This window comes from Streptomyces sp. NPDC007863 (assembly GCF_040633895.1).
Lineage (GTDB): Bacteria > Actinomycetota > Actinomycetes > Streptomycetales > Streptomycetaceae > Streptomyces.
Window position 1 is genome coordinate 1 of the sequence record NZ_JBEYEI010000034.1, and the last position, 48,473, is coordinate 48,473.

At 72.8% G+C, this 48,473-nt stretch carries 53 protein-coding genes; 32 read left to right on the forward strand and 21 right to left on the reverse strand.

The window, feature by feature from the left end; translation table 11 throughout:
- Window positions 1-91: 91 nt before the first annotated feature.
- A complete protein-coding gene (locus ABZ621_RS35230; RefSeq protein WP_360610908.1) occupies window positions 92-763 on the reverse strand; it encodes a hypothetical protein in 672 nt (223 codons plus the stop codon).
- A 91-nt stretch (window positions 764-854) separates the two neighbouring features.
- Here ABZ621_RS35230 and ABZ621_RS35235 point away from each other — a divergent pair, with 91 nt between their 5' ends.
- The 5 genes from ABZ621_RS35235 to amaP are packed head-to-tail and all read left to right on the forward strand — an operon-like array spanning window position 855 to window position 3,201.
- Window positions 855-1,310, forward strand: coding sequence for an Asp23/Gls24 family envelope stress response protein (locus ABZ621_RS35235; protein ID WP_360610910.1), 456 nt, complete (start codon window positions 855-857; stop codon window positions 1,308-1,310).
- A gap of 48 nt (window positions 1,311-1,358) precedes the next feature.
- Window positions 1,359-1,550, forward strand: coding sequence for a hypothetical protein (locus ABZ621_RS35240; protein WP_360610912.1), 192 nt, complete (start codon window positions 1,359-1,361; stop codon window positions 1,548-1,550).
- Window positions 1,551-1,556: 6 nt separating this feature from the next.
- On the forward strand, window positions 1,557-1,916 hold the full coding sequence (locus tag ABZ621_RS35245) for an Asp23/Gls24 family envelope stress response protein (RefSeq protein ID WP_360610914.1): 360 nt from the start codon (window positions 1,557-1,559) through the stop codon (window positions 1,914-1,916).
- Entirely contained in the window at window positions 1,913-2,596 is a 684-nt protein-coding gene (locus tag ABZ621_RS35250) for a DUF6286 domain-containing protein (protein ID WP_360610916.1), read from the forward strand. The genes ABZ621_RS35245 and ABZ621_RS35250 overlap by 4 nt, the downstream gene beginning before the upstream one ends.
- 5 nt (window positions 2,597-2,601) lie before the next feature.
- Complete coding sequence (gene amaP, locus ABZ621_RS35255) at window positions 2,602-3,201, forward strand: alkaline shock response membrane anchor protein AmaP (protein WP_360610918.1); 600 nt, start codon at window positions 2,602-2,604, stop codon at window positions 3,199-3,201.
- A 66-nt stretch (window positions 3,202-3,267) separates the two neighbouring features.
- Here the strand turns inward: amaP and ABZ621_RS35260 are convergent, their stop codons facing one another.
- The 6 genes from ABZ621_RS35260 to ABZ621_RS35285 form a co-directional block, all read right to left on the reverse strand.
- Entirely contained in the window at window positions 3,268-4,023 is a 756-nt protein-coding gene (locus ABZ621_RS35260) for an SDR family oxidoreductase (protein WP_360610919.1), read from the reverse strand.
- A 4-nt stretch (window positions 4,024-4,027) separates the two neighbouring features.
- Complete coding sequence (locus ABZ621_RS35265) at window positions 4,028-5,812, reverse strand: glycoside hydrolase family 15 protein (RefSeq protein ID WP_360610921.1); 1,785 nt, start codon at window positions 5,810-5,812, stop codon at window positions 4,028-4,030.
- Between the two features lie 34 nt (window positions 5,813-5,846).
- Window positions 5,847-6,716 carry an SURF1 family protein gene (locus ABZ621_RS35270; RefSeq protein WP_360610923.1) on the reverse strand — a complete coding sequence of 290 codons (870 nt, stop codon included), beginning with the start codon at window positions 6,714-6,716 and terminating at the stop codon, window positions 5,847-5,849.
- 98 nt (window positions 6,717-6,814) lie between these two features.
- A complete protein-coding gene (locus ABZ621_RS35275) occupies window positions 6,815-7,048 on the reverse strand; it encodes a hypothetical protein (protein WP_169086049.1) in 234 nt (77 codons plus the stop codon).
- A gap of 64 nt (window positions 7,049-7,112) precedes the next feature.
- The gene (locus ABZ621_RS35280; RefSeq protein WP_360610925.1) at window positions 7,113-8,087 is read right to left on the reverse strand and encodes a DEDDh family exonuclease; all 975 of its coding nucleotides are present in this window, start codon (window positions 8,085-8,087) and stop codon (window positions 7,113-7,115) included.
- The gene (locus ABZ621_RS35285) at window positions 8,084-8,782 is read right to left on the reverse strand and encodes a TetR family transcriptional regulator (protein WP_360610927.1); all 699 of its coding nucleotides are present in this window, start codon (window positions 8,780-8,782) and stop codon (window positions 8,084-8,086) included. Before ABZ621_RS35285 ends, ABZ621_RS35280 begins: the two co-directional genes overlap by 4 nt.
- 143 nt (window positions 8,783-8,925) lie before the next feature.
- Between ABZ621_RS35285 and ABZ621_RS35290 the strand changes: the two genes are divergently transcribed.
- From ABZ621_RS35290 to ABZ621_RS35320, 7 genes are all read left to right on the forward strand, one after another.
- A complete protein-coding gene (locus tag ABZ621_RS35290; protein ID WP_360610929.1) occupies window positions 8,926-9,723 on the forward strand; it encodes an acetoacetate decarboxylase family protein in 798 nt (265 codons plus the stop codon).
- Window positions 9,723-10,607, forward strand: a complete 885-nt coding sequence (locus ABZ621_RS35295) for an SDR family NAD(P)-dependent oxidoreductase (protein WP_360610930.1) — start codon at window positions 9,723-9,725, stop codon at window positions 10,605-10,607. Before ABZ621_RS35290 ends, ABZ621_RS35295 begins: the two co-directional genes overlap by 1 nt.
- A gap of 25 nt (window positions 10,608-10,632) precedes the next feature.
- Window positions 10,633-11,940 (forward strand): amidohydrolase family protein, encoded by a 1,308-nt coding sequence (locus tag ABZ621_RS35300; RefSeq protein WP_360610932.1) that lies wholly within the window; start codon window positions 10,633-10,635, stop codon window positions 11,938-11,940.
- The gene (locus tag ABZ621_RS35305) at window positions 11,937-13,163 is read left to right on the forward strand and encodes an amidohydrolase family protein (protein WP_360610934.1); all 1,227 of its coding nucleotides are present in this window, start codon (window positions 11,937-11,939) and stop codon (window positions 13,161-13,163) included. Before ABZ621_RS35300 ends, ABZ621_RS35305 begins: the two co-directional genes overlap by 4 nt.
- A gap of 24 nt (window positions 13,164-13,187) precedes the next feature.
- On the forward strand, window positions 13,188-13,898 hold the full coding sequence (locus tag ABZ621_RS35310) for a VIT family protein (RefSeq protein ID WP_360610936.1): 711 nt from the start codon (window positions 13,188-13,190) through the stop codon (window positions 13,896-13,898).
- Window positions 13,899-14,039: 141 nt separating this feature from the next.
- Window positions 14,040-14,672 (forward strand): lysoplasmalogenase, encoded by a 633-nt coding sequence (locus tag ABZ621_RS35315; protein ID WP_360610938.1) that lies wholly within the window; start codon window positions 14,040-14,042, stop codon window positions 14,670-14,672.
- Between the two features lie 15 nt (window positions 14,673-14,687).
- Complete coding sequence (locus tag ABZ621_RS35320; RefSeq protein ID WP_360610940.1) at window positions 14,688-15,731, forward strand: zinc-dependent alcohol dehydrogenase family protein; 1,044 nt, start codon at window positions 14,688-14,690, stop codon at window positions 15,729-15,731.
- A 15-nt stretch (window positions 15,732-15,746) separates the two neighbouring features.
- Here the strand turns inward: ABZ621_RS35320 and ABZ621_RS35325 are convergent, their stop codons facing one another.
- A complete protein-coding gene (locus tag ABZ621_RS35325; protein ID WP_360610942.1) occupies window positions 15,747-17,045 on the reverse strand; it encodes a CoA transferase in 1,299 nt (432 codons plus the stop codon).
- A gap of 88 nt (window positions 17,046-17,133) precedes the next feature.
- On the reverse strand, window positions 17,134-18,678 hold the full coding sequence (locus ABZ621_RS35330) for a S8 family serine peptidase (RefSeq protein WP_360610944.1): 1,545 nt from the start codon (window positions 18,676-18,678) through the stop codon (window positions 17,134-17,136).
- Between the two features lie 275 nt (window positions 18,679-18,953).
- Between ABZ621_RS35330 and ABZ621_RS35335 the strand changes: the two genes are divergently transcribed.
- The 3 genes from ABZ621_RS35335 (at window position 18,954) to moaA (ending at window position 22,133) form a co-directional block, all read left to right on the forward strand.
- A complete protein-coding gene (locus tag ABZ621_RS35335; RefSeq protein WP_360610946.1) occupies window positions 18,954-19,328 on the forward strand; it encodes a DUF485 domain-containing protein in 375 nt (124 codons plus the stop codon).
- A complete protein-coding gene (locus ABZ621_RS35340) occupies window positions 19,325-20,977 on the forward strand; it encodes a cation acetate symporter (protein WP_360610948.1) in 1,653 nt (550 codons plus the stop codon). Before ABZ621_RS35335 ends, ABZ621_RS35340 begins: the two co-directional genes overlap by 4 nt.
- A gap of 166 nt (window positions 20,978-21,143) precedes the next feature.
- Complete coding sequence (gene moaA, locus ABZ621_RS35345) at window positions 21,144-22,133, forward strand: GTP 3',8-cyclase MoaA (RefSeq protein ID WP_360610950.1); 990 nt, start codon at window positions 21,144-21,146, stop codon at window positions 22,131-22,133.
- Here the strand turns inward: moaA and ABZ621_RS35350 are convergent.
- Window positions 22,116-22,355 (reverse strand): hypothetical protein, encoded by a 240-nt coding sequence (locus tag ABZ621_RS35350; RefSeq protein ID WP_360610952.1) that lies wholly within the window; start codon window positions 22,353-22,355, stop codon window positions 22,116-22,118. The two genes, moaA and ABZ621_RS35350, sit on opposite strands and share 18 nt — an antisense overlap.
- A 213-nt stretch (window positions 22,356-22,568) precedes the next feature.
- On the reverse strand, window positions 22,569-22,913 hold the full coding sequence (locus ABZ621_RS35355) for a DUF3099 domain-containing protein (RefSeq protein ID WP_360610954.1): 345 nt from the start codon (window positions 22,911-22,913) through the stop codon (window positions 22,569-22,571).
- A 170-nt stretch (window positions 22,914-23,083) separates the two neighbouring features.
- Between ABZ621_RS35355 and ABZ621_RS35360 the strand changes: the two genes are divergently transcribed.
- The gene (locus ABZ621_RS35360) at window positions 23,084-23,359 is read left to right on the forward strand and encodes a GlsB/YeaQ/YmgE family stress response membrane protein (RefSeq protein WP_360610956.1); all 276 of its coding nucleotides are present in this window, start codon (window positions 23,084-23,086) and stop codon (window positions 23,357-23,359) included.
- A 76-nt stretch (window positions 23,360-23,435) separates the two neighbouring features.
- Here the strand turns inward: ABZ621_RS35360 and tyrS are convergent, their stop codons facing one another.
- Genes tyrS through ABZ621_RS35375 form a run of 3 tightly spaced genes read right to left on the reverse strand, consistent with a single transcriptional unit; the run spans window position 23,436 to window position 27,664 of the window.
- Complete coding sequence (tyrS, locus tag ABZ621_RS35365; RefSeq protein WP_360610958.1) at window positions 23,436-24,701, reverse strand: tyrosine--tRNA ligase; 1,266 nt, start codon at window positions 24,699-24,701, stop codon at window positions 23,436-23,438.
- 51 nt (window positions 24,702-24,752) lie between these two features.
- Window positions 24,753-26,144 (reverse strand): metallopeptidase TldD-related protein, encoded by a 1,392-nt coding sequence (locus ABZ621_RS35370; RefSeq protein ID WP_360610960.1) that lies wholly within the window; start codon window positions 26,142-26,144, stop codon window positions 24,753-24,755.
- Window positions 26,141-27,664 carry a TldD/PmbA family protein gene (locus tag ABZ621_RS35375; protein WP_360610962.1) on the reverse strand — a complete coding sequence of 508 codons (1,524 nt, stop codon included), beginning with the start codon at window positions 27,662-27,664 and terminating at the stop codon, window positions 26,141-26,143. Before ABZ621_RS35375 ends, ABZ621_RS35370 begins: the two co-directional genes overlap by 4 nt.
- A gap of 253 nt (window positions 27,665-27,917) precedes the next feature.
- Here ABZ621_RS35375 and fabG point away from each other — a divergent pair, with 253 nt between their 5' ends.
- The 3 genes from fabG (at window position 27,918) to ABZ621_RS35390 (ending at window position 30,008) form a co-directional block, all read left to right on the forward strand.
- Complete coding sequence (gene fabG, locus ABZ621_RS35380) at window positions 27,918-28,637, forward strand: 3-oxoacyl-[acyl-carrier-protein] reductase (RefSeq protein WP_360610964.1); 720 nt, start codon at window positions 27,918-27,920, stop codon at window positions 28,635-28,637.
- Window positions 28,638-28,642: 5 nt separating this feature from the next.
- Window positions 28,643-29,419: an enoyl-ACP reductase FabI gene (gene fabI, locus ABZ621_RS35385; protein WP_360610966.1), complete on the forward strand. Its 777-nt coding sequence runs from the start codon at window positions 28,643-28,645 to the stop codon at window positions 29,417-29,419.
- A gap of 166 nt (window positions 29,420-29,585) precedes the next feature.
- Window positions 29,586-30,008 (forward strand): hypothetical protein, encoded by a 423-nt coding sequence (locus ABZ621_RS35390; RefSeq protein ID WP_360610968.1) that lies wholly within the window; start codon window positions 29,586-29,588, stop codon window positions 30,006-30,008.
- Here ABZ621_RS35390 and ABZ621_RS35395 read toward each other — a convergent pair.
- The gene (locus ABZ621_RS35395) at window positions 29,941-30,657 is read right to left on the reverse strand and encodes an FCD domain-containing protein (protein ID WP_360610970.1); all 717 of its coding nucleotides are present in this window, start codon (window positions 30,655-30,657) and stop codon (window positions 29,941-29,943) included. The genes ABZ621_RS35390 and ABZ621_RS35395 overlap by 68 nt on opposite strands.
- 83 nt (window positions 30,658-30,740) lie before the next feature.
- On the opposite strand from ABZ621_RS35395, the gene ABZ621_RS35400 reads away from it, so the two are divergent.
- The 4 genes from ABZ621_RS35400 (at window position 30,741) to ABZ621_RS35415 (ending at window position 33,147) form a co-directional block, all read left to right on the forward strand.
- A complete protein-coding gene (locus ABZ621_RS35400; RefSeq protein ID WP_360610972.1) occupies window positions 30,741-32,054 on the forward strand; it encodes an MFS transporter in 1,314 nt (437 codons plus the stop codon).
- 17 nt (window positions 32,055-32,071) lie between these two features.
- Window positions 32,072-32,188 (forward strand): SGM_5486 family transporter-associated protein, encoded by a 117-nt coding sequence (locus tag ABZ621_RS35405; RefSeq protein ID WP_268254990.1) that lies wholly within the window; start codon window positions 32,072-32,074, stop codon window positions 32,186-32,188.
- A gap of 201 nt (window positions 32,189-32,389) precedes the next feature.
- Window positions 32,390-32,593, forward strand: a complete 204-nt coding sequence (locus ABZ621_RS35410; protein ID WP_360610974.1) for a hypothetical protein — start codon at window positions 32,390-32,392, stop codon at window positions 32,591-32,593.
- A gap of 35 nt (window positions 32,594-32,628) precedes the next feature.
- Window positions 32,629-33,147, forward strand: a complete 519-nt coding sequence (locus tag ABZ621_RS35415; RefSeq protein ID WP_360610976.1) for a histidine phosphatase family protein — start codon at window positions 32,629-32,631, stop codon at window positions 33,145-33,147.
- Window positions 33,148-33,267: 120 nt separating this feature from the next.
- On the opposite strand, the gene serB is transcribed toward ABZ621_RS35415, so the two are convergent.
- Window positions 33,268-34,506 (reverse strand): phosphoserine phosphatase SerB, encoded by a 1,239-nt coding sequence (gene serB, locus ABZ621_RS35420; protein ID WP_360610977.1) that lies wholly within the window; start codon window positions 34,504-34,506, stop codon window positions 33,268-33,270.
- A 218-nt stretch (window positions 34,507-34,724) separates the two neighbouring features.
- Between serB and ABZ621_RS35425 the strand changes: the two genes are divergently transcribed.
- Entirely contained in the window at window positions 34,725-37,283 is a 2,559-nt protein-coding gene (locus ABZ621_RS35425; protein WP_360610978.1) for an FHA domain-containing protein, read from the forward strand.
- A gap of 73 nt (window positions 37,284-37,356) precedes the next feature.
- Here the strand turns inward: ABZ621_RS35425 and ABZ621_RS35430 are convergent, their stop codons facing one another.
- The gene (locus tag ABZ621_RS35430; protein WP_360610979.1) at window positions 37,357-38,139 is read right to left on the reverse strand and encodes a transglycosylase SLT domain-containing protein; all 783 of its coding nucleotides are present in this window, start codon (window positions 38,137-38,139) and stop codon (window positions 37,357-37,359) included.
- A 557-nt stretch (window positions 38,140-38,696) separates the two neighbouring features.
- On the opposite strand from ABZ621_RS35430, the gene ABZ621_RS35435 reads away from it, so the two are divergent.
- The 3 genes from ABZ621_RS35435 to ABZ621_RS35445 all read left to right on the forward strand — a co-directional run bounded on the left by ABZ621_RS35435 (window position 38,697) and on the right by ABZ621_RS35445 (window position 40,876).
- A complete protein-coding gene (locus tag ABZ621_RS35435) occupies window positions 38,697-39,842 on the forward strand; it encodes a GAF domain-containing sensor histidine kinase (protein WP_360610981.1) in 1,146 nt (381 codons plus the stop codon).
- Complete coding sequence (locus tag ABZ621_RS35440) at window positions 39,835-40,479, forward strand: response regulator transcription factor (protein ID WP_360610983.1); 645 nt, start codon at window positions 39,835-39,837, stop codon at window positions 40,477-40,479. The genes ABZ621_RS35435 and ABZ621_RS35440 overlap by 8 nt, the downstream gene beginning before the upstream one ends.
- 154 nt (window positions 40,480-40,633) lie before the next feature.
- Window positions 40,634-40,876 carry a chaplin gene (locus ABZ621_RS35445; RefSeq protein WP_189950542.1) on the forward strand — a complete coding sequence of 81 codons (243 nt, stop codon included), beginning with the start codon at window positions 40,634-40,636 and terminating at the stop codon, window positions 40,874-40,876.
- A 250-nt stretch (window positions 40,877-41,126) separates the two neighbouring features.
- On the opposite strand, the gene ABZ621_RS35450 is transcribed toward ABZ621_RS35445, so the two are convergent.
- On the reverse strand, window positions 41,127-41,918 hold the full coding sequence (locus tag ABZ621_RS35450; RefSeq protein WP_360610984.1) for a hypothetical protein: 792 nt from the start codon (window positions 41,916-41,918) through the stop codon (window positions 41,127-41,129).
- A gap of 145 nt (window positions 41,919-42,063) precedes the next feature.
- On the opposite strand from ABZ621_RS35450, the gene ABZ621_RS35455 reads away from it, so the two are divergent.
- The 4 genes from ABZ621_RS35455 to ABZ621_RS35470 all read left to right on the forward strand — a co-directional run bounded on the left by ABZ621_RS35455 (window position 42,064) and on the right by ABZ621_RS35470 (window position 45,303).
- Window positions 42,064-42,855: an ABC transporter ATP-binding protein gene (locus ABZ621_RS35455; RefSeq protein ID WP_360610985.1), complete on the forward strand. Its 792-nt coding sequence runs from the start codon at window positions 42,064-42,066 to the stop codon at window positions 42,853-42,855.
- Between the two features lie 92 nt (window positions 42,856-42,947).
- Window positions 42,948-43,376, forward strand: coding sequence for an NfeD family protein (locus ABZ621_RS35460; RefSeq protein ID WP_360610986.1), 429 nt, complete (start codon window positions 42,948-42,950; stop codon window positions 43,374-43,376).
- A 108-nt stretch (window positions 43,377-43,484) separates the two neighbouring features.
- Entirely contained in the window at window positions 43,485-44,426 is a 942-nt protein-coding gene (locus ABZ621_RS35465; RefSeq protein WP_360610988.1) for an SPFH domain-containing protein, read from the forward strand.
- 109 nt (window positions 44,427-44,535) lie between these two features.
- Window positions 44,536-45,303 carry a sulfite exporter TauE/SafE family protein gene (locus ABZ621_RS35470; RefSeq protein WP_360610990.1) on the forward strand — a complete coding sequence of 256 codons (768 nt, stop codon included), beginning with the start codon at window positions 44,536-44,538 and terminating at the stop codon, window positions 45,301-45,303.
- Window positions 45,304-45,353: 50 nt separating this feature from the next.
- On the opposite strand, the gene ABZ621_RS35475 is transcribed toward ABZ621_RS35470, so the two are convergent.
- The 3 genes from ABZ621_RS35475 to ABZ621_RS35485 form a co-directional block, all read right to left on the reverse strand.
- Window positions 45,354-45,860, reverse strand: a complete 507-nt coding sequence (locus ABZ621_RS35475; RefSeq protein ID WP_360610992.1) for an HNH endonuclease — start codon at window positions 45,858-45,860, stop codon at window positions 45,354-45,356.
- A gap of 156 nt (window positions 45,861-46,016) precedes the next feature.
- A complete protein-coding gene (locus ABZ621_RS35480) occupies window positions 46,017-46,556 on the reverse strand; it encodes a YbhB/YbcL family Raf kinase inhibitor-like protein (protein WP_360610993.1) in 540 nt (179 codons plus the stop codon).
- Between the two features lie 24 nt (window positions 46,557-46,580).
- Window positions 46,581-47,363 carry a sporulation protein gene (locus ABZ621_RS35485; protein ID WP_360610995.1) on the reverse strand — a complete coding sequence of 261 codons (783 nt, stop codon included), beginning with the start codon at window positions 47,361-47,363 and terminating at the stop codon, window positions 46,581-46,583.
- A gap of 87 nt (window positions 47,364-47,450) precedes the next feature.
- On the opposite strand from ABZ621_RS35485, the gene ABZ621_RS35490 reads away from it, so the two are divergent.
- A complete protein-coding gene (locus ABZ621_RS35490; RefSeq protein WP_360610997.1) occupies window positions 47,451-48,113 on the forward strand; it encodes a DNA-3-methyladenine glycosylase in 663 nt (220 codons plus the stop codon).
- The last annotated feature ends 360 nt before the right edge of the window (window positions 48,114-48,473 follow it).

A 48,473-nucleotide genomic window follows, 5' to 3' on the forward strand; every position in this document is an offset into this window, starting at 1 on the left:
ACGTCCACACATCCCGCAAGACCGGCACCACCACGTCCCGGACCACGCAGTCGACCACTCCGCGACCACGCCGCTCAGGTTAAAGATCAAGCTAGCGCACCTCCGTCACCACCACCGTGACCGCGGCGCCCTCCGGGGCCGCCGCGGCCGCCGCCGCGCGCGCGGCCCGGGCCGTCTCCACGACCGGGCGGTCCGCCGTCACCGCGCACTCCACCCGGACCGCCTCCGGCGTCCGGTGCACCGGCGGGCCCAGCGCGTCCGTCACCGCCGCCACGCCCGGAGCCCGCAGCACCGCGAGCGCCACCGGATCGTCCGTCGCCGGCGAGGTCCGGCCCGGCGCCGGGGGAGCGGGCTCCGGCACGGGCGCCTCCTCCAGGAGGTCCGTCACCCGCAGGTCGACCTCGGTCACCGCCAGGCCGAGCCCCCGCGCCGCCGCGAGCAGCAGCGCCCGTACCTCCTCCGCCGTCTCCGGCAGCGAGCGCCCGCCCGCCACCGCGGCGAGATCCGCCTCGATCCGCAGCGGCCCGGCCGGCAGCCCGCCCGGCGGCACCGGGAGCGGGCCCGGGTCCCCGGCGGCCCCCGCCGCGCCGATCCGCAGCGCGCCCGGCACCGCGTCCCGTACCCCCGCCACCGCCCGGCCCAGCGCCTCCCGGGCCGCGCGCTCCGCGAGCCACGCGCCGTCCGCCGCCGTGCCGAGCGGCAGCAGCCTGCCCGGCGCCAGTCGATCGCGCACCGCCGTCGTCCAACCGTCACCCGTGGTCATTGCCCCAGCCTGCCGTATCCGCGGAGCGGCATCGGGTAACCGCCCTTAGTGTGGGCGAAGAACCCCGAAATATCCTGAAAGGGGCCTAATCATGACGGACAGCGAACGCAGCGGGGAATCCACCCCGGTCACCAGGAAGGGCGGCGGCGCGGCGGCCACCCGGGGCCGGACCACCATCGCCGACGGCGTGGTCGAGAAGATCGCGGGCATGGCCGCCCGCGACGTCGTCGGCGTCCACGCCATGGGCAGCGGGCTCTCCCGCACCTTCGGCGCCGTCCGCGACCGCGTGCCCGGCGGAGGCGGCGCCAAGGCGAGCGTCGCCCGGGGCGTGAAGGCCGAGGTCGGCGAGGTGCAGACCGCCCTCGACCTGGAGATCGTCGTCGACTACGGCGTCTCCATCGCCGACGTCGCCGGAGCGGTCCGCGAGAACGTCATCGCGGCCGTGGAGCGGATGACCGGCCTGGAGGTCGTCGAGGTCAACATCGCGGTCAGCGACGTGAAGCTGCCCGACGAAGAGGAAGACGAGCCGGAGTCCCGGCTCCAGTAGCCGCCCGGCACGGCACACGGACCCGCAGGGCCCGGAAAGGGGTTCAGCATGAGCATGGCGGTGATCGGCCTGCTGGCCGGCATGGGTCTCGGCTTCGCCGGATACTTCGGCGGCTTCGGGGCGTTTCTCCTGGTCGCGGCCTTGGGAGCGGTCGGCTTCGTGGCCGGTCGCCTCCTCGACGGCGATCTCGCCCCCGGCGACCTGCTGCGCAGCCGCGACCGCGGCGACCGGCGGCGGTGACGGCGGGTGCCCACGGACGTCACGGAACGCCCGCCGGTGCGGGAGCGCGGCGCGACCACGATCGCCGACCGGGTGGTCGCCAAGATCTCCGCCCAGGCCGCGAAGGAGGCCCTGGGCGGAGTGCCGGCGGGCGGCCACCGGCCGCACGCCTCGGTGGTCGTGCACCGGGACGCCGCCCGCATCTCGGTCAGCGTCGAACTCGACTACCCCACGGACGTCGGCCGCCGCTGCGGGGCCGTCCGGGCCCGGGTACGGGGCCGGGTCGAGGACCTCGTCGGCATGGAGGTCCACGAGGTCGCCGTCCACGTCGAGCGCCTCCACTCCGCGCGCACCGCGCCCGCCGCCCGGAAGGGCCGCCTGGCATGACCTCACCCGAACAGCCCGCCGACCCCGCGGCCGGTCCCGGTCCCGGTCCCGGTCCCGGTCCCGATTCCGTACCCGACCCCGTCCCCGTCCTCGGCGACCGCGACGACGGCGACGAGGGCCGCGGTACGGGCGGCGAGCGGGTCCGGCGCTTCTGGGCCGTCCGGCGGATCCCCGCCGCACTGCTCGCCGCCGTCGTCCTCGGCGGCGCCGGACTGCTGCTCTACGACGTGGCCGCCGTCCGTGCCGACCGGACCGCCATGAGCTGGCGGCGCGAGCTCGCCGACGACCTCGCGACCCGGCCCCTCGACGACACCGGGACCCTCGCCGCCGCCGGCGTCACCGTGCTGCTCGGCGTCTGGCTCCTCGTCCTGGCGTCCACCCCCGGCCTGCGGAAGGTGCTGCCGATGCGCCGCGCCCACCCCGACGTCCGCGCCGGACTCGACCGGGAGGCCGCCGCGCTCGCCCTGCGCGACCGGACCATGGAGGTCTCCGGCGTCCAGTCCGTCAAGGTCAGGGTCGGCCGCGCCAAGGTCGGCGTCCGGGCCGTCTCCCACTTCCGCCCGCTCGACGACGTCCGCGCCGACGTCGAGTCCGTCCTCGCCGCCGGCGTCGAGGAGCTCGGGCTCGCCCGCAGACCCGCGCTGACCGTACGGGTGGACCGCCCGTCCAAGAAGGGGTGAGGCCCGTGCACGCACCCGTCACCGCCGTCCTGCGGCGCGTCAACCGTGTCCTGCTCGGTCTCGCCGGGCTGCTCCTCGTCCTCGCCGGCGGCGCCGTCCTCGCCGCCGGCCTCGACCTGTCCGTACCGTCCTGGTGGCCCTGGTCGGGCCCCGACGACGTGCTCCTGACCGCCGCCCGCCGGCAGCGGTGGCGCGAGGAGGGCTGGTGGTGGCCGACGGTCATCGCCGTCCTCGGCGTCCTCGTCCTGCTCGCCCTGTGGTGGCTCATCGCCCAGTTCCGCCGGGCCCGGCTCGCCGAGGTCCTGGTCGACACCGGCGACGGCGACGCCGCCGTGCTCCGCGGCCGTGCCCTGGAGAGCGTCCTGGAGGCGGACGCCGCCGCGCAGGAGGGCGTCGCCCAGGCCCGGGTCGCCCTCACCGGCCGCCGCACCGCCCCCCGTACCCGCATCGCGCTCCTCCTGGAGCCGTACGCCTCCCCAGGCGAGGCGCTGGCCGGGCTCGGCGGCGAGGCGCTGGCCCGCGCGCGGACCTCCGCGGGCCTCGCCGCCCTGCCCACCGAGGCCCGGCTCCGCGCGGTCAGGCACCGCGCCCGCCGGGTGACCTAGGGCCTGTCCGACCATTCCCGCCGGGTCCGGCCCGCCCGGCGGACCGTGGCCGGACGGGCCCCGGCCTCAGAAGCCGTGCCGGGCGCCGCCGTCCACCGGCAGCATCACGCCCGTCAGATAGGAGGCGGCGGGGGAGAGGAGGAAGGCGGCCGTGCGGCCGAACTCCTCCGGGGTGCCGTAGCGGCGCAGCGGGATCCTCGCCTCGTTCGCCGCGCGGGCGGCCTCCGCGTCGCCGGAGAGCGCGTCGAGCTGCCGCACCCGGTCCGTGTCGATCCGGCTCGGCAGCAGGCCGACCACCCGGATCCCGCGCGGGCCCAGGTCGTCGGAGAGGGACTTGGCGAAGCCGGCGAGCCCGGGGCGCAGCCCGTTGGAGATGGTCAGGCCGGCGATCGGCTCGTGCACCGAGCCGGACAGGACGAAGCCGATCACGCCGCCCTCGCCCAGCGTCTCGGCCGCCGCGCGGGCGAGCCGCACCGCGCCGAGGAAGACGGTGCCGAAGGCCGCCGTCCACTGCTCGTCGGTGTTGTCCGCGGCGAAGCCCGGCGGCGGGCCGCCGACGCTGACGAGGACGCCGTCGAGGCCGCCGAACCGGGCGCGGGCCTCCGCGATCAGCCGGGCCGGGGTCTCCGGGTCGTCGTTGTCGGCGGCGAGCCCCGCCGCCCCCTCGCCCAGCTCGGCGACGGCCGCCGCGACGGCCTCCTCCCCGCGGCCGGTGACCAGCACCCGGGCGCCCTCGGCGAGCAGCGCCTCCGCGGTGGCCCGGCCGAGCCCCCGGGTCGCGCCGGTGACGACGTACACGCGGTCCTTCAGTCCAAGATCCATGGGCCTATCCTGCCGTCTCGTCCCCGCCCAGAGCGAGTGCCGTCCCCACCAGGCCGACGTGGCTGAAGGCCTGCGGGAAGTTGCCGAGCTGCCGGCGCGCCACCGGGTCGTACTCCTCCGCGAGCAGCCCCACGTCGTTGGTGAGTGCCGCCAGGCGCTCGAAGAGCTCCCGGGCCTCGGCGGGGCGCCCGGTCATCCGCAGGGCGTCGGCCAGCCAGAAGGAGCAGACGAGGAAGGCGCCCTCGCGCCCGGGCAGCCCGTCGACCGCGCCCGAGTCGGGGCTGTAGCGGCGCAGCAGGCCCCGGTGGGTCAGCCCGGCGCGCACCGCGTCCACCGTGCCGATCACCCGGGGGTCGTCCGGCGGCAGGAAACCGACCCGGGGGATGAGCAGGGTGGCGGCGTCGAGCTCCGCCGAACCGTACGACTGGGTGAAGGTGTTCCGCCCGGGGTCGTACGCCCGGTCGCACACCTCGGCGTGGATCTCGTCGCGCAGCGCCCGCCAGCGGCCCGGCTCGCCGGGCAGCGAGGGGTCCGCCTCCAGGGTGCGCACCGCCCGGTCGGCGGCGACCCAGGCCATCACCTTGGAGTGGGTGAAGTGGCGGCGGGGGCCGCGGACCTCCCACAGCCCCTCGTCGGGTTCGCGCCAGTGCGACTCCAGGAAGCCGAGCAGGCTCAGCTGGAGGTTCCAGGCGTGCCGCTCGGCGGGGATGCCCGCCTCCCGGGCGAGGTGCAGGGTGTCCATGACCTCGCCGTACACGTCGAGCTGGAACTGCTCCACGGCCGCGTTCCCGATCCGTACCGGGGCCGAGTCGGCGTAGCCGCGCAGCCAGGGCAGCGCGGTCTCGGGCAGCCGCCGCTCGCCGGCCGGGCCGTACATGATCTGGAGGTCGGCGGGGTCGCCGGCGACCGCGCGGAGCAGCCAGTCGCGCCAGGCGGCGGCCTCGTCGGCGTAGCCGGCGGCGAGCAGGGCGCCGAGGGTGAGGGAGGAGTCGCGCAGCCAGCAGGCCCGGTAGTCCCAGTTCCGCACCCCGCCGATCTCCTCCGGCAGGGAGGTGGTGGGAGCGGCGACGATGCCGCCGGTGGGGGCGTAGGTGAGCGCCTTGAGGGTGATGAGGGAGCGGACGACGGTGTCCCGGTACGGCCCCCGGTAGGCGCAGCGGCCGGCCCATTCCCGCCAGTCGGCGAGCGAGTGCTCCAGGGACTCGAAGGGGTCGACGAGGGCGGGCCGCCGCTCGTGGGAGGGGTGCCAGGTGAGGACGAAGGCGACCTGTTCGCCGGCGGTGACGGTGAAGGAGGAGCAGGTGGCGTACTGCTGCCCCCAGGTCTTGACCTGCGGCTCGCTGCGCAGCCAGACGGCGTCGGGCCCGGCGACCGCGACGCGGTGCCCCTCGGACCTGCGCACCCACGGCACGATCGAGCCGTAGTCGAAGCGGAGGCGGAGCACGGCGCTCATCTCGACGCGGCCGCGGACGCCCTCGACGATCCGGACGACGTCCGGGGCGCGGTCCCGCTGGGGCATGAAGTCGGTGACCTTGACGGTGCCGGTGCGGGTCTCCCACAGCGTCTCCAGGACCAGGGAGTCGTCGAGGTAGCGGCGGGAGGCACAGGTGGTGGCGCCCTGCGGGGCGATCCGCCAGTGGCCGTCGTCCTCGTCGCCGAGGAGGGCGGCGAAGCAGGCGGAGGAGTCGAAGCGGGGCAGGCACAGCCAGTCGATGGAACCGTCGCGTCCGACGAGCGCGGCGGTCTGGAGATCGCCGATCAGGGCGTAGTCGTCGATGCGTCGGGTCACGCTCTGGGCTGTTCCCGGAAGCGACGGCGGTCAATCAGCGGGGCGAGGTGGCCTGGATCGCGTCGCCGTCCTCTTGCGGGACGCCGTCCCCGGACCCTCCGGCCCCGGGTCCGCCGCCGTCCCCGCCGTCTCCGGTGGTCCCGCCGTCGGCGGTGGTCCCGGTCTCGCGGTCGCGCTTCTCGCGGCGTACGAGGACGAGCCAGCCGACCGGCACGCCGGCGGCGAAGAGCCACCACTGGACCGCGTACGCCATGTGCGCGCCGATCGACTCGTGGTCGGGCTCGGGGATCTGTTCGGGGGAGCCGCCGGCCGCGGCGGGCGCGGTCTGCTCGATGTAGCCGCCGAGCACCTCGCGGCCGATGAGTTCGGCCTGCTGGCCGCTGCTGATGAGCATCACCTGACGGTCCGGCAGGCCCTTGAGGTCCTTGATGCCGCTGGCGCCGGTGGTCTCGTCGGCCTTGAGCCGGCCGGTGACGGTGACCCGGCCCCGGGGGGCGGGCGGGACCTCGGGGTAGTCGCGCTGGTTGGCGGCGCCGGGCACCCAGCCGCGGTTGACCAGGACGATCCGGCCGTCCTCCAGGACCAGCGGGGTGAGGACGTGCGCGCCGACCCGGTCGTCGGCGGAGGTGCGGCGGCGGACGACGACCTCGTGCGCGGTGTCGAAGGTGCCGGTGGCGGTCACCTGGCGCCAGTAGTCGGCGCGGGGGACGACGTGGCCGGGGGAGGTGAGCTCCTCGACCGGGACCGGCGCGGCCTTCAGGTTGTCCGCGATCAGGGTGTTCTGGGCGACCCGGCGTTCGTGCCGGTGGAACTGCCAGAAGCCCAGCTCGATCATCGCGGGGATGAGGACGAGGGTGACGAGGGTGAGGATCACCCACTGCCGGGACAACAGGAAGCGGTACACCCCACGACCGTACGACACGGGCGTGAGGTGTCCGCACACCGGGTCGGGTGAGCGGCGCCACCCGTCCAGGATCGTTTCTTCGTCACGGGACCGGGGGCTCACACCCGGTCGACGATGCCCGCCTTCCCCTCGGCGCGGGCGCAGTGGGCGCCGCAGTACCACTTCCCGTCGGCCTCGACGCCCTGTCCGATGATCTGGACCCGGCAGTGCTCGCAGATGGGCGCCATGCGGTGGATGGCGCAGGAGAAGCAGTCGAAGACGTGCACGGCGCCCTGCGCGTGCACCTCGAAGGACATGCCGTAATCGTTTCCGCAGACCTCACAACGTGCCATGCGCCACAGGGTGGTGCCCCGGGGGCCGCGCTCGCCGCGCGGCGCGCCCGCCGGGGGCGGGGTGTCACCCGTCTGCCGGGGCCACGTCCCGCAGCAGATGGGCGTAGGCGGCCTCGTCGACGATCGGGGTCCCGAAGGCCTTCGCCTTGACCGTCTTGGAGGTGGCGGAGTCCGGGTCGTTGGTGACCAGGAGGCTGGTGAGCCGGGAGACGGACGTGGCGACGTGCAGCCCGGCCTCGACCGTGCGGTCCTCCAGGAGCTCGCGGTCGACGGAGGTGTCGCCGGAGAAGGCCACCCGCATGCCCTGCTTGAGGGGCTTGTCGCTCTCGTACCGGCCGGGGTTGGGGTACGGGCAGGCGGGCCGCTTCCGGGAGGGGCGCCAGCTCCCCGCCCCGTACGAGGACTGGTGGCCGATCAGCGGGCGGGCCGGCGCCGACGCCCACTCGGTGAGCGGCCGGCATTCGAGGAGCGGCAGCCGCACGCCCCGCTCGGCCGCCGCGTGGAGGCTGGGGCGGAAGGCCTCGGCGAGCACGCGCGCGTCGTCGAGGGCGTCGTGCGCGCGCTGCTGCACCACGCCGAAGTGGGCGGCGAGCGTGGCCAGCTTGTGGTTGGGCAGCGGCAGCGCCAGCTCCTTGGCGAGCGCGATGGTGCAGAGCCGCTGCCTCACGGGCGCGGTCCGCTCGGCGCGCGCGTACTCCCGGGCGATCATCTGCCAGTCGAACATGGCGTTGTGCGCGACGAGGACGCGGCCGTCGAGGCGGGCCGAGAACTCCTCGGCGATCTGCGCGAAGAGCGGCGCCCCGTCGAGGACGTCGCTGGTGAGGCCGTGGATCCAGACCGGGCCGGGGTCCCGTTCGGGGTTCACCAGCGTGTACCAGTGGTCCTCCACGTCGCCCTGCGCGTCGAGGCGGTAGACGGCGGCGGACACGATCCGGTCGTCGCGGGCGAGACCGGTGGTCTCCACGTCGACGACCGCGTACCCCTGCGGGTAGGCGGCCGGCCACGTCGCTGCTGTCGTACGGTCGTCGAGCATGGTCACTGAGAATACGGCCCGCGACCGACAGTGCCGCCCCCGGTGTCCTTGATGTCCGTGATGTCCCCCGCGGGAGGTGTTCCGGGGCCCGTCAGGAGCCCGTCCACCAGGGCGCGCACCGAGGCGGCGAAGAGCCGGTCGGGGTCGGGCGGGGCGGCCAGGGCGCGGGCGAGCAACGGGTCGGCGCCGGCGGTCTCGGCGCCCCACAGCTCCTCCTCGGCCGGCGACTGGACGGGCGCCCGCTCGCGGTTGCGCTCCAGCAGCACGTATCCGACGGCCTGGAAGGTGACCGCCCGGACCAGCTCCGCCGCCCGCTCGCCGCGCAGCCCCGCCGCGTGCGCCTCCCGCACCAGGGCCCGCTGGGCCGGCAGGAACATCCGCTCCGTCAGGCCCCGCTCGTGGACCATCGCCACCAGGTGCGGTCGCTCGCGCAGCGCCCGGCGCAGGGCGTGCGCCACCGAGACGATCCGCTCCGCGGGTCCCTCTCCGCGCGGCCGGATCGCGCCGAGGTCGGCCACCGTCCGCTCCGCCAGCGCGTCGAGCAGCGACTCGCGGTTGCCCACGTGCCAGTAGATCGAGGTGACCGCCGTGTCGAGGGCGGCGGCGAGGCCGCGCATGGTGAGCCCGTCCGGGCCGTGCGCCCGCACCAGGGCCGCCGCCGCGTCCAGGACCTCCTCGCGGCTGAGCGTCCGGCGTGCCATCCGTCATCCCCCCTGACGTCCCGTCAATTCGCCGCGCCACGCGTCTTTACCCTTCCCCGGTGGCGGTGTAACAGTGTTACAGGCCTTCGCCCCGGTCCGTCCGGGAGGCCGGGGGCCGTATCCGTCCGGAAGGGTGGTACGACATGGCACGAGTACGGTACGGGGCGCGCACCGAGGCGGAGGGCGCCGCCGCCCGGGCCGCGGCGGCGAGGCTCCCCGACATCTGGTCCACCGGCGTGGTCGCCGTCTGGGAGACCGACCCCGACGCGGTGGCGGCGGTCCTGCCGCCGCCGCTCAAGCCCACCGGGCGTCCCCTCGTCCGGGTCACCATCAGCAAGGTCGACCTGCCCGGCTACCCGCTGGGCGCCGGCTCGTTCTCGGTGGCCGCCGCCCACGGCGCCGTCGAGGGCTGGTACCCGCTGGTCATGCCGATGACCCACGAGCGGGCCCTGATCGGCGGCCGCGAGGTCTTCGGCGAGCCGAAGAAGCTCGGCGAGGTCGTCGTGGAGCGCGACGGGCTGGTGGTGGGCGCCCGGCTCGCCCGGCACGGCATCGCCTTCGTCGAGGTCCGCGGCGCCGTCTCGGGGCCGCTCCCGCTCCCCGAACCGGTCGAGAAGACCGACTTCTACTTCAAGTTCCTGCCCGGCGTGGAGGGTTCCGGCTTCGACGCCGACCCGGTCCTCGTCCACTGCGTGCGCCACGAGAAGGTCAGGAAGCTGGAGCGGATCACCGGCGACGTCGTCCTGCGCGAGTCGATGTACGACCCCGTCGCCGACCTCCCGGTCCGCCGGCTCGTCGAGATCACCTTCGGCGAGAAGACCTCCGACCAGCGCGGCCGGGTCGCCGAGCGGGTCTCCGCCGAGGCCCTGCTGCCCTACGCGCACCAGCGGTACGACGACCCCGCGCAGATCCTCGACGGCCCCCCGGAAGGAAGCGCCTGATGGAACTCAGGGAGGGACAGGTCGCCGTCGTCACCGGCGCCGCGAGCGGCATCGGCCGGGCCATGGCCCGCCGCTTCGCCGCCGAGGGCCTCGCGGTCGTCCTCGGCGACGTCGAACAGGGGCCGCTCGCCGAGACCGCCGACGAGCTGATGGACGCCGGCGCGCAGATCCTCGCCCGTACCGTCGACGTCTCCGACCCGGAGTCGGTGCGGGCCTTCGCCGACGCCGCCTTCGACACCTTCGGCGCCGTCCACGTCCTCTGCAACAACGCCGGCGTCGGCTCCGGCGCCGAGGGCCGCATGTGGGAGCACGAGCCCAACGACTGGAAGTGGGCCTTCTCCGTCAACGTCTGGGGCGTCTTCCACGGCGTCCAGGCCTTCGTCCCCCGCATGCTCGCGAGCGGCGAACCCGGCCACGTCGTCAACACCTCCTCCGGCGACGGCGGCATCGCCCCGCTGCCCACCGCCTCCGTCTACGCGGTCACCAAGGCGGCCGTCGTCACCATGACCGAGTCCCTCTACGCCCATCTGAAGGCGGAGCACGCGCGCGTGGGCGCCTCCGTCCTCTTCCCCGGGCCCCACATGCTCCGCACCGGCCTGTGGGAGTCGCACCGCAACCGGCCGGAACGGTACGCCAAGGAGCGCCCGCGCCGCACCCCGTACCGCTCGCTCGACCAGTGGGAGGCCGCCATGAAGGAGGCCGGCCACGAGATCGCCTTCACCCCGGTGGAGGAGGTCGCCGAGCACGTCGTCGAGGGGATCAGGGCCGACCGGTTCTGGATGCTCCCGGCGAGCGAGCACAGCGACCGGCAGATCCGGGCGCGCTCGCGCTCGATGCTCGACCGCGCCAACCCGACCTACCTGGAGAACTTCATCCTCGACTGACCGGCCTGAGGGGGCTGCGCGCACCATGAGCCATGAGGATCCGTATCTGATCGTCTCGTCCGACTGTCACGCCGGGCTCCCCACCGAGGAGTACCGGCCCTATCTGGAGTCCCGCTTCCACGGCGCCTTCGACGACTTCCTCGCCGGACGCCAGGCCCGCCGGGAGGCCATGACCCGCCTCGGGGTCCGCAACGAGTCCTTCGCGAGCAAGTGGTTCAGCGACCACGAGGAGGGGCTGCGCGGCGGCTGGGACCACGCCCAGAGGATCAAGGAGCTGGACGGCGACGGGGTCGCCGCCGAGGTCGTCTTCCCCGACGCGGACGCCGTCGACAGCCAGACCGCCGCGCCCTTCGGCGTCGGCCTCGGCCTCTCCGGCGACCAGGACCCCGAACTCGGCATGGCGGGCGCCCGGGCGCACAACCGCTGGCTCGCCGAGTTCGTCGCCCACGACCCGGCCCGGCACTGCGGCGTCGCCCTGCTGCCGGTCACCGCCGACCCGCGCGAGGTCGTCGCCGAGATCCACCGGGCCAAGGAGTCCGGGCTCGGCGCCCTGATGATCCCCTCCATGTGGGTCGACAAGCCGCCCTACCACGACCGGCGGTACGACCCGGTGTGGGCGGCCGCCGCCGAGACCGGCATGCCGGTCGTCACCCACTCCGGCGCCGCGCCCCGCGAGGAGTACGGCGACCACCTCGGCATCTACGTCTCCGAGGTCACCTGGTGGCCCGCCCGGCCACTGTGGTTCCTGCTCTGGTCCGGGGTCTTCGAGCGCCACCCGGGGCTGCGCTTCGGCGTCGCCGAGTCCGGCTGCTGGTGGCTGCCGAACCTGCTGTGGTTCATGGACCGGCTCTACCTCGGCGCCCACGGCGGCAAGAAGCTCTCGCCCTTCGCGGAGCTGCGCCGCCCGCCGAGCGAGTACCTGGACCGGCAGGTCTTCGTCTGCGCCACCAACACCAAGCGGCGCGAGCTGGCGCAGCGGTACGAGATCGGCGTCGACAACATCCTGTGGGGCTCGGACTTCCCGCACCCGGAGGGCACCTGGCCGAACACCCGGGCCTGGCTGCGGAACACCTTCCACGACATTCCGGTGGAGGAGACGCGGCGGATGCTGGGACTGGCCGCGGTCGAGGTCTTCGGATTCGACATCCGAAAATTGGATCCGATAGCCAAACGGATCGGCCCCACCCCCGCCGACCTCGGCCAGCCCGCCGACCAGACCGCCGTCGAAGCCTCCTGGGCCCGCTCCCGCGAGACCGGCCGGCACTGGCTCACCGGCGGCGACTTCCCGGTCATGGGACCCTCGGCGGGCCCGGACGCGGGGGTGACCCCGTGACCGACCGCCACACCGTGATCTCCGCCGACTGCCACGCCGGCGCCGACCTCCTCGACTACAAGCCCTACCTGGAGCGGCGGTTCCACGACGACTTCGACGCCTGGGCCGCCACGTACGTCAACCCGTACGAGGACCTCCTGGCCGACACCGCCGACCGCAACTGGAACTCCGACCGCCGGCTGCGCGAGCTCGAAGCCGACGGGATCGTCGCCGAGGTCGTCTTCCCCAACACCATCCCGCCCTTCTTCCCCTCCGCCTCCCTCATGGCCCCGGCCCCCACCCGGGAGGAGTTCGAACGGCGCTGGGCGGGGCTGCGCGCCCACAACCGCTGGCTCGCCGACTTCTGCGCCCGGGCCCCCGGCCGCCGGGCCGGCGTCGCCCAGATCCTCCTGGGCGACGTCGACGAGGCCGTCCGCGAGATCCGCCGCACCCGCGCGGCCGGTCTCACCGGAGGCGTCCTGCTCCCCGGCACCCCGCCCGGCAGCGGACTGCCGGAGCTGTACTCGGAGACGTACGACCCGATCTGGGCCGTCTGCGAGGAGCTGGACGTGCCGGTCAACCACCACGGAGGCTCCGCCTCCCCGCCCCTCGGCGACGAACCGGCCGCCCGGGCCGTCTTCATGGTGGAGACCACCTGGTTCTCCCACCGGGCCCTGTGGCACCTGGTGTTCGGCGGCGCCTTCCGCCGCCACCCCGGCCTCAGGCTCGTCCTCACCGAGCAGGGCTCCGGCTGGATCCCCGGGGTGGTCGAGATGCTGGACTACTACCACGGGCGGCTCGTCGCGGCGGCGGGCCGGGCGGTCACCGCCGAGTCGAAGTTCGGCGCGGGCCTCGCCGACTCCATGGGCCGCAGCCCCGGCGAGGTCTGGCGGGACAACTGCTTCGTCGGCGCCAGCTTCATGCGCCCCCACGAGGTGCCGCTGCGCGACCGGATCGGCCTCGACAAGATCATGTGGGGCAGCGACTACCCCCACGACGAGGGCACCACCCCCTACTCGCGCGAAGGGCTCCGCCTCGCCTACGCGGGCCTGCCGCGCGAGGAGGTCGCGGCCATGGTCGGCGGCAACGCGGCCCGCGTCTACGGCTTCGACCTCGCCCTCCTCGACCGGCTCGCCGCCGTCCACGGCCCGTCCGTCGAGGAGATCGCCACCCCTCTGGAGAAGGTCCCCGAGGGCGCCACCAGCCCGGCCTTCGCCCCGGGCGGGTCGGTCCGCGTCTGGTGACCCGGGGGGTGCGACCCTCCTGAGGTGACCGCACCCCCCGCGCACGAGCCCCACGGCGGCGCCCTCGGCTCCCGGCTCAACTGGCTCCGCGCCGCCGTGCTCGGGGCCAACGACGGCATCGTCTCCACCGCCGGCCTCGTCGTGGGCGTCGCGGGCGCCACCGAGTCCCAGGCCGCGCTGCTCACCGCGGGCCTCTCCGGCCTCCTCGCGGGCTCCCTCTCCATGGCCGTCGGCGAGTACGTCTCCGTCTCCGTCCAGCGCGACTCCGAGACCGCCGCCCTCGCCACCGAGAAGCGGGAGCTCCACGAGAGCCCCGAGGCCGAGCTCGACGAACTCACCGCGCTGCTCACCGCCCGCGGCCTCACCCCCGACGTCGCCCGCGAGGCCGCCGAGCAGCTCACCGAACGCGACGCCCTCAGGGCCCACGCGCGCGTGGAGCTGGGCATCGACCCCGACGACCTCACCAACCCCTGGCACGCGGCCTGGGCCAGCTTCCTCGCCTTCACCGTCGGCGCCCTGCTCCCGCTCCTCGCGATCGTCCTGCCGCCCGCCTCCACCCGGCTGTGGATCACCGTCGCCTCGGTCCTCGCCGCGCTCACCCTCACCGGCTGGTGGTCCGCGCGGCTCGCCGCCGCCCCCGCTCCGAGGGCCACCCTGCGCACCGTCGCCGGCGGCGCCCTCGCGATGGCCGTCACCTACGCGGCCGGCTCCCTCCTGGACGTGGCGGGCGTCTGACCGGGCCGGATCCTTGTCGGAAGCCGCCAAAGCCCGCTGACGAACCGTCTCGCATACTTGTCGGTAACAGCGTCTAGCCGGGCGCCGAGGGCGGGCCTACCGTCGAGGCCTCCCCCTTCTCCGGCACCTGGAGCCCTCCGCGTGACCCCGCTCTCCCGCACCCTGCTCGGCGCCTTCGTCCTCGCCGCCGCCGTCGACCTCGGCTCCCTGCTCGCCGGCGCGGACGCCGGTCACCTGGCCGCCAAGCCCCTCCTGATGCCGCTGCTCGCCGCGTACGCCGCCACCAGGGGCGCCCCGAAACCGCTCCTCGCCGCGCTCCTGTTCGGCTGGGGCGGCGACGTCCTGCTGCTCCTCGACGCCGAGTGGGCCTTCCTCGCCGGCATGGGCTCCTTCGCCCTCGGACACCTCTGCTACCTGCGGCTCTTCGGCACGCGCCGCACCTCGCCCGCCCTCGGCGCGCTCTACGCCCTCGCCCTCGCCGGCACCCTGACCGCCCTCTGGCCCGGACTCCCCGCCGACCTGCGGATCCCCGTCGCCGGCTACTCCCTGCTGCTGACCGCGATGGCGTACCGTTCCTCCTCGTCCGGCGTCCTCGCGGGCACCGGCGGCGCGCTCTTCCTGCTCTCCGACACCCTCATAGCCACCGGCATCGCCGACCTGCCCCAGCTGCCCGCGCCGGACTTCTGGGTCATGCTGACGTACATCGCCGCCCAGTACCTGCTCACCGCGGGCACCCTCCAGGCGATGTACGGTGAACGTCGTACAACTAGCTGACCCGGACGAGGAACCATGCGCGCCACCACCATCCACGCCCCCTTCGACATGCGCGTGGAGGAGGTGCCCGACCCCGTCGTGAAGGACCCCACCGACGTCGTCGTGCGCGTCCTGCGCGCCTGCATCTGCGGCAGCGACCTGTGGGCCTACCGCGGCGAGTCCGCCCGGCAGCCCGGCCAGCGCATCGGCCACGAGTTCCTCGGCACCGTCGAGGCGACCGGCTCCGAGGTCCGCGGCCTCAAGCCCGGCGACCTCGTCGTCGCCCCCTTCGTCTGGTCCGACGGCACCTGCGACTACTGCGCCGAGGGCCTCCAGACCTCCTGCCCGAACGGCGGCTTCTGGGGCTCGGCCGGATCCGACGGCGGCCAGGGCGAGGCCGTCCGCGTCCCCTTCGGCGACGGCACCCTCGTCAAGCTGCCCGCCGACGCGGCCTCCGACGACCACCTGCTGACCGCGCTGCTCGCCCTCTCCGACGTCATGGGCACCGGCCACCACGCCGCCCTCGGCGCCGGCGTCCGCCCCGGCTCCACCGTCGCCGTCGTCGGCGACGGCGCCGTCGGCCTCTGTGGAGTCCTCGCCGCCAAGCGCCTCGGCGCCGAGCGGATCATCGCGCTCGGCCGCCACACCGCCCGCACCGACATCGCCCGCGCCTTCGGCGCCACCGACGTCGTCGCCGAGCGCGGCGAGGCCGCCGAGGCCGCCGTCCGCGAACTCACCCGCGGCCAGGGCGCCCACGGCGTCATCGAGGCCGTCGGCACCGAGCAGTCCATGCGCACCGCCGTGAACATCACCCGCGACGGCGGCTCCATCGGCTACGTCGGCGTCCCGCACGGCTCCGGCACCGGCCTCGACCTCTCCGTCATGTTCGACCGGAACATCGCCCTGCGCGGCGGCGTCGCCCCCGTCCGCGCCTACATCCCCGAACTCCTCGCCGACGTCCTCGACGGGACCATCGACCCGTCCCCGGTCTTCGACCTCACCGTGGGCCTCGACGGCGTCCCCGGCGGCTACCGGGCCATGGACGAGCGCACCGCCCTCAAGGTCCTCGTCAAGCCGTAGGGGCCGTCCGGCGGATCAGGCCCCGGCCCACACCGGGGCGTCCGCCCCCGCGACGCCCGGCGGGCGGGACCAGCCCGCCGGGCCGCCCTCGTACGCCACCGGCGACAGCGCGTGCCGCAGCCGCCCGAGCGGGCCCTCCGACTCCGCGAGGTACCGCCCGGGGTCGTACCGGGGGAGGCCGTGCGTCAGCCAGTGACCGGTCTGCGCCAGCGACAGCCGGACCAGGCGGCCGCCGCCGTCCCGCTCCCGCTCCGTCAGCGACCGCAGCACCGCCGCCGCCAGCAGATACCCCGTGCCGTGGTCCAGGGCCTGCGCCGGCAGCGCCCCCGGCTCCTCGGCCGACCCCTCCGCGACCGCGATCCCGGTCGCCACCTGCACCAGGCTGTCGAAGCCGCGCCGGCCGCCCCACGGCCCGTAGTCGCCCCACGCCGACAGCCGGGCCGTCACCAGGCCCGGCCGCTCCAGGCCGTACCGTTCGAGCGCCCCCGGCCGGTAGCCCGTCACGAGGACGTCCGCCGCGTCCAGCAGTTCGTCGAAGGTCCGCCGGTCCGCGCGCCGGTCCAGATCGAGGGCCGCCGTCCGCTTCCCGACGTCCGTGTCCGCGTGCTGGTCCGGCAGCTCCGGACTGCCCGGCGGGTCGATCCGCAGCACGTCCGCGCCGAGCAGCGCCAGCGTCCGCGTCGCCACCGGGCCCGCGATCACCCGGGTCAGGTCCAGGACCCGCGGCGGACCCGAGCGGCGCCGCGGCGGGGCCTCGTCGAGCCGCTCCCGGCTCAGCAGCGGCCGCGCCGCCACCTCCCGGCCCTGCGCGTGCCCCGCCCACTCCGCGGGCGTCCGCAGCGCCACCGCGAGGCCTCCGGAGCCGTACACCGCCGTCTCCACGTCGACGGCCCGCCGCCCGCCGATCGCCTCCGCCACCGCCTCCACCGAGTCGGCCGCGCCCAGCGCCGCGAGCAGCGCGGCCTTGTGGTGCGGGTAGTTGGCGTGGGTGCGGACCCAGCCGTCGGCCGCCCGCCAGAACCGCGACAGCGGCGCGAAGCTCACCGGCGCCCGTCCGTCGACCCGCAGATGACGCTCGCTCACGAAGGCGGTGGCCACCGCCCCGTCGTCCACCCGTACCGGCCCCGCCACGCGCGCGTGCTCCACGGCCGCGAGCCCGCAGACCGCGACCGCCGCCCGTGCCAGGTCCATCACCGGCAGCCGCGCCGGGAGCAGCCCCGACACCCCGCCGAACTCCACCCGTCCGACCAGGGCGGGATCGCCGCCCAGAACCGACCACAGTGCTTCCGTACCGCTCCGAACCGTGCTGTCCATCCCCGCACTATGGCACTGGGTGCCACCTCGGGGACGCGAGAGGGCCCCGGTGCGGCCGACCGCACCGGGGCCCGATCACCTCAGGACGTCACCGCTTGCGGACGGCGTCCAGCGCGTCGACGACACCGGCTCCGTAGAAGCCGTTCTTCTCCTTGCCGCCCTCGCAGACGGCGTCGACCTTGCCGTCGTTGTTGATGTCGTACGGGTTGGTGCAGGCGCGCTCGTCGGCCTGCGCGTACAGCAGCGCCTTCAGCGCGGCCGGGCTCGCCTTCGGGTGCGTCGACTTCAGCAGCGCGAGCACACCGGCGGCGTGCGGCGCCGCCATCGACGTGCCGCCCTTGTAGTCGTAGCCGCCCTTGTGCACGGTCGACAGGATCAGACCGTTGATGGCCGGGGCGCCCGGGGCCTGGTACTCGGTGCGGTCACCGCCGGGGGCGGCGACGTCGATCACGTCGAGACCGTAGTTCGAGTACGAGGCCTTCAGGTCCTTCGCGCCGGTCGCCGAGACCGTCACGACGCCCGGCAGCTGGGCCGGGTAGTCGAGGCAGACGCTCGGGTCGATGACCCGCTCGCCCGGCACGGTGTCGTTCGGGCTGGACTTGTCGGTGATCTCGTCCGCGGCGAGGTCGAACCGGGAGTTGCCGGCCGCGGCCACGTTGACCGTGCCCTTCTTCTCCGCGTACCGGGTCGCCCGGGTGACCGCCTCGATGAGGGCCTTCTGGTCCTCGTCCGTCTTGCAGGCGAACATCCACGGGTCGGTGTAGTAGCTGTTGTTCGTGATGTCCACGCCGTTCTCGGCCGCCCACACGAAGCCGCAGACCACGGCCTCGGTGTAGAAGAAGCCGTCCGGGGTGGACACCTTGATGCCGGCGAGCTTCACGCCCGGGGCGACACCGGTGATGCCCTGGCCGTTCTTCGCGGCGGCGATGGTGCCGGCCACGTGGGTGCCGTGGTCGGACTCGGCCAGCGTGGGGCGCCACGAGCCGGGGGTGGTGTCCGGCTTGCCGGAGACGCAGTTGGCGGAGGCCTTCGCGTCGAAGTTCGGCGCCAGGTCCGGGTGGAGGTCGTCCACGCCGGTGTCGATGACGCCGACCGTCACCCGGCTGCTGCCGAGGGTCTTCTGGTGCGCCTTGTCGGCCTTGATGGCCGGGATGTCCCACTGCAGCGGCTCCAGCGGCTCCTGGTCGCCGGTGGCGGTCGCCGCGGCGGCCAGCGCCTCGGCCGCGGTCAGCTTCGCGGTGTCGCCGCCGACCGAGTCGTCGCGCTGCACGGAGAGCGGAGCGGTACGCGTCGCACCCGCCGACACCACGCCGCGCGCCTGACGGATGGTCTGCGCGAAGGCCGGGTTCTGCGAGTGGACGACTATCACGCCTATCTGCTCGTAGGCGATGACGACCTCGCCGCCGGCGGCGGCTATCGCCTTCTTCACCGAGGAGGCCGTCCAGCGGCCCCCCTCGATGTTGACGACGTACGAGAGCTTCTCGCCCGTCGTCGCGACGGTGGCGGCCGCCGGAGCGTCACTCGTTTCCGCGGCGGAGGCGGCGCCGGAAGGAAGGAAGCCGAGCGAGGCCGTGAGCGCGAGACCAGCAGGCAGAGCGAGTACTCGGCCGCGCCTCGATCCCAGATGAGCCATGGGTTCTCCACATCATCCGTATGTACTGCCCCACGCGCGGGGTTGCGCGTAGGCAGGTGCATGACGAGTGAAGCTATCGCTGATCTTCCCTGCTCATCAATGAGTTGAGAAGACGGGATGAAGATTCCGGGGAAGAAATCCACTCGCCTGAACCACTTCGCTTCCGGCTCCGTGCCGTTGAGCAGGGGAGGGGCTCCGGTCGGTGCCCCCGTTCCCGCCCCCCAGGTGAGGCCCCCTTGACCATGCCGTCCGCCCCCGCGTCACGAGGAGAGTCCGTGGCTACCGAAGCACCGCCGCCGCCGAGAAAGGGCGCCGGGACCGACACCGGTCCCGCCCGGCCCACCACGGAGCAGTTCGTCGAGGTCCAGCGGAGCGAGGAGTTCGGCGAGCTCCGCCGCACCTACCGCTCCTTCGCCTTCCCCCTGACGGTCGCCTTCATCACCTGGTACCTGCTCTACGTCCTGCTCTCCAACTACGCCGGCGGCTTCATGGGCATCCGCCTGTTCGGCAACATCAACATGGCGCTCGTCCTCGGCCTCGGCCAGTTCGCCACCACCTTCCTCATCGCCTGGCTGTACTCCCGCCACGCCGCGCTCCGTCTCGACCCCAAGGGCGAGGCCATCAAGGCCCGTATGGAGGGCGACGCATGAGCTCCCTCGCCACCGCCCCCGCGCTGCTCGCCGCCGGAAACGCCACCGCCGAGCACCGGCCGCTGATCATCGGCCTCTTCGCCGCCTTCGTGATCGCCACCCTCGCCATCACCGTCTGGGCCGGCCGGCAGACCCGCAGCGCCGCCGACTTCTACGCCGGCGGCGGCCAGTTCACCGGCTTCCAGAACGGCCTCGCGATCTCCGGCGACTACATGTCCGCCGCGTCCTTCCTCGGCATCTCCGGCGCCATCGCCCTCTACGGCTACGACGGCTTCCTCTACTCCATCGGCTTCCTCGTCGCCTGGCTCGTCGCCCTGCTCCTGGTCGCCGAACCGCTGCGCAACTCCGGCCGCTTCACCATGGGCGACGTCCTCGCCTACCGGATGCGCCAGCGCCCGGTCCGCACCGCGGCCGGCACCTCCACCATCGTCGTCTCGATCTTCTACCTGCTCGCCCAGATGGCCGGCGCCGGCGTCCTCGTCTCGCTGCTCCTCGGCATCACCAGCGACGGCGGCAAGATCGCGATCGTCGCCCTGGTCGGCGTCCTGATGATCGTCTACGTCACCATCGGCGGCATGAAGGGCACCACCTGGGTGCAGATGGTGAAGGCGGTGCTGCTCATCGCCGGCACCCTCCTCATCACCTTCCTCATCCTGCTGAAGTTCGACTTCAACCTCTCCAGCCTGCTCGGCGCCGCCGCCACCAACAGCGGCCACGGCGAGGCCTTCCTGGAGCCCGGCCTCAAGTACGGCCTCACCGAGACCTCGAAGCTCGACTTCCTCTCCCTCGGCATCGCCCTCGTCCTCGGCACCGCCGGCCTGCCGCACATCCTGATCCGCTTCTACACGGTGCCGACCGCCAAGGCCGCCCGTAAGTCGGTCAACTGGGCCATCGGCATCATCGGCGCCTTCTACCTGATGACGATCGTCCTCGGCTTCGGCGCCGCCGCCCTGCTCAGCGGCGACGCCATCAAGGCGTCCAACAAGGCGGGCAACACGGCGGCCCCGCTCACCGCCCTGGAGGTCGGCGGCGGCGCCGACTCCACCGCCGGCGCGATCCTCCTCGCCGTCATCTCCGCCGTCGCCTTCGCCACCATCCTGGCCGTGGTCGCCGGACTGACCCTCGCCTCCTCCTCGTCCTTCGCGCACGACATCTACGCCAACGTGATCAAGCGCGGCCAGGCCACCGAGAAGCAGGAGATGCGGGCCGCCCGCTGGTCCACGGTCTTCATCGGCATCGTCTCGATCGGCCTCGGCGCCCTCGCCCGCGACCTCAACGTCGCCGGACTGGTCGCCCTCGCCTTCGCGGTCGCCGCCTCGGCCAACCTGCCGACGATCCTCTACTCGCTCTTCTGGAAGAGGTTCACCACCCAGGGCGCGCTCTGGTCGATCTACGGCGGCCTGATCTCCTCCGTCGTCCTCGTCCTCTTCTCCCCGGTCGTCTCCGGCGGTCCGGCCTCCATGTTCAAGGGCGTCGACTTCCACTGGTTCCCGCTGGAGAACCCGGGCCTGGTCTCCATCCCGCTCGGCTTCCTCCTCGGCTGGCTCGGCTCGCTCCTCTCCAAGGAGGAGCCGGACCAGGGCAAGTACGCCGAGCTGGAGGTCAAGTCCCTCACCGGCGTCGGCACCGCCGCCGCCGTGAAGCACTGACCGCACCGCAGTCGGTCGTATACGGTCCGCAACAAGCAGCCGGCCGCGTCGTAGAGTTCTACGACGCGGCCGGCGCCGTCCTCGTGACAATCGGCCCGTGCCCGATGTCCGACCGGTCACGTAGGCTCGAAAAAAGAAGCGAACCTGGAGAAGGGGAGGGGGACCTGTGCTCCTCGACACGTACGGCCGAGTCGCCACCGACCTGCGCGTTTCCCTCACCGATCGGTGCAATCTGCGGTGCACCTACTGCATGCCCGAAGAGGGACTGCAGTGGCTGGCCAAGCCGGATCTGCTCACCGACGACGAGATCGTCCGGCTGATCCGGATCGCCGTCACCGACCTCGGGGTCACGGAGGTCCGCTTCACCGGCGGCGAGCCGCTGCTCCGCCCCGGCCTCGTCGGGATCGTCGAGCGCTGCGCCGCCCTGGAGCCCCGCCCGAAGATGTCCCTGACGACCAACGGCATCGGGCTGAAGCGCACCGCCACCGCCCTCAAGGCCGCGGGCCTCGACCGGGTCAACGTCTCCCTCGACACCCTGCGCCCCGAGGTCTTCAAGACCCTCACCCGCCGCGACCGCCACCGGGACGTCCTCGACGGCATGGCCGCCGCCCGCGAGGCCGGCCTCACCCCGGTGAAGGTCAACGCCGTCCTGATGCCGGGGCTCAACGAGGACGAGGCCCCCGACCTGCTCGCCTGGGCGATCGCGGAGGAGTACGAGCTCCGCTTCATCGAGCAGATGCCCCTCGACGCCCAGCACGGCTGGAAGCGCGAGGGCATGATCACCGCCGGGGACATCCTGGAGTCCCTGCGCACCCGCTTCACCCTCACCCCCGAGGGCTCCGAGGAGCGCGGCTCCGCCCCGGCCGAGCGCTGGGTCGTCGACGGCGGACCGCACACGGTCGGCGTCATCGCCTCCGTGACCCGCCCGTTCTGCCGGGCCTGCGACCGCACCCGGCTCACCGCCGACGGCCAGATCCGCACCTGCCTCTTCGCCACCGAGGAGACCGACCTGCGGGCCGCGCTCCGTTCGGACGCCCCGGATGCGGACGTCGCGGAGCTGTGGAAGAAGGCGATGTGGGGGAAGAAGGCGGGCTCGGGCCTGGACGACCCGAGCTTCCTGCAGCCCGACCGCCCGATGTCAGCGATCGGCGGCTGAGCCGGGGTCCTCCTCCGCGGGCTCCCACTCGGCGAAGGGCACGACGTCCTTCAGGAAGCCCCGCACGCCCAGGAACTGCGAGAGGTGCTCGCGGTGCTCCTCGCAGGCGAGCCAGGTCTTGCGCCGCTCGGGCGTGTGCAGCTTGGGGTTGTTCCACGCGAGGACCCAGACGGCGTCGGCGCGGCAGCCCTTGGCGGAACAGATCGGCTTCTCTTCGCTCACCTGATCATTGTCCAGCAAGGGCGATGCCGAGCAGCCACGGGGGGAGCTGCCCGGCATCGGTCCGTCGCTCCGACGGGGGATGCGGAGCGCGTACGCAGTATGTCACGGCACCCTGGGTACGGTGCACCGGAACCTCGTGATTGATCTGAGCTTTTCTTGAGGTTCCCGACGGCGGCGTCGTGACGGTCCGTCACCGGGGCGGGTCCGCCCCGATCAGCCCTGCCCGTGCGGGCGTTCCGCTCCGGATTCCGCTCCGCCGTCGCCCGCGCCGAGGGCGGGACGCGCCGGCGAGCTCAGGAACGTCGACGGGAGCGTGGGCGCGGACTCCCGGCCCGCGTTCGCGATCACCACCGCGATGTACGGCAGCAGCACCCCGAGCGCGAGCGCCACGACCGCCACGTGCCGTTCCACGTTCCACAGCACCGCGGCCGCGATCACGGAGAGCGTCCGCACCGACATGGAGATGATGTACCGCCGCTGCCGGCCCCGGACGTCGTCCGCGAGCCCCTGCCGGGCCCCGGTGATCCGGAAGACCTCGGGTTCCGCCCGCTTCCGCATCGCGTTCCACCACCCGCCGCTCGTGCCGGAGCCTCCCCGGTCCGGACCTCGGACCACCGTACGCCCACGCCCCATGGCCGACGAGACCGGGGCACGTCCGGCCGCGTCCGACATGCGCCGTATGACCGCCGGGTCGAGACTGGGGGGCACATGCGCACGAGGAGGCGGACATGAGTTGGTTGTGGGCGATCATCGTCGGATTCGTCCTGGGCCTGATCGCGAAGGCGATCCTGCCGGGCAAGCAGCAGATCCCGCTCTGGCTGACGACGATCTTCGGCATCCTGGGCAGCGTCCTGGGCAACGCGGTCGCCGGCTGGATCGGCGTCGAGGACACCCGGGGCATCGACTGGACCCGTCACCTGCTCCAGCTCATCGGCGCCGTGGCCGTCGTCGGCGTCGGCGACATGGTCTGGGCCTCGCTCAAGGGCAACAGACAGCGCGCCTGACGCGGGCGCGGGACGCACCGGAGGCCCGGTACGGCGACTGCCGTACCGGGCCTCCGGCGTCCGTCGTGCCCGGCGGTCAGCCGGTGTACTCGATCGCCGCCAGGTTCTTCTTGCCGCGCCGCAGCACCAGCCACCGCCCGTGCAGCAGCTCGCCGGCCTCGACGACGGCGTCCTCGGCGGTCACCTTCACGTTGTTCACGTAGGCGCCGCCCTCCTTCACCGTGCGCCGCGCGGCCGACTTGCTCGCCACCAGACCGACCTCGGCGAACAGGTCCACGACCTGGCCCAGCTCGCTCACGCGGGCGTGCGGCAGCTCGGAGAGCGCGGCGGCCAGCGTCGGCTCGTCGAGCCCGGCCAGGTCGCCCTGTCCGAACAGCGCCTTCGAGGCGTCGATGACGGCCGCGCACTGCTCGGCACCGTGCACCAGCGTGGTGAGCTCCTCGGCGAGCGCCCGCTGCGCGGCCCGCGCCTGCGGCCGCTCTGCGGTCTGCGCCTCCAGCTCCTCCAGCTCCGCGCGGGACCTGAAGGAGAGGATCCGCATGTACGTCGAGATGTCGCGGTCGTCCACGTTCAGCCAGAACTGGTAGAACGCGTACGGCGTGGTCATCTCCGGGTCCAGCCAGACGGCGCCGCCCTCGGTCTTGCCGAACTTGGTGCCGTCCGCCTTGACCATCAGCGGGGTGGCGAGCGCGTGGGCCTCGGCGCCCGGCTCCAGGCGGTGGATCAGGTCGAGCCCCGCCACCAGGTTGCCCCACTGGTCGGAGCCGCCCTGCTGGAGCGTGCAGCCGTACCGCCGGTACAGCTCCAGGAAGTCCATGCCCTGGAGCAGCTGGTAACTGAACTCGGTGTAGCTGATGCCCTGCTCGGACTCCAGGCGGCGGGCCACGGAGTCCTTGGTCAGCATCTTGTTGACCCGGAAGTGCTTGCCGATGTCCCGCAGGAACTCGATCGCCGAGAGCCCGGCGGTCCAGTCCAGGTTGTTCACCATGACCGCCGCGTTCTCCCCCTCGAAGGAGAGGAAGGGCTCGATCTGGGAACGCAGCCGGTTCACCCAGTTCGCGACCGTCTCCGGGTCGTTCAGGGTGCGCTCGGCGGTCGGGCGGGGGTCGCCGATCTGGCCGGTGGCCCCGCCGACCAGCGCCAGCGGCCGGTGCCCGGCCTGCTGGAGCCGGCGGACGGTGAGCACCTGGACCAGGTGGCCGACGTGGAGGCTGGCCGCGGTCGGGTCGAAACCGCAATAGAACGTCACGGGACCGTCCGCGAGCGCCTTGCGCAGGGCGTCCTCGTCGGTGGACTGGGCGAAGAGCCCACGCCACTTCAGCTCGTCGACGATGTCCGTCACGGTCGTCAGTCTCCTCGGATCGTTGCTTGCAGACAGCCCAGTCTAGGCGGGTCAGACGCCCTTGCTGACCGAGCTCATGTTGAAGTCGGGCACCCGCAGCGCGGGCATCGCGGCCCGGGTGAACCAGTCGCTCCACTCGCGCGGCAGGGTCCGCTCCGTCCGGCCCGCCTCGGTGGCCCGCGACAGCAGGTCCACCGGGGACTCGTTGAACCGGAAGTTGTTGACCTCGCCGACCACCTCGCCGTTCTCCACGAGGTAGACGCCGTCCCGGGTCAGGCCGGTGAGCAGCAGCGTCGCCGGGTCGACCTCGCGGATGTACCAGAGGCAGGTGAGCAGCAGCCCGCGCTCGGTGGCGGCCACCATCTCCTCCAGGGAGCGGTCGCCGCCGCCGTCCAGGATGAGGTTCCCCGCGCCCGGCGCCACCGGCATGCCGGTGAGGCCGGCCGTGTGCCGGGTGGTGATCAGCCGGTCGAGCGCGCCGGCCCGCACCCACTCCACCGGGCCGACGGGCAGGCCGTTGTCGAAGACCGACTCGTCGTCCCCGGAGGCGTGCGCGATCACGAAGGGCGCGGACTCCAGACCCGGCTCGTTCGGGTCGCTGCGCAGGGTCAGCGGCAGCGGCGAGAGGGTCTCGCCGAGCCGGGTGCCGCCGCCGGGCCGGGAGAAGACCGTACGGCCCTCCACCGCGTCCCGGGCCATCGAGGACCACAGCTGGTAGATCAGCAGGTCGGCGACGGCGGTCGGCGGCAGCAGCGTCTCGTACCGGCCGGCCGGCAGCTCGATCCGCCGCTCGGCCCAGCCCAGCCGGACCGCGAGCTCGGCGTCGAGCACGGCCGGGTCGACGTCCTTGAAGTCGCGGGTGGAGCGGCCGGCCCAGGCGGAGCGGGTCCTATCGGGGGACTTGGCGTTGAGCTCCAGGGTGCCGTTGGGCTGGTCGTGCCGCAGCCGCAGCCCGGTCGAGGTGCCCAGGTAGGTGGAGGTCAGCTCGTGGTTCGCGAAGCCGTACAGCTCCCGGCCGCCGGCACGCGCGCGTGCGAAGGCCTCGCCGAGCGCCGGCGCGAAGTCGGCGAAGACGGCGGAGGAGGTCTCGGCGGGCGCGTCGGTGAAGTCGGGGGAGGAGGGCACGCCCTCGACCAGCGGCTGCGCGTCCTCGGCGGGCCCGGCCGCCCGCGCCGCCTCCTCGGCGGCCCGCACCAGCGGCTCCAGGTCCTCGGCGGTCACGGCCGAGCGGGACACGACGCCGGAGGCGGTGCCCTCGGCGCCGTCGACGGTGGCGATCACGGTGAGGGTGCGGCCCCGGGTCACGCCGTTCGTGGTGAGCGCGTTGCCCGCCCAGCGCAGGTTGGCCGAGGACTCCTCGTCCGCGATGACGACACACCCGTCCGCGCGGGACAGTTCGAGCGCCCGCTCGACGATCTCGTACGGCTTGCTGACGCGGCTCATCGACCGGCCTCCTGCGTGGTGTTCAGGATGTTGACGCCCCGGAAGAGGGCGGAGGGGCAGCCGTGCGAGACGGCCGCGACCTGGCCCGGCTGGGCCTTGCCGCAGTTGAAGGCGCCGCCGAGGACGTACGTCTGCGGGCCGCCGACCTGCTCCATCGAGCCCCAGAAGTCGGTGGTGGTGGCCTGGTACGCCACGTCCCGCAGCTGCCCGGCCAGCCGGCCGTTCTCGATGCGGAAGAAGCGCTGGCCGGTGAACTGGAAGTTGTACCGCTGCATGTCGATCGACCAGGACCGGTCGCCGACCACGTAGATGCCCCGCTCGACGCCGCCGATCAGGTCCTCCGTCGACAGACCGCCCGGATCGGGCCGGAGCGAGACGTTCGCCATCCGCTGCACGGGCACGTGCCCGGGGGAGTCGGCGAACGCGCAGCCGTTGGACCGTCCGAGGCCGGTGAGCTTCGCGATCCGCCGGTCCAGCTGGTAGCCGACGAGGGTGCCGTCCTTCACCAGGTCCCAGGACTGCGCCTCGACGCCCTCGTCGTCGTAGCCGATGGTCGCGAGGCCGTGCTCGGCCGTGCGGTCACCGGTCACGTTCATCACCGACGAGCCGTACGCCAGCTTGTTCAGCTGGTCGAAGGTGGCGAAGGAGGTGCCCGCGTACGCCGCCTCGTAGCCGAGCGCCCGGTCGAGCTCGGTGGCGTGGCCGATCGACTCGTGGATCGTCAGCCACAGGTTCGACGGGTCGACGACCAGGTCGTAGCGGCCGGCCTCGACGCTCGGCGCCCGCATCTTCTCGGCGAGCAGCTCCGGGATCTCCTCCAGCTCCTTGTCCCAGTCCCAGCCGGTCCCGGTGAGGTACTCCCAGCCCCGGCCGACCGGCGGCGCGATCGTCCGCATCGAGTCGAACTCGCCGGTGGTGCCGTCCACGGCGGTCGCGGTGAGCTGAGGGTGGAGCCGCACCCGCTGCTGGGTGGTGACGGTGCCCGCCGCGTCCGCGTAGAACTTGTTCTCGAAGACCGTGAGCAGCGAGGCGTCCACGTGCGCCACCCCGTCGGCCCGCAGCAGCCGCGCCGACCAGTCGGCGAGCAGCGCGCTCTTCTCCTCGGCCGGCACGGAGAACGGGTCGATCTCGTACGAGGAGATCCACACCTTGTCCGCGTGGACGGGCTCCGCCGCCAGCTCGACCCTCTCTTCGGAGCCGGCCGCGGCGATGACCTGTGCCGACAGCTTGGCCATGGCGACGGCCTGCGAGGCGACCCGCGCCGCCCCGTCCATCGTCAGGTCGACCCCGGAGGCGAAGCCCCAGGCCCCGCCGTGCACGACCCGCACCGCGTAGCCGAGGTCGGTGGTGTCCGACGAACCGGCCGGCTTGGCGTCCCGCAGCCGCCAGGCGGCGGAGCGGACCCTTTCGAGCCGGAAGTCGGCGTGCTCGGCGCCGAGCGCGCGCGCCCGCGCGAGCGCGGCGTCGGCGAGCGCCCTCAACGGCAGGGCATGGAAGTGTGGGTCGATCTGATGGACCACGAGCGGCCTCGCTCTCTGCGTGACGGGAACCTGCTGCGGCGGACGGGCAACCGGAAGTGAATCACGCCGTGCCGCGTCCATCGGCACATTTTCCCCGTGCGGGAGGCGGCGGCCCGGGCGGATTTCCGGTGCGCGGATCTGTAGGGATCCGACAGTGCCACCCGCGCGCCACTGTCGGAGGCCGATTCTTCATGAGCTGGGCGGTACCGATAGGTTTTCGGGGTACCAGACCGCTGATCGAAAGGGTGATCCGTTGAGCCGCTCGGTTCTCGTCACCGGAGGAAACCGGGGCATCGGCCTCGCCATCGCCCGCGCGTTCGCCGAGGCCGGCGACAAGGTCGCGTACACGTACCGCTCGGGCGAGCCCCCGGCCGCGCTGACCGAGCTGGGCTGCCTGGCCGTCAGGTGCGACATCACCGACGGCGAGCAGGTGGAGCAGGCGTACAAGGAGATCGAGGAGAAGCACGGCCCGGTCGAGGTCCTGGTGGCCAACGCCGGCGTCACCCGCGACACCCTCCTGATGCGCATGTCCGACGAGGACTTCACCGCCGTCGTCGACACCAACCTCACCGGTACCTTCCGGGTCGTCAAGCGCGCCAACCGCGGCATGCTCCGCGCCAAGAAGGGCCGCGTCGTCCTGATCTCCTCGGTCGTCGGTCTGCTGGGCTCCGCGGGCCAGGCCAACTACGCCGCCTCCAAGGCCGGCCTGGTCGGCTTCGCCCGCTCGCTCGCCCGTGAGCTCGGCTCGCGGAACATCACGTTCAACGTCGTCGCGCCGGGCTTCGTCGACACCGACATGACCGCCGTGCTCACCGACGAGCAGCGCGCGGGCATCGTGTCCCAGGTGCCGCTGGGCCGCTACGCGAAGCCGGAGGAGATCGCCGCCACGGTGAGGTTCCTCGCCTCCGACGACGCCTCGTACATCACTGGAGCCGTCATTCCGGTTGACGGCGGATTGGGCATGGGTCACTGATCACCATGAGCGGAATTCTCGAGGGCAAGCGCATCCTCATCACCGGTGTGCTGATGGAGTCCTCCATCGCCTTCCACGCCGCCAAGCTGGCCCAGGAGCAGGGCGCGGAGATCATCCTCACCGCCTGGCCCCGGCCGACGCTGACCGAGCGCATCGCCAAGAAGCTCCCGAACCCGGAGAACGTCAAGGTCCTGGAGCTCGACGTCTCCAACGACGAGCACCTCGCGCGCCTGGAGGGCCAGGTCCGCGAGCACCTCGGCGACCGCCTCGACGGCGTCGTGCACTCCATCGGCTTCGCCCCGCAGGACGCCCTCGGCGGCAACTTCCTCAACACGCCGTTCGAGTCCGTCGCCACCGCCATGCACGTCTCGGCCTTCTCCCTGAAGTCCCTGACGACGGCGCTGCTGCCGCTGATGAGCGAGGGCGGCTCGGTCGTCGGCCTCACCTTCGACGCCAAGTTCGCCTGGCCGCAGTACGACTGGATGGGCCCGGCCAAGGCCGCCCTGGAGGCCACCAGCCGCTACATGGCGCGCGACCTGGGCGAGCGGAACATCCGCTGCAACCTCGTCTCCGCCGGCCCGCTCGGCTCCATGGCCGCGAAGTCCATCCCCGGCTTCGGCGAGCTGGCGAAGGTCTGGGACAGCCGCTCCCCGCTGGAGTGGGACCTGTCCGACCCGGAGCCGGCCGGCCGCGCGATCGTCGCGCTGCTCTCCGACTGGTTCCCGAAGACCACCGGCGAGATCGTCCACGTCGACGGCGGTCTGCACGCGATCGGCGCCTGACCGCGCCCGTACCGCACCCCGTATCGCACCGGCCCGGGGCCGGGCGCGGGTCCCTTCCGGGACCGGCGCCCGGCCCCGTTCCGTTCCCGACTCGAAAAGTCCGGCGGATCACCGCAGACTGGTCGGAGCGTGTCGTTCCGGCTACTCACGGGGAGGAGGTACGGGCATGCGCGCGCTCCACCGCGGCTTCGCCGCCCATGCCTCGGTCGCTGCCCTGCTTCTCGGCACCGCCGTCGCCGCGGAGGTCCACGCGGCCCCCGCCCCCGCCGAGGAACCCGCCGTCACCGCTCCGGCGGCCGCCGCCCCCGAGGACTTCGGCGCCGCCTGCCACACGGTCGTCGAGGGCACCCGGGTCACCGCCCACTGCCGCAACCCGTATCCGCGGACCGACCGGATACGGCTCCACGTCGAGTGCGACCCCTGGTGGGACCTCGACACCGACAGCGCCCCCGTGGACGTCGCGCCCGCCGACCACGCGACGCTCACCGCCCGCTGCTGGAAGGAGGTCCGCTCCGCCTGGGTCACCCACGAACCGGCGGCGGAGCCTGTTCCTCCGTCCCCGCCCGCCGCTTCCCGCCCAGGCACATGAACGGATAGCCCGCGGCCTCCTCGGCCGCCCGCTCCGCGTCCCCGGCCCGGATCGCCTCCACGAGGCGCGCGTGGTCCATGTGGTTCTCCGGCCGCAGGTCCGGCCCCACGTCGCCGCGCAGCCACTCGCGCAGGAGATCGCCCAGGTCCGCGTAGAGCTCCGTCAGCACCTCGTTGCCGGACGCCGCCACCACCGCGTGGTGGAAGGCCGCGTCGGCCGTCACGAACCGCTCCGCGTCCCCCGACTCCCACGCCTCCTCGCGCCGGACCAGCAGCGCGTCCAGCTGCCCCAGGTCCCGCTCGGAGCGCCGGCCCGCCGCGAACCGCGCGGCCGCCGACTCCAGCGTGGAGCGCAGCTCGGCCACGTGCGTCGGATCGGAGCCCGCGAACCGCCGGTGCATCACCCCGGCCAGCTCGCTCGTCGCCGCCACGTAGGTGCCGGAGCCCTGCCGGATGTCGAGCAGCCCGTTGTGGGCGAGGGCCCGGACCGCCTCGCGGACGGTGTTGCGGGCCACGCCCAGCTGCTCGACGAGCTCGGGCTCGGTCGGGATGCGGGAGCCGACCGGCCATTCGCCGGAGGTGATCTGGTTCCGCAGCTCGGCGATCACCTGGTCGGTGAGACCGGTACGCCGGGGGTGCCCGAGGGCCATGGGGGACTCGCCTTCACACACGGGGTTCGCACGGATCGTTCGAGATTGGACAACCAATCATCCCATGATTCTATGATGGTTCCATGCCAGACGAGCCGAAGACCCTCGACGCCGCCCCCGCGCGGCCCTCCTCCGCCCTGCGGGATCCGATATCCGCCCCGCAGACCGGCCGCGGCGCCCGCTGGACGCTCGGCCTCGTCTCCGTCGGCCTCGTCCTCACCGCGCTGAACCTGCGCCCCGCGATCACCAGCCTCGGCGCCCTCCTCGAAGAGGTCAGCGCCGCCCTGCACATGAGCGGCACCGTCGCCGGCGTCCTCACCTCGGTGCCGCCGCTCTGCTTCGCGGTCTTCGGCATCACGGCCCCGCGCCTGGCCCGCCGCTTCGGCCCCGCCGCCGTCGTCTGCGCCGGCATGGCCGCCATCCTCGCGGGCCTGCTGCTGCGCCCCCTCGCGACCGGCACCGCGGGCTTCCTGGCCGCCAGCGCCCTCGCCCTCATGGGCATCGCCGTCAGCAACATCCTCATGCCGGTGATCGTCAAGCGGTACTTCCCCGACCGCATCGGCAGCATGACCGGCCTGTACTCCATGGCCCTGGCGCTCGGCACCTCGCTCGCCGCCGCCCTCACCGTCCCCATGACCGACGCCCTCGGCGGCGACTGGCGCCTCGGCCTCGGCGTCTGGGCGGTCCTCGCCGCCCTCGCCGTCCTGCCCTGGCTCCCCCTCGTCAAGGACCGCAACGGCCCGGCCCTCACGGAACGGGGCACCCCGGCCGGCACCGTTCCCGCCCCCTCCGCCCCCACCGCCTCCGAGACAGCGCCCCGCCCCATGTACCGCAGCCGCACCGCCTGGGCGCTGGCCTGCTTCTTCGGCCTCCAGGCCACCGGCGCGTACATCACCATGGGCTGGATGCCGCAGATCTTCCGCGACGCCGGCGTCCCCGCCTCCACCGCGGGCGTCCTGCTCGCCGTCACCATGGTCATGGGCGTCCCGCTCGCCTTCGTCATCCCGCGCCTCGCGACCCGGATGCGCCACCAGGGCCCGATCGTCGTCGCCCTCGGCACCTGCGGACTCGTCGGCTACACCGGTCTGCTGCTCGCCCCGGCCGGCGGCGCCTGGATCTGGGCGGTGCTCCTCGGCGTCTCCAACTGCTCCTTCCCGCTCGCCCTCACCATGATCGGCATGCGCTCGCGCACCGGCGCCGGCGTCGTCCGCCTCTCGGCCTTCGCCCAGAGCGTCGGCTACCTCATCTCCATCCCCGGCCCGCTCCTCGTCGGCGTCCTCTACCAGCACAGCGGCGGCTGGGGCGTGCCGATCGCCCTCATGGGCGGGCTGATGATCCCGCAGATGATCGTGGGCACCCTCGCCGGACGGGACCGGACGGTCGAGGACGAGACCTGAGATGCGAGACTGGGCCCATGCCCGTTCTCGAACCCAATCCCCAGGGCGGCCAGAAGAAGCTGCTCCTCGTGCTCGGCGCGATGCTCGGCATCACGGTCGTCATCGCCGTCATCGCCTCGATCGCCTCCCCATGACCGGGGACACCCCGGAGAAGGCTCCGGGGGGTGGGGAAAACCCCCGCATCCCCTAGGGGGAAGTCTCAGGGGTGACTGGGTGGATCACCGGATGGGCCACGGTCCCCGTGCTCCCTACGGTGGAATCACACCGCGGCACCCGCGGCTCCCACCCTTCCCCGGGGCTCCGCCCCCGGGGGCGTCCCCACCACGGAGGCGGTCATGACGGCCCTCACCCGCACCGGCGACCGGACCACGACCGCCGGCGTCGACACCCGGCTGCCCTGGTGGGCCCTCGCCCTCCCGGTGGCCGCCTTCACCGTCCTCCTGCTGCTGGTCACCGGGCCCGGTGAGGCCGCCGCGACCGGCGGTGACGGCGGGATGGGACACCTCCTCCAGCGGATCGGGCAAACCCTCGCTCTCTGAGTCAGGACGGGTCGATCCGTGCCAAGCTGTGGACCATGAGCGTCGACACAACCCGCAGGATCGTGCTGCTCCGGCACGCGAAGGCAGACTGGGGCCAGGAGACCGACCACGAGCGGCCGCTCGCCGAGCGCGGCCGCAAGGACGCCCCCGTGGCGGGCCGTCGGCTCGCCCGGTCCGGGATCCATTTCGACCTGGCCCTCTGTTCGACCGCGGCGCGCACCCGTGAGACCTGGAAGCTCGCCGTCCACGAACTGACCGAGCGCCCCCGGACGGTCTACGAGGAGCGGATCTACGAGGCGTCCCCCGGCGAGCTCGTCGCCCTCCTCAACGAGGTCGCGGAGGACGTGCGGGACGTCCTCGTCATCGGCCACAACCCCGGCATGCACGGCCTCGCCGAGGTGCTGACCGGCGAGAGCGAGGGCGACGCCCTCACCCGGATGAACCGCACCGGCTACCCCACCTCGGCCTTCGCCGTGCTCACCTTCACCGGCGGCTGGAAGTCCGTCGAGCCCGGCGTCGCCCGCCTCGTCGACTTCTGGACCCCCCACGACTGACCCGCGCACCGGCCGCCCACCGCCTCCCCGGGCGGACGCGCGGGCCGGCACGCGAAAGGGGCCCGGCCGCCACGACGGCGGCCGGGCCCCTTCCCGTACGAGAGGGCCCGAGGGTCCGGCTCAGTGCAGCAGCTCCTCGCCGCCGTCCGCCGCCTCGACCTCCTCGCGGGTGATCCCGAGCAGATACAGCACCGTGTCGAGGAACGGCACGTTCACCGCCGTGTGCGCCGCCTCGCGCACCACCGGCTTGGCGTTGAAGGCCACCCCGAGCCCCGCCGCGTTCAGCATGTCCAGGTCGTTGGCGCCGTCGCCGATCGCCACCGTCTGCGCCAGCGGCACCCCGGCCTCCGCCGCGAACCGGCGCAGCAGCCGCGCCTTGCCCGCCCGGTCCACGATCTCGCCCGTCACCCGCCCGGTGAGCTTCCCGTCCACGATCTCCAGGGTGTTGGCCTGGGCGAAGTCGAGCCCCAGGCGTTCCTTCAGATCGTCCGTGACCTGCGTGAAGCCGCCCGAGACCACACCCACCTGGTAGCCGAGCCGCTTCAGGGTGCGGATCAGCGTCCGGGCGCCCGGCGTGAGCCGCACCTCGGCCCGCACCTTGTCCACCACCGACGCGTCCAGGCCCTCCAGGAGCGCCACGCGCGCGTGCAGCGACTGCTCGAAGTCCAGCTCGCCGCGCATCGCCGCCGCCGTCACCTCGGCGACCTTCTCCTCGCACCCGGCGTGCGCCGCGAAGAGCTCGATCACCTCGTCCTGGATCAGCGTCGAGTCCACGTCCATGACGACCAGCCGCTGCGCCCGCCGGTGCAGCCCCGCCGAGACCACGGCCACGTCCACGCCGATGGTGTGCGCCTCGGTGGCCAGCGCCGTCCGCAGCGCCTCGGTCTCGCAGCCCGAGACCGCGAACTCGACCGCCGTCACCGGGTACTTCGCCAGCCGGAAGATACGGTCGATGTTGCCGCCCGTGCCGGCGATCCTGGCCGTTATGGCCGCCGTCTGCTCGGCCGTCAGCGGGTGTCCGAGCACCGTCACGTGCGAGCGGCCCTCGCCGCGCGGCCGGTTGTCGCCGAGGCCCGAGATGATCTCGGCCTGGAGCTTCAGCGACTCGGCCCAGCTGTGCACGGTGGCGCGCAGCTCGCCCTGGGTCGCGACGGTCGGTTCGGTGACCAGCGCGCACAGCACGAGCCGGCCGCGCGACACGACCTGCTCGATGTCGACGACGTCCACGGAGAAGGCGGCCAGGGTGTCGAAGAGGCCGGCCGTGATCCCGGGCCGGTCCTTCCCGAAGATCTTGACGAGAAGCGTGGGCACGTCCGCGGGGTGAACGGCGGGGACGTCCGGTGTCTGCGATGCGCTCATGGTGCTCCCACCGTATCGGGCACCCGGTGCCACCCGACGCCCCGTCCCGCGTTCCGGACACCCACCCGGCCGAACACCGTCCCGGAGGGGCCTGGAGGCCCTCCCCCGGGTCTTCACGCCGCCCGACTTTCGGATCGGGGACCCGGCCTGAAATAGTTCCCCAGGATGATTCGCCATCCCTAGGGCCCCCGTGTCGGGGGTGCATCGGGGGACACACAGTGGGGCATGGAGTGCCAGAACTCGTACTCGAACTCAACGGCAGGACCTGGACGCTGGAGCCGTCCCGGTCGTACACCCTGGGGCGCGACCCCCAGGGCGACCTGGTCATCGACGACGCCAGGGTCTCGTGGCGGCACGCCACGATCAGCTGGAACGGCCGGAGCTGGGCCATCGAGGACCACGGCTCCACCAACGGCACCTTCGTCGCCGGGCAGCGCCTCCAGCAGCTGGAGATCGGCCCCGGGACCGCCGTCCACCTCGGCAACCCGACGGACGGCCCGCGCCTGAACCTCTCCGCCGCGCACGCCGGACAGCCGGCCCACGCGTACCAGGGCGGTGCTCCGGTCCAGCCGGTCCAGCCGCCCGTCGAGCAGCAGGCCGAGTGGGCCACCCACGACGCCGCGCCGCCCCAGCACGGCGGCTGGCAGCAGCCCGCGCCGCAGCACGGAGGCCACGTCCCGCCGCAGGTGCCCCACCAGGGGGGCGGTCCGGTCGAGCAGCTCGCCCAGAAGACCAGCGGCGCCGCGGGGGCGTCGTCGGCCTACTCCGACCGCAGCCCCACCACCTTCCACCAGCTGGCCCTCGGCCACGTGATGCGCATCGGCCGTGCGCTCGAGAACGAACTGGTCGTCTCCGACCTCCAGGTCTCGCGCCACCACGCCGAGTTCCACGCCACGCCCGACGGCCGCATGGAGATCCGCGACCTCGGCTCGCACAACGGCACCTACGTCAACGGCCAGCCGATCCCCAAGGGCGGCACCGCCCTCCTCGGCCCCCAGGACATCGTCGGCGTCGGCCACTCCACCTTCCGGATCGTCGGCGGCCAGCTGGAAGAGTTCGTCGACACCGGCTCGGTCTCCTTCTCGGCCCGCCACCTCACGGTGACCGTCGACGGCGGCAAGCAGATCCTCAAGGACGTCTCCTTCGGCGTCCCCGAGAAGTCGCTCATCGGCGTCATCGGCCCCTCCGGCTCCGGCAAGTCCACCCTCCTCAAGGCGCTCACCGGCTACCGGCCCGCCAACGAGGGCGACGTCCTCTACGACAACCGCAGCCTCTACAAGCAGTTCGCCGAGCTGCGCCAGCGCATCGGTCTGGTCCCGCAGGACGACATCCTGCACAAGGAGCTGACCGTCCAGAAGGCGCTCCGGTACGCCGCCAAGCTCCGCTTCCCCGGCGACACCGCGACCGCCGAGCGCGAGGCCCGCATCGACGAGGTGCTGCGCGAGCTCAAGCTGGACATCCACAAGGAGAAGAAGGTCACCTCCCTCTCCGGCGGCCAGCGCAAGCGCGTCTCCGTCGCCCTGGAGCTGCTGACCAAGCCCTCGCTGATCTTCCTGGACGAGCCGACCTCCGGCCTCGACCCGGGCATGGACCGCGACGTCATGCAGCTGCTCCGCGCCCTCGCCGACGACGGCCGCACGGTCCTCGTCGTCACCCACTCCGTCGCCGAGCTGGCCCTCTGCGACAAGCTCCTGGTGATGGCGCCCGGCGGCTCCGTGGCGTACTTCGGCCCGCCGGACGAGGCGCTGAACTTCTTCGGCTACTCCTCCTGGGCCGACGTCTTCTCCGCCTTCGAGAACTACCGCGACTACGACTGGGCCGGCCGCTGGAAGGGCTCGCAGCACTACCAGCTGTACGCCGCCGACATCGACGCCGTCGCCGCCCAGCCCGTCCACATGCCGCAGCAGGCGATGTCCCGCCCGCCGAAGCCGCAGGGCTGGGGCTCCCAGCTGTGGACCCTGATCCGCCGCTACACCTCGGTGATCGTCTCCGACAAGGGCTTCCTCGCCCTCATGGTGATCCTCCCCGCGGTCATCGGCTCGGTCTCCGTCGTCATCCCCGCCGACTTCGGCCTCGCGCCCCCGACTCCGCCGTCCCGGTTCAACGGCGACGCCGGCATCATCATGCTGATCCTCACGGTCGGCATGTGCTTCTCCGGAGCCGCGAACTCCGTACGAGAACTGATCAAGGAACGGGTCATCTACGAGCGCGAGCGCGCCACCGGCCTCTCCCGCTCGGCGTACCTGATGTCCAAGGTGATCGTCCTCGGCGTCATCACGGCCTTCCAGGGCGTCATCCTCTGCGCCATCGGCTTCGCCATCCGCGACCTGCCCGCCGAGGGCCTGATCATGCCGCCGGCGGTCGAGCTCTGCCTCACCGTCATCGCGCTCGGCCTCACCTCGATGATGGTCGGCCTGGTCATCTCCGCGCTGGTGAAGACCGCCGAGAAGACCATGCCGCTGCTCGTCATGTTCGCGATCGTCCAGGTCGTCTTCACCGGCATCCTCTTCAAGGTCTTCGGCTCGCCCGGCCTGGAGCAGTTCGCCTGGCTGATGCCCTCCCGCTGGGCCATCGCCGGCGCCGGCACCACCCTCGACCTCGCGCACCTCATGGCGCCGTGGGACCCGAAGAACCCCACCGACCTGGACCCGCTGTGGGAGCACAGCGCCGGCCAGTGGGGCTTCAACGTCGGCGTGCTGCTCGTCATGACCGTCGTCCTCGGCGTCGCCGTCGCCCGGCTGCTGCGCCGCCACGAGCCCGAGGTCATGCGCAAGTAGCGGCCCCGGAGCACCACGCCAGGAGGGCGGCACCCCGCACGGGGTGCCGCCCTCCTGGCGTGCTCGGGACGGATCAGTACGCGCTGTTGACGTTGTCGATCGAGCCGTACCGGTCGGCCGCGTAGTTGGCGGCGGCGACGATGTTGGCGACCGGGTCGTACTGGTCGAACTTGGTGCCCGGCACGTGGTACGCCTTGAAGGTCGGGTAGATCACCTGGAGCAGGCCCTTGGACGGGACGCCGTTGATGGCGTTGATGTCCCAGTTGTTGATCGCGTACGGGTTGCCGCTGGACTCGCGCATGATGTTCTTGTGCAGGCCGTTGTACGAGCCCGGGATGTCGTGCTTGTCCATGATGAACAGCGCCTCGCGGATCCAGCCGTCGAGGTTGTTCGCGAAGACCGGCGTCCGGGTGACGGAGCGGCTCGCGGCCGTCTTCTCCGCGGCGCGCTTCTTCGCGGCGGCCTTCGCCTTGGCCGCGGCCTTCGCCTCGGCGGCCCGCTTCTTCGCGGCGGCGTCGGCCTTCGCCTTCGCCGCGGCCTTGGCCTTCGCGGCCTTCGCCTTGGCGGCGGCAGCGGCCTTGGCCTTGGCGGCGGCGTCCTGCTTGGCCTTCAGGCCGATCGTGGACTGCTGGTCGTTGACGCTCGCGGCCAGCGCCTTGGCCTGCGGGCTGGCGGCGTCGTACGACCACGCCACCTTCTGGCTGGTGTTCAGCGCCTGCGGCTCGGTCTCCGTGGAGCCGTTGCCCGGCACGAGGGAGAGGGTGAGCGCGGCAGCGCCCAGGGCGGCGACGCCGGCGATCGTGGCCTTGTGGGTCTTCTTCAGACCACGACTGTGGCCAGGGGTGTTCTGAGACATGCAGGACTACCTCTTCGAATCGCTGGGGGTCGCTGGGCCGGGGCGGCGCTGCGCCTGCTCGGCGGCGACGGGGGCAATTCTTAGCGGCAGCAAAATCGTGTGGCAAAGGTGTGACGTACGATCCCGGGTAGTGGATCAGGGGCCCGTGTATGCGCCCGAGAAACGGCTTCGAGCCCGATTCGCCCCGCCCTGGAGGGGCCTCGGACGTTCCACTAGGCAGCTTCGTAAGTGACCTGCGTCCTATGCGCGGGCTCACAGAGGGCACGTAACAAACTCACCGGACGTTGCGTGAGCAATGCGGACGGTGACCCTCCTCCACCCAGCGGAGGAGAACCGGCGCCCCCGACTCCCGCCCAGGGAGTACGGGCTCCGCCCCGGCCGCCGCCCTCGCGTACGCGTACGTACGCGCGCGTGCGCCTCCTTAGTTCGCGCGGACCCCGCCGTCCGTGCCGGCGCCCTCCTGTTCCTCCGGGCCCTTCGACCTAGGTCCCGCGACCCGCGCCACGGCCGTCCCCGGTCCCATCCGGGCCGCCGCACCCCGCCGGTACCGTGAGGCCATGAGTCACCGCACCGGCTCCGGCCTCGCCGCCGTGAGCACCGCACTCCTGGCGATGAGCCGGCAGATGGAGGTCCGCGACGTCCTCAAGACGATCGTGGCCTCCGCCCGCGAGCTGCTCGACGCCGAGTACGCGGCCCTCGGCGTCCCCGACGACCACGGGGGCTTCGCCCAGTTCGTCGTCGACGGCGTCAGCGACGAACAGTGGAAGGCCATCGGCCCGCTGCCCCGCCAGCACGGCGTCCTGGCGGCGATGCTCCACAAGGCCGAGCCCGAGCGGCTCGCCGACGTCCGCGAGGACCCCCGCTTCGGCGGCTGGCCCGACGCCCACCCCGAGCTCTCCGACTTCCTCGGCCTCCCCGTCCGCGACGGCGACGAGACCCTGGGCGCCCTCTTCCTCGCCAACAAGCGCTGCCCCAAGCCCGAGGGAGGCTGCGGCTTCACCGCCGAGGACGAGGAACTGCTCGGCATCCTCGCCCAGCACGCCGCCATCGCCCTCACCAACGCCCGGCTGTACGAGCGCAGCCGCGAGCTCACCATCGCCGAGGAGCGCTCCCGGCTCGCCCACGAGCTGCACGACGCCGTCAGCCAGAAGCTCTTCTCCCTGAGGCTCACCGCCCAGGCCGCCGCCGCCCTCGTCGACCGCGACCCGGCCCGCGCCAAGGGCGAGCTCCAGCAGGTCGCCGCGCTCGCCGCCGAGGCCGCCGACGAGCTGCGCGCCGCCGTGGTCGAGCTCCGCCCCGCCGCCCTCGACGAGGACGGCCTCGTCCACACCCTGCGCACCCAGGTCCAGGTCCTCGACCGCGCCCACTCCGCCGCGGTCGTCTTCGACAGCCCCGGCATCCGCGCCCTGCCCGCCGCCCAGGAGGAAGCCGTCCTCCGGGTCGCCCAGGAGGCCCTGCACAACGCCCTGCGGCACGCGGAGGCCGCCCGGGTCGCCGTCACCCTGGTCCGGCACGGCCAGGGCGCCCGGCTCAGCGTCGCCGACGACGGACGCGGCTTCGACCCCACGGCCGTCCGCAGCGCCGGACGCCACCTCGGCCTGGTGTCCATGCGCGACCGCGCCGCCGGAGTCGGCGGCGCCCTCACCGTGACCTCCGCCCCCGGCGAGGGCACCACGATCGAGATGGAGGTCCCCGGTGGCTGACAAGCCCATCCGCGTGCTCCTGGTCGACGACCACCAGGTCGTCCGCCGCGGCCTGCGCACCTTCCTGGAGGTCCAGGACGACATAGAGGTCGTCGGCGAGGCCGCCGACGGCGCCGAGGGGGTCGCCCGCGCGGAGGAGCTCCGCCCCGACGTCGTCCTCATGGACATCAAGATGCCGGGCACCGACGGCATCGAGGCCCTGAAGCGGCTGCGCGCCCTGGCCAACCCGGCCAAGGTCCTCATCGTGACCAGCTTCACCGAGCAGCGCACGGTCGTCCCCGCCCTGCGCGCGGGCGCCTCGGGATACGTCTACAAGGACATCGACCCCGACGCCCTCGCCGGCGCGATCCGCTCCGTCCACGCCGGCCACGTCCTGCTCCAGCCCGAGGTGGCCGGCGTCCTCCTCGCCCAGGACGAACCCCAGGGCGGTACGGGACGCGGCACCACCCTCACGGAGCGGGAGCGCGAGGTCCTGGGCCTCATCGCCGACGGCCGCTCCAACAGGGAGATCGCGAGGGCCCTGGTCCTCTCCGAGAAGACGGTGAAGACGCATGTCTCGAACATCCTCATGAAACTGGACCTCGCGGACCGCACCCAAGCGGCGCTCTGGGCGGTCCGCCACGGCCTCACCACCTGAAACGCGCCGTTCACGCGCCGGGGCGTACGCCCGTTCAGAAGGTCATACGGTCGTGTGTACATCCCCCATTCGGCGCAACCCCTGAGGGCGGGCGGCGTTCTCCAAGGCGTGCTGCGGCGGACCGGCCGCAGCGAAGACCAGGAGGAAGTACCAAGTGAAGAACCTCAAGAAGGCCGCTGCCCTCACCATGGTCGCCGGTGGCATCGTCGCCGCCGGTGCCGGCGTGGCCTCCGCCCACGGCGCCGACGCCCACGGCCAGGCCCTCAACTCCCCGGGCGTCGCCTCCGGCAACCTGGTGCAGGTCCCCGTCCACGTCCCCGTGAACGTCTCCGGCAACACGGTCAACGTGATCGGTCTCCTCAACCCCGCCTTCGGCAACCACGCCCTCAACGGCTGACCACCGGGCAACAGGCACCGACGGCCCCCGGGAACCCTCCCCCCGGGGGCCGTCGCCCCGTTGTGGGCACACGTCCCGCCGTCACCCCCCGTTGTGGGCATACGTTCCGCAAGGGCGGAACGGGTGGGCACAACCCCCCTGGGCGGCGCCCGCCCCAAGAGCCCTCGCCCCGGCACCCGCACCCAGCGGACCCGCGCCCGAAGGAGCACAGGGCCCCCGCACGGGAAGACCGCCCGCACGACCGCGAAGGTCAGAAACCCCGCTCCCGCTCCTTCTCCTCCACCCAGGAGTTGTACGCGGCGACCCGCGCCCGCCGGGCCACCCGCTCCACCGGCGCCAGCGCGGCCCCCCGCGCCGCCATCTCGGACGCGCTGACCGCACCCCCGTGCCCGTTCCCGTACGCGAGGTCGACCAGCAGACCGATCCGCTGGGCCAGCTCCAGGACCCGCACCGCCCGCGCCGGATACCCGGGAGCCAGGACCTCGCGGCTCGGCTCCGCCCGCGCCCGGTACGCCTCGCGCGCCGCCTCCGCCGCGGGCCCCGACGCCGCCACGTCGAGCCGCGTCAGTGCCACCGTCGCGTCCCGCAGCGCCTCCGCCAGCTCCCGCTCCGCCTCGCTCAGCGAGGGCACGTCGGCCGGCGGCGCCTCCCGCACCGTCATGCAGTGCCACACCACCTCGACGTGCACGTCCCCACGAGGCCCCGCCTCCGCGACCTCCGGCACGAGCCCGTACGGCGCCCCGTACCCGACCACCGTCTCCTCCGCCTCCAACGCGCGCGCGTTGAAGTCCGGCGGCCCGCTCAGCCCCAGCGGATGCCCGGGCGCGGGCAGCGCCACCCGCCACCCGGTCACCCCGAGCCGCCGCAGCCGCCCGAGCGCCAGCGTCAGTCCCACCGGACCCGCCTCACCCGGCACCCCCGCCACGCGGTGCACCGCGTCCTCCCCGACGATCGCCAGCGCCGCGTCGTCCGGGGACACCGCCCCGGCGAGCAGGGCATTGCCCCAGGCGGCCAGACGTCCTGAACGTGGTTCCGAAAGCATCCCCCCAGAGTAAGGACCCGAACGACGCCCTAGGGACCGGCCCGCCCCGCCGATGACGTAGGTTTTCCCGTGGACGCCGCGCCCGCGGCCCAAGGCGACGACACGAGCCGGACACGACTCGACGGCAAGGGGAGACAACGCGCTCATGAGCGATGTACTGGAGCTGGTGGACGTATCCGTGGTCCGCGACGGACGCGCTCTGGTGGACGAGGTCTCCTGGTCGGTCAAGGAAGGGGAGCGCTGGGTCATCCTCGGCCCGAACGGCGCCGGCAAGACCACCCTCCTGAACCTCGCCTCCAGCTACCTCTACCCCACCGCCGGTAGCGCCACCATCCTCGGCGAGCGCCTCGGCGCCGTCGACGTGTTCGAGCTGCGCCCCCGCATCGGCATGGCCGGCATCGCCATGGCGGAGAAGCTCCCCAAGCGCCAGACCGTCCTCCAGACCGTCCTCACCGCCGCGTACGGCATGACCGCCACCTGGCACGAGGACTACGACCCGGTCGACGAGGCCCGCGCCAAGGCGTTCCTCGACCGCCTCGGCATGACCGAGTACCTGGACCGGAGGTTCGGCACCCTCTCCGAGGGCGAGCGCAAGCGCACTCTGATCGCCCGCGCGATGATGACCGACCCCGAGCTCCTCCTCCTCGACGAGCCCGCCGCCGGCCTCGACCTCGGCGGCCGCGAGGACCTCGTCCGCCGCCTCGGCCGCCTGGCCCGGGACCCGTACGCCCCCTCCATGATCATGGTCACCCACCACGTCGAGGAGATCGCCCCCGGCTTCACCCACGTCCTGATGATCCGTCAGGGCAAGGTGCTCGCCGCCGGCCCCATGGAGACCGAGCTCACCTCCCGCAACCTCTCCCACTGCTTCGGCCTCCCGCTCGTCGTCGAGCGCGTCGGCGACCGCTGGACCGCCCAGGGCCTGCCCCTCAAGTAACCCCGCCCGACAGGACGGTGGACCGCCGTGACCCGCACAGCCACGGCACCGCACCCTGTCCCACGAGGCCCCACCCGCCCTACCATGACCGTGTGGACATCGACGCATGGATCTGGTGGCTGATCGGCGCGGTGGGGCTCGGCATTCCCCTGGTCCTCACCGCCATGCCGGAGTTCGGCATGTTCGCCGTCGGCGCGGTGGCCGGAGCGGTCACCGCCGCCCTCGGCTTCGGCGTCGTCGCGCAGGTGATCGTCTTCGTGGCCGTCTCGGTCGCGCTCATCGCCGTCGTACGCCCCATCGCGGCCCGCCACCGCGCGGGCACCCCCGCCCTCGCCACCGGCATCGACGCCCTGAAGGGCCGTCAGGCCCGCGTCCTGGAACGGGTCGACGCGGAAGGCGGGCGCATCAAGCTCGCCGGCGAGATCTGGTCCGCCCGCTCCCTCGACGCCACCCGCGTCTTCGAACCGGGCGAGGAGGTCGACGTGGTCGAGATCGAGGGCGCCACCGCCGTCGTCATCTGACCGAACCCCGCCCCTGACGTCCCCACGTCATGGGAAACTCGATCATCGGAAGAGCAACCCGAGAGAAACCCGGCAGACAAACCGGCAGCGAAGGGCACGGGGAACACGATGTCAGCAGTCATCATCGTCCTGATCATTCTGGTGGTGCTCGTCTTCATCGCCCTGATCAAGACGATCCAGGTCATCCCGCAGGCCAGCGCCGCGATCGTGGAGCGCTTCGGCCGCTACACCCGCACCCTCAACGCCGGCCTCAACATCGTCGTCCCGTTCATCGACACGATCCGCAACCGCATCGACCTCCGCGAGCAGGTCGTCCCCTTCCCGCCCCAGCCGGTGATCACCCAGGACAACCTGGTCGTCAACATCGACACCGTCATCTACTACCAGGTGACCGACGCCCGCGCCGCCACCTACGAGGTGGCCAGCTACATCCAGGCCATCGAGCAGCTCACCGTCACCACCCTGCGCAACATCATCGGCGGCATGGACCTGGAGCGGACCCTCACCTCCCGCGAGGACATCAACGCCGCCCTCCGCGGCGTCCTCGACGAGGCCACCGGCAAGTGGGGCATCCGCGTCAACCGCGTCGAGCTCAAGGCCATCGAGCCGCCGACCTCCATCCAGGACTCGATGGAGAAGCAGATGCGCGCCGACCGCGACAAGCGCGCCGCCATCCTCCAGGCCGAGGGCGTCCGCCAGTCCGAGATCCTCCGGGCCGAGGGCGAGAAGCAGTCCGCGATCCTCCGCGCCGAGGGCGAGTCCCAGGCCGCGGCCCTCCGGGCGGAGGGCGAGGCCCAGGCCGTCCGCACCGTCTTCGAGGCCATCCACGCCGGCGACCCGGACCAGAAGCTCCTCTCGTACCAGTACCTCCAGATGCTCCCGAAGATCGCCGAGGGCGACGCCAACAAGCTCTGGATCGTGCCCAGCGAGATCGGCGACGCCCTCAAGGGCCTCTCCGGCGCCCTCGGCAACATGGGCCCGAGCGCTCCGTCCCCGTCCGTCACCAAGGACGTCCCGGCCGCCCGGCGCGAAGAGCCCACCGTCGACTGAACGATGGCTGACACGTACATGTAACTCCGGGCATGATCAGTGCGAGCCCCTCGACTCTCGCCGCACGCAGGGCGGGGAGGCGAACCACTGACCATGTGAGGAAACGGCTTTGTCCATCTGGGAAGCCCTGGCGGTCTTCGCCGCCGGCATCGGCGCCGGCGCCATCAACACCATCGTCGGATCGGGAACGCTCATCACCTTCCCCGTCCTCCTCGCGACCGGACTGCCACCGATCACCGCGAACGTCTCCAACGCCCTCGGCCTCGTCCCCGGCTCCATCAGCGGGGCCATCGGCTACCGCCGCGAACTCAAGGGCCAGACCCGCCGGATCCTCCGCCTCGGCTCCGCCGCCCTCGTCGGCGGCCTCGTCGGCGCGATCCTGCTCCTCGCCCTGCCCTCCGAGGCCTTCGACGCCATCGTCCCGATCCTCATCGGACTGGCCCTGATCCTCGTCCTCTTCCAGCCCCGCATCGCCGCCGCCGTCCAGCGCCGCCGCGAACAGACCGGCAACGAGGCCCACCCCGACGGCGGCCCCGTCCTCCTGGTCGGCCTCACCCTCGCCAGCATGTACGGCGGCTACTTCGGCGCCGCCCAGGGAGTCCTCTACCTCTCCCTCATGGGCCTGCTCCTCCACGACGACCTCCAGCGGATCAACGCGGTCAAGAACATCCTCGGCGCCCTCGTCAACGGCGTCGCCGCCGTCTTCTTCCTCTTCGTCGCCGAGTTCGACTGGACCGCCGTCCTCCTCATCGCCGTCGGCTCCACCCTCGGCGGCCAGATCGGCGCCAAGGTCGGCCGCCGCCTCAAGCCCGCCGTCCTGCGCGGCGTCATCATCGCCGTCGGCGTCGTCGCCATCCTCCAGCTCACCCTGAAATGACCGGAGGGCCCGCCCCTCACAGGGGCGGGCCCTCACCGGCTCAGGACCGCTCACGCCGCGGTACGCGCCAGCCAGTCCGGCAGCTCCGACCGCTCACCGGCCCGCATCGCCAGCAGCATCGCGTCCGCCGGCGTCGGCACGAACGGCTCGAAGAGCAGCGGCATCCCCGCCTGCTCCGGCGTCCGGTCCGCCTTGCGGTGGTTGTCCTCCGCGCAGGAAGCGACCGTATTCAGCCAACTGTCCCCACCACCCTGCGCCCGCGGCACCACGTGGTCCACGGTCGTCGCGCGCCTCCCGCAGTACGCGCACCGGTGCTGGTCCCTGACCAGCACCCCCCTCCTCGACCACGGCGCCTGTCTTCGGAACGGCACCCGGACGAACCGGCAGAGCCTGATCACCCGGGGCACCGGAAGGTCGACGGCGGCGGCACGCACCCGCAGATCCGGATGGGACTGTTCCACGACGGCCTTGTCCTGCAGGACAAGCACCACCGCACGGTTGAGTGTGACCGTCGAAAGCGGCTCGAAGCTCGCGTTCAGTACCAGCGTGTCCCGCATTGTGCCCACCTCCCGCGTACCGGCCCACCCCCCTGGCGGGCTTGGATCAACGATGGCCGGGCCGGCCGGGGTCGGACAACGCAATTTCGTGCGCAACAAAAGATGCCCGCTTCTGATCTCTCCAAGACCAGAAGCGGGCAAACAACAAACGAACGATCAGCCTGCCGCGGGAGCCGCGTACTCACCGACCAGCTGGGCCCGGCCCAGCGTGTGGAAGCGCAGGTTGAACCCGACGGCGGCCGGCGAGGTGTCGGCGTCGGGCCCCAGCTTCTCCGTGTCCACCGCGTACACCGTGAACACATAGCGGTGCGCCGGGTCCCCGGCCGGCGGGGCGGCCCCGCCGAAGTCCTTCGACCCGTAGTCGTTCCGCGCGTGCACGGCCCCGGCCGGCAGCCCCTCGAAGGAGCCCGATCCGGCCCCCGCGGGGAGCTCGGTGACCGACGCCGGGATGTCGAACAGCACCCAGTGCCAGAAGCCGCTGCCCGTCGGCGCGTCCGGGTCGAAGCAGGTCACCGCGAAGCTCTTGGTCTCGGCCGGGAAGCCCTCCCAGCGCAGCTGCGGGGAGACGTTCCCCGCCGCGTACACCTGAGCGTCCTTCAGCACCCCGCCGGGCGCCACGTCCTCGCTCTCCACGGTGAACGCGGCCACCGGCGGATGGAAGGCGTGGGGGAGCGGGGCACGCTGTCCCTGGTCCATGTCGAAGCCTCCGTCCCGTCCGTACTAGAGCCAGTTGCGGCGGCCGCCGACCTCGGCGAGCCACTGGTTGAGGTACGCGTTCCAGTCGGTGCCCTGGTAGTCGTTCAGACCCACCTTGAACGCCCGGAAGGAGTCGCTTCCCTCGGTGAACAGCCCCGGCTTCTTGTCCATCTCCAGGACGACGTCCATCTCGCGGTCGTCCGCGACGAAGCTGACCTCGACCTGGTTCAGGCCGCGGTACTGCTGCGGCGCGAAGAACTCGATCTCCTGGTAGAAGGGCAGCCGCTGGCGGGTGCCGCGGATGTGACCGCGCTCCATGTCCGCGCTCTTGAAACGGAAGCCCAGCTGCACGAAGGCGTCGAGGATCGCCTGCTGCGCCGGCAGGGGGTGCACGTTGATCGGGTCGAGGTCGCCCGAGTCCACCGCGCGCGCGATCTCCAGCTCGGTGGAGACGCCGATCTCCATGCCGTGCAGCCGCTGTCCGGCGATCGTGTTGATCGGCGTCTCCCACGGGATCTCCAGACCGAACGGCACCACGTGCACCGCGCCGGCCTTCACCTCGAAGGCACCCCCGAGCCGCACCTTCACGAACTCGACGTCCTGCTTGTGCTCCTGGTCGCCGCCCTCGACCTCGACACGCGCCTGGAGACCGACGGACAGCCCCTCGATCCGCTGGTCGACGCTGCCGCCCTGGATCCGGACCTCGCCCTGGACGACACCGCCCGGGACCACGTTCTCCTCGGTGAGCACCGTCTCCACGGTGGCCCCACCGGCACCCAGGCTGGCCAGCAGCTTCTTGAATCCCATGGCACTCTCTCCTTCTCGTTCCTGTCCCCTACATACGCGCGACGACCGTAGCGGGTTCCACCGGACTCCCCATTACGCTCGGACGCCATGAGCGAGAGCCCCGACCGTACGCCGCTCCCGCGGAGCTTCTTCGACCGCCCCGTCCTGGAGGTGGCCCCGGACCTCCTCGGCCGCACCCTCGTCCGTACGACCGACGAGGGAACCATGGAACTGCGCCTCACCGAGGTGGAGGCGTACGCCGGTGCGATCGACCCCGGCTCGCACGCCTTCCGCGGCCGCACGGCCCGCAACGCCGTGATGTTCGGCCCGCCCGGTCACGCGTACGTCTACTTCACCTACGGCATGTGGCACTGCCTGAACCTGGTGTGCGGCCCGGAGGGCGAGGCGAGCGGAGTACTGCTGCGCGCGGGTGAAATCCTGCGCGGCGCGGAACTGGCCCGCCCCCGCCGCCGCTCGGCCCGCAAGGACGCCGAACTGGCGAAGGGCCCGGCCCGCCTCGCCACCGCCCTGGACGTCCCCGGCTCCCTCGACGGCACCGACGTCTGCGCCGGCCCCGACGCCCCCCTCTCCGTCCTCACCGGCACCCCACCGGCCCCTTCCCTGATCCGTACGGGCCCCCGCACCGGCGTCGGCGGCGACGGCGCCCCGCACCCCTGGCGCTACTGGATCGCCGAGGACCCCACGGTCAGCCCGTACCGCCCCCACACGCCCCGCAAGAGGCGACTTGACCCGGCTGGAACGGACGCGTAACGTAGCCCGAGCCGCTTGAGACGGGGGTGCTTGTTCAAGCACCCCGAGAGCGGCCATCCACTTCACAGCGACGAATCCCCTCGGGGCTTATTTCGGCATGCCGGAATTCGTTTCGAATGGCTCGATTATGAGCCGCCCGGGAAATCGGCTAAAGTAGTGGAAGCGCCGGAAGGCCCCGAGAAAAACAAATCGGGACCGGAAAGCACCGAGGAAATCGGATCGGAAAGATCTGATAGAGTCGGAAACGAAGGAAGCGCCCGGAGGGCCTGGAAACAGGAACGAAGGAAGCGTCCGCACCTTGAGAACTCAACAGCGTGCCAAAAATCAACGCCAGATTAGTTGATACCCCGTCCAGCCGGT

Bases quoted from the DNA above. Each gene is read 5' to 3' on its own strand.
- ABZ621_RS35230 (WP_360610908.1), bottom strand. From the start codon at position 763: ATGACCACGGGTGACGGTTGGACGACGGCGGTGCGCGATCGACTGGCG.
- ABZ621_RS35235 (WP_360610910.1), top strand. From the start codon at position 855: ATGACGGACAGCGAACGCAGCGGGGAATCCACCCCGGTCACCAGGAAG.
- ABZ621_RS35240 (WP_360610912.1), top strand. From the start codon at position 1,359: ATGAGCATGGCGGTGATCGGCCTGCTGGCCGGCATGGGTCTCGGCTTC.
- ABZ621_RS35250 (WP_360610916.1), top strand. From the start codon at position 1,913: ATGACCTCACCCGAACAGCCCGCCGACCCCGCGGCCGGTCCCGGTCCC.
- ABZ621_RS35260 (WP_360610919.1), bottom strand. From the start codon at position 4,023: ATGGATCTTGGACTGAAGGACCGCGTGTACGTCGTCACCGGCGCGACC.
- ABZ621_RS35275 (WP_169086049.1), bottom strand. From the start codon at position 7,048: ATGGCACGTTGTGAGGTCTGCGGAAACGATTACGGCATGTCCTTCGAG.
- ABZ621_RS35285 (WP_360610927.1), bottom strand. From the start codon at position 8,782: ATGGCACGCCGGACGCTCAGCCGCGAGGAGGTCCTGGACGCGGCGGCG.
- ABZ621_RS35290 (WP_360610929.1), top strand. From the start codon at position 8,926: ATGGCACGAGTACGGTACGGGGCGCGCACCGAGGCGGAGGGCGCCGCC.
- ABZ621_RS35295 (WP_360610930.1), top strand. From the start codon at position 9,723: ATGGAACTCAGGGAGGGACAGGTCGCCGTCGTCACCGGCGCCGCGAGC.
- ABZ621_RS35300 (WP_360610932.1), top strand. From the start codon at position 10,633: ATGAGCCATGAGGATCCGTATCTGATCGTCTCGTCCGACTGTCACGCC.
- ABZ621_RS35320 (WP_360610940.1), top strand. From the start codon at position 14,688: ATGCGCGCCACCACCATCCACGCCCCCTTCGACATGCGCGTGGAGGAG.
- ABZ621_RS35325 (WP_360610942.1), bottom strand. From the start codon at position 17,045: ATGGACAGCACGGTTCGGAGCGGTACGGAAGCACTGTGGTCGGTTCTG.
- ABZ621_RS35330 (WP_360610944.1), bottom strand. From the start codon at position 18,678: ATGGCTCATCTGGGATCGAGGCGCGGCCGAGTACTCGCTCTGCCTGCT.
- ABZ621_RS35340 (WP_360610948.1), top strand. From the start codon at position 19,325: ATGAGCTCCCTCGCCACCGCCCCCGCGCTGCTCGCCGCCGGAAACGCC.
- ABZ621_RS35355 (WP_360610954.1), bottom strand. From the start codon at position 22,913: ATGCGGAAGCGGGCGGAACCCGAGGTCTTCCGGATCACCGGGGCCCGG.
- ABZ621_RS35360 (WP_360610956.1), top strand. From the start codon at position 23,084: ATGAGTTGGTTGTGGGCGATCATCGTCGGATTCGTCCTGGGCCTGATC.
- ABZ621_RS35370 (WP_360610960.1), bottom strand. From the start codon at position 26,144: ATGAGCCGCGTCAGCAAGCCGTACGAGATCGTCGAGCGGGCGCTCGAA.
- fabI (WP_360610966.1), top strand. From the start codon at position 28,643: ATGAGCGGAATTCTCGAGGGCAAGCGCATCCTCATCACCGGTGTGCTG.
- ABZ621_RS35390 (WP_360610968.1), top strand. From the start codon at position 29,586: ATGCGCGCGCTCCACCGCGGCTTCGCCGCCCATGCCTCGGTCGCTGCC.
- ABZ621_RS35395 (WP_360610970.1), bottom strand. From the start codon at position 30,657: ATGGCCCTCGGGCACCCCCGGCGTACCGGTCTCACCGACCAGGTGATC.
- ABZ621_RS35400 (WP_360610972.1), top strand. From the start codon at position 30,741: ATGCCAGACGAGCCGAAGACCCTCGACGCCGCCCCCGCGCGGCCCTCC.
- ABZ621_RS35405 (WP_268254990.1), top strand. From the start codon at position 32,072: ATGCCCGTTCTCGAACCCAATCCCCAGGGCGGCCAGAAGAAGCTGCTC.
- ABZ621_RS35410 (WP_360610974.1), top strand. From the start codon at position 32,390: ATGACGGCCCTCACCCGCACCGGCGACCGGACCACGACCGCCGGCGTC.
- ABZ621_RS35415 (WP_360610976.1), top strand. From the start codon at position 32,629: ATGAGCGTCGACACAACCCGCAGGATCGTGCTGCTCCGGCACGCGAAG.
- serB (WP_360610977.1), bottom strand. From the start codon at position 34,506: ATGAGCGCATCGCAGACACCGGACGTCCCCGCCGTTCACCCCGCGGAC.
- ABZ621_RS35430 (WP_360610979.1), bottom strand. From the start codon at position 38,139: ATGTCTCAGAACACCCCTGGCCACAGTCGTGGTCTGAAGAAGACCCAC.
- ABZ621_RS35435 (WP_360610981.1), top strand. From the start codon at position 38,697: ATGAGTCACCGCACCGGCTCCGGCCTCGCCGCCGTGAGCACCGCACTC.
- ABZ621_RS35450 (WP_360610984.1), bottom strand. From the start codon at position 41,918: ATGCTTTCGGAACCACGTTCAGGACGTCTGGCCGCCTGGGGCAATGCC.
- ABZ621_RS35455 (WP_360610985.1), top strand. From the start codon at position 42,064: ATGAGCGATGTACTGGAGCTGGTGGACGTATCCGTGGTCCGCGACGGA.
- ABZ621_RS35465 (WP_360610988.1), top strand. From the start codon at position 43,485: ATGTCAGCAGTCATCATCGTCCTGATCATTCTGGTGGTGCTCGTCTTC.
- ABZ621_RS35475 (WP_360610992.1), bottom strand. From the start codon at position 45,860: ATGCGGGACACGCTGGTACTGAACGCGAGCTTCGAGCCGCTTTCGACG.
- ABZ621_RS35480 (WP_360610993.1), bottom strand. From the start codon at position 46,556: ATGGACCAGGGACAGCGTGCCCCGCTCCCCCACGCCTTCCATCCGCCG.
- ABZ621_RS35485 (WP_360610995.1), bottom strand. From the start codon at position 47,363: ATGGGATTCAAGAAGCTGCTGGCCAGCCTGGGTGCCGGTGGGGCCACC.
- ABZ621_RS35490 (WP_360610997.1), top strand. From the start codon at position 47,451: ATGAGCGAGAGCCCCGACCGTACGCCGCTCCCGCGGAGCTTCTTCGAC.